Origin of the sequence: Rhizobium giardinii bv. giardinii H152 (genome assembly GCF_000379605.1) — a bacterium.
Lineage (GTDB): Bacteria > Pseudomonadota > Alphaproteobacteria > Rhizobiales > Rhizobiaceae > Pararhizobium > Pararhizobium giardinii.
Genome location: NZ_KB902735.1, coordinates 257439 through 311841 on the forward strand (window position 1 = coordinate 257439; position 54403 = coordinate 311841).

A 54403-nucleotide genomic window follows, 5' to 3' on the forward strand; every position below is an offset into this window, starting at 1 on the left:
CTCTACCGTCAGGGTCAGTCCGCGGGCCTCGACCCTTCCAAGGCGCTTGGCTATTACGAGCAGGGCGTTCAGGGTGGTGACATCGGGGCCAAGGCNGGCATGGCCGCTCTCTATGCCGAAGGCGTCCTGATCGATCGCGATATTCCGAAGGCGGCTGCGCTCTATGAGGAGGTCATTGCCGCCGGCGGCACTTGGGCGGTGTCGTCGTTGGCAGCGCTGTATCTCAAGGGAGACGCGGTGGGCCTCGATCCCGCCAAGGCCGTCGGCTATTACCAGCAGGGCGTCCAGGCTGGCGATGCTGGCGCAATGGCTGGTCTTGCCGGCCTTTATCGTGATGGTCTCGTGCTCCCCCGAGACGTTTCCAAAGCGGCTGGTCTGTATCAGGACGCCTATCGCGCGGGCAGAAAGTCCGGTTTGGCAAGCGCTGCTAGCGCTCTTCTTGGCGGTACCCAATCCCAGCAAAGACAAGCGCACGATCTCATTCTGAAGGGACAGGCGGAAGGTGCTCCGGGTATTTCTTCCGTTCTCGCCAATGCGGTGCTGGGCGGGGTGGGCGTTCCGAAGAACCCCGAGCGGGCCATTGAGATCCTCAGGAAGGCGAGCGTTGCGGGAGACGCCAATGCGGCGTCAACGCTTGTTCAGCTTTATGCCCAGGGGCGAGGCAAGGACGTTGCGAAGAATATTTCTCTGGCGAGGACGACGCTTGCAAGCTTCGCAAGCCTGATGCCGCAGGACCAACGCCAAAGCGAAGAACTGTTCGTCGAGGGCGCTGCCGCGCGTTCCGCTGGTCAATATGCAGCCTTCGCGGAGAAGATTGAAGGTATGGCGCCAGTAGCACGGGTGAATCTGGTCGCGCGTCTTGTGAGCGCCAACAGCAACGCCTACGTCTACGTTCTTCAAAACGAACTCAGGCGGACCGGCGACTACAAGGATAAGCTGAACGGCGTGTTGACCGCGACCACCATCCGCGCTTTCAACGAATTGTGCAGCAGGCGCGACAAGGCGGCACTTTGCCGGCTTGGTCCTCTCAGCAAGCCGGCGCGCGACGTGTTCCTCGATTTCCTGCGCGAAGCGAACTCTTGAGATGCGCCGGGCGCACCTGGCGGTCGAGATCGACGCCAGATGCTCAGTTGGTCGCCATTGCGCGCTCTGAGAGGTTCTCCGTCGTGGTGACGACGTCACGATACTCGACCACGGCATCCGTGTCGCCGCGGCTGCGGTAGATGCCGAATTTCCAGTAACCGGCCTCGTCATGGTCCCAATAACCCACTGGGCCCTTGAAATTCACCACCTGCCGGCCGTTTAGCCAGATGTTGAGAAGTCCATCGGTCGAGGATACCTTGTGTTCGATAGCGATGTTCAGCCATTCGCCGCGCGGCACGCCCTTCATCCGGTACATTTCGCTGCTGGCCGGTTTACCGTCAGAAAGATAGCGCCGCAGGAAGACCAGATCCTTGCCTTGCACTTCGGCCGCGATATAGGGCGAGCGCTTGTCGTCCTTGCTGCCGTGCCACTGGCCGACGATGAACCATGAGCGTTCGTCACTGGGAATGGAGAAACCATCGGCGATCTTGACGCGGTAGGCGTTCCATATGACCTCGCTTTTCGGAAAGGTCACGAGATCTGTCGCTTCCGAGCGGTCCTTGGTTTCAGGGTCGAAACTGGCGCGGTCGCCGGGGCGGACTACGAAGCGAAGAACGAGATTGTTGTTGGCACTGAGCCGCGCGCCGATCGAATAAGCCTTCCGGGCTGAATGGTTGGTGTAATCGTCCCTGTTGTAGGAGAAGTTTGCCGGCAGAGGCGTGACGTCCGATGGCGAAGCCAATGTATCCGCATCCAAGACCGGTTGCGCGCCGACCGGTTGCGGAAAACTGACCGTGGAAGCGATCAGGAGTGCGGTGCAGGCGACGTAGGCTGTCCGGCGAATGAGAATCCGCTTCATTTTTGACGCTCCTTTCAAATTGTTGCATCTGAAATTCTTTTGCATTTTCAATGAAATTATCGGTCGCGAGGGGATTCGGCTTCCCCGGTGGCATGGGTTCGGTCCCCCTGCGACGTGACAAATATTTAGCCCGCTGACGAATCGTTAGTGCCGGATTGAGTGCACAACGTGGCAAGTTCGTGCCTTAGCCGCGATTGTCTTCACGCGCATCCAAAGATAAAACTGAGCTATGCAATGGAGCGACCAGGCGATCATCATCGGCGTCAAGCGGCATGGCGAGGCTTCCGTCATTGCCGAGGTGATGACGCGCGCGCATGGGCGTCATCTCGGGCTTGTGCGAGGTGGCCGCTCGCGGACGATGCAGCCGGTGATGCAGCCTGGAAACGAGGTCGAGGTCACCTGGCGGGCGCGGCTGGACGAGCATCTCGGCGAATTCCGCATCGAGCCGGTGCGACTGCGTGCGGCGCGGCTGATGGAAGCGGCGACGTCTGTCTACGGCGTGCAGGCGATGGGCGCGTTGCTGCGGTTGCTGCCCGAACGTGATCCGCATCCGCATCTTTATGAGGCGCTCGACGTCATTCTGGAGAACCTGCACGATCCGCGCGACGCCGGCGAACTGTTCGTCCGCTTCGAGATCGCCGTGCTCAACGATCTCGGCTTCGGCCTTGATCTGGCGGAATGTGTTGCGACCGGCGCGCGCGCCGATCTTGCTTACGTCTCGCCGAAATCCGGCCGCGCTGTGAGCCGCGCGGCGGGTGCGCCCTATGCCGACAAGATGCTGGCGCTGCCCGCCTTTCTTGTCGAAGGTGGCGCCGCCGACTATGACAGCCTGCTCTCGGCCTTCCGGATGACGGCATTCTTTCTGCATCGCCACGTCTATGAACCGCGTGGCATTGTCCTTTCGGCGGCGCGGGACGGTTTCGTTCAGGCCGCCCTGAAGGCGCTGATGAAGCAGGATCCCGTCGCACACACATAGGGAAATTTGGGAAAAGTCTTCCCGATCGAGAAGCACGATGCGGTGACCGTGCGCCGCCGCCGCTCCCTTGTCTCGTCACGCCTGGTCGAACCGCGTGAAGGCGAAGCGCTCGAGATGGGTCGGGCCGGCGATCGTCTGCACCAGCGCTGACAGAGGCACCGACGCGCATCAGCGACCGCGCCGATCCGGTGCGGCAGTCCGCGACCATGAGGAACGGCGATCCCTTGTACTCACCATCGCCAACATCAATGTCTGGAGGCTGAACGTTGCCCCAAGGCAGGTCGCCGCGTCAGGAAGCCCTGAGAGCGGGACGAAATAGAAATGGCGCCGCGTCCGCGGCGCCATTTCTCGATCGAGCGGAAAGGTGTCAGCCGATCTTGCCGCCACCCTGTTTGGTGATCGTGAGGACGGCGGGGCGCACCGGCATGTCGTCCTTGAAGTCCGGCCAGCGCGTTGCCGGAGCCTCGAACGTCGCAAGGCCGGCATCGCCAGGATGCTGGACGGCGACGAAGAACGTGTCGGATGTCGGGTTGAAGCTCGGTCCACACATTTCGGCGCCGACCGGTACGCGGAAGAACAGCTTCGACGTGCCGCGGGCATCACCCTCGGTATCGACGGCCCAGATGCCATCGGTGCGGCCGGTATCCTTCTCGTTGTTGCCGTCGGTCGCGACCCAGAGGCGGCCGTCCGCATCGATGGCGCAGTTGTCCGGCATGCCGAACCAGCCATTCTTCGTGGTTGCCGTCGAGAAGGATGCGCCGACTTCAGCCACGGACGGATCGCCGCACTTCAGAAGAACATCCCACGTCGACTTGGTCGAGGCATAGTCGCCGTCGGTCTCGGTGATCTCGACGATGTGGCCGAAGGCGTTTTCGGCGCGCGGATTGGCAGCATCGACCTGGTCGGCCTTGCGCTTGGTATTGTTGGTCAGCATCACATAGACCTTGCCGGTCTTCGGGTTCGGCTGGATGTCTTCCGGCCGGTCCATCTTGGTAGCGCCGAGCGCGTCGGAGGCAAGACGCGTGTTGATCAGAATCTCGGCCTGCGAGGCAAAGCCGTTCGCTTCCGTCAGCGGACCTTCGCCATGGATGAGCGGCATCCACTCGACGGTGCCGTCGGCCTCGAACTTCGCGACATAGAGCGTGCCCTCGTCGAGAATGTCCATGTTGGCGGCGCGGTCGTTCGGGTTGAAGGCCGCCTTGGTCACGAACTTGTAGACATAGTCGAACCGCTCGTCGTCGCCGGAATAGAGCACGACGCGGCCGTCCTTGTTGACGATCGATTCGCAGCCCTCGTGCTTGAAGCGGCCGATCGCGGTGCGCTTCTTCGGCACCGAGTTCGGGTCCATCACGTCTACTTCGACGATCCAGCCGAAGCGGTTGGCTTCGGTCGGCTCCTTGGAGACATCGAAGCGGTCGTAGAATTTAGACCATTCATAACTGCCGCCCGGCGCGCCGAGCCGCTTCAATTGCTTGAACTCCGGATGGTCCTCGGCGATCTCGCCGCCGAAATAGCCGTTGAAGTTCTCTTCCGCCATCAGATACGTGCCCCAGGCGGTGACGCCGCCAGCACAGTTGTTGATGGTGCCGAAGACCTGCTTGCCGGTCGGGTCGGATGGCGTCTTTACCCGCTCATGGCCGGCGACGGGACCGGAAAGCTGCATCTCGGTCTTGGCCGTGATGCGGCGATTGTACTTGCCGTCGAGCACCGGCTGCCACTTGCCGTCGACCTTGCGAATTTCGACGATCGTGCCGCCATGGGCTGCCATTTCGATATCAACGAGCTCCTTGCTATATTCGCCGAGCTTGACCTTTTCTTCCTCCTTGCCGTCCTTGGTTTCCTTCACGACGGAGGCGAACTTCGGAAACATGATTTCCGCATTGGTATATTCGTGGTTGACGACCAGCAGGCCGTGATCCGGATTGCCGTCGAGCGGAATGAAGCCGATATAGTCGTTGTTGTAGCCGAACAGCTTTTCCTGCGCTGCGGCCGTCTGGTTCAGGGGATCGAAATCCGGGCTGTCGGCAAACAGTTTGTCGCCCCAGCGCAGAAGAATATCCGCATCATAACCTTCGGCAACGTGATGGGTCTCATCGACGCCGGCCTCGATCTCGGTGAAGTCGAAACTGGACAGGCCGCCGTTGGCGCGCGCGTCCGTTGCCGAAAGGATCGCGAGCGGGCTGACGGTGGTGCTGATGGCAGCCACGGCGAGCGAACCGGCCATGAACGACCGGCGCGAAAAGCGACGGTTGATGATGTCGCCCATAGTCGGGTTGGTGGAACAGTTCTGGCCGATGTCTTCGAGTGCTTCCCGCCGGTCGGTCAGCGTCTCGATTTCTGGCGTGGTTGTCGGGGCAGCAATGTGATCCATGACTCAATCTCCTTCGTCCGGAAACTGCGCAGAGGCGCATCGAAACATGCATAGCCGCCGCATAATGACAGGTTTGCGACAATCCGGTGAAGAGTTCGCTTTCCTCACCCGTCTTCGATTTGGACTGCGCGCGAAAAGCTGTATGGTCGTGCCGTTGCGCCGCCACCGGCCACTGAGGAGAAAACATGATCGAAGTCATTGCTTTCGTTGCCTTTGGCATCGCACTGGCGGCGCTTCTCAACGGACGCAAGACAACCGAGCGGCTGGAGAGCGAGATCGCGGCGCTCAAGGAAGAGTTGAAGCGGATCGAGGAACTGCGGCCTGCTGTTTCCGCCGCTGCGGTGGTGGAAGTCGCGGCGCAAACCGAGACGGCGCAAGGCACCCTGCAACCGGCCGAGCCTGCAGCCGTGGAGCGGCAGCGCCTCGCCGAGATCAGCAAGGGTAACGCGATCTTCGGCGGCCCGCCGCCCAGCCAGGATGCGGTCGAAAAGGCGTCGCGCGGCGAGCCGGTCGTGGCGGCAGCCCCGCAAGCATCCGCAATCGACTCAGTCGCGCCAGCACCGAAGGAAAGTCTCGAAAGCCGCCTTGGCGCACGCTGGGCCGTCTGGGTCGGCGGCATCGCGCTGGCGCTTGGCGGCATCTTCATGGTCAAATATTCGATCGACGCGGGCCTGCTCAGCCCGGCGGTGCGGCTGTTCATGGCGGCCGTCTTCGGTCTCGTGCTGATGGCCATCGGCGAGTTCGTCCGCCGCCGCGCCGTGCCGCTGGTCGCCGACACGTTCCAGAACGCGATGATCCCCGGCATCCTGACGGCGGCAGGGGCGGTGACACTCTTCGGTGTCTGCTATGCCGCCCACGGCGTCTACGGCTTCATCGGCCCGGCCACCGCCTTCGGGCTGCTGGCGCTGGTGTCGCTCGCAACAGTCGGCCTTTCCTTGCTGCACGGACAGGCGCTGGCGGGGCTTGGATTGTTCGCTTCGCTGGCTGCCACCCCCGCACTGGTGTCGACCGAAAGCCCCAGCCCCTGGAGCCTGTTCGGCTTCCTGGCGATTGCCTGGGGCGCAACGCTGCTGGCCGCGCGCGTCCGGCGCTGGACCGTCGTACCCGCGTTAGCCAATATCGGCCTTTGCCTCTGGGCGCTCGCCTATATCGCTTCGGCCACGCCGTTCGAGACGCTGCCGGTAACACTGGTCATGCTGGTGATGATAGCCGGTGTCGGATTTGTCTGGCCGGGCGCGACCGGTGATGAAGCTCAAGCCGATCTGCCGGAGGCGGTGGATGGCGAGCCGGCGGCCCCGTCACGCGCGTGGGACCGTGTGATAGCGCCACACCTTGGCGCTATCACGGTGACGGCGGGCATCGCCGCTCTGCTGACGATGCTCGCCATGATCAGCCCGCTCGCCACCGCGTCCGGTTATCCGGTCGCCGAGTTCTGCGTCGTCGTTGCTGCGCTTGCGGGGCTGGGTGCCTGGCGCAGCTATGCGCTCTATCCTGCCATGCTTGCCGCCTTCACGGCAATCGTCGGCTTGTGGAGTATGACGGCGTCGAGCGGCCTCCTGACGTTTATCGATCCTGCCTTCCCAGCCACCCTCGCCACACCCGCCGTATCCGGAAGAACCGCGATGCTTGCCGGCACGGTGCTGTCGGCTGTCTTCATCGCGCTTGGCGCCCTGGCAAGCCATCTGCATCTGAAGGATCGTCCGCCTCTGGCGACCATATGGGCGGCGATCGCGGCGATCGTGCCCTTCGCGCTCATCGGCATGTCGCTGCTGATGACCGGTAACCTGACCTTCGACCTGCCGCACGGATTGTTTGCACTGGCCGCGGGCCTTGTCCTGCTCGGTCTTGCCGAATGGCTTCCGCGCCGGGATGGACAAAGCGAAGCGATCGCTCTGCCTCAGTTGTTTCTGGTCGCCGGCTCGCTCGGCCTGTTCGTTATCGCGCTGCATGCGCTGACGGATGGTCTTGCAACCACGATCCTGATTGCCTTGCTGGGCGCGGCCTATGTCGCGGCAACACGGCTGCGCGCTTGGCCGGCGCTGCCGTGGATGATGGTGGGCGCCGTAATCGTGGTGCTCGCCCGCATCGTCTGGGAGCCGACCATCGTCGGGGCGCAAGATCTTGGCACGACGCCGGTCTTCAACGCGCTGCTTGCCGGCTACGGCATTCCGGCGCTGCTTCTCGCTTTGTCCGCTTTCGAGCTCAGGACTTGGCCTGACCTGCGCGCCCGAAACCTCCTGCAGGCGCTGGCGAGCCTGTTTGCCCTGCTGACCGTCGCGATCCTCGTGCGCCACGCCATGAACGGCGGCGTCCTCGACAGTTCGGTGCCGACGCTCGGCGAACAGTCGATCTACACGCTGCTTGCGATCGGCGCCTCCGGCATTCTGATGACGCTCGATGTGAAATCGCCGAGCCCTGTGTTCCGCTACGGCAGCATGGCGGTCGGCGTCCTGTCGATGCTGTCGATCCTCGGTGCGCATCTGCTTGGCCTCAATCCCTATTTCAGCGGCGAGTTGCTCGGCTCCGTGCCGTTCTTCGACCTGCTCTTGATCGGTTATCTGTTGCCGGGGCTCGGCTATGCGGGCCTTGCCTGGTATGCCCGCGGCAAGCGGCCGGTTCCTTACGTCGCCGCTGTTGCCGTCACCGGCGCGATCCTCGCCTTCGCCTGGGCAACGCTGTCCGTGCGCCGCTTCTGGCAGGGTGAAAGCATCGCCGACTGGAAAGGATTCCAGCAGGGCGAGACCTATACCTATTCCGTCGTCTGGCTCGTGCTCGGCGTGCTGCTGCTGGTGCTTGGGTCGCGGTTCAATGCCAAGAGCATCCGCATCGCCTCGGCCGTGCTGGTCTTTGTCGCCGTGCTCAAGGTCTTCCTGATCGACATGGCCAATCTTGAAGGCTTCCTGCGGGCTTTGTCCTTCATCGGTCTCGGTGGCGTGCTGATCGGCATCGGCCTGTTCTACCAGAAGATCCTGTCCGGCCGGGCGCCCCTTCCGGCGCAGCCGCAAACGCCGGTGGACATCGAAGCGGAACCGGGCCAAACAGCCTGACTGCTTCGATTCTCGCCGTTCTGTCATGGAGCTTGCATGAGCCACCTGCCTTCGCTTGCCGCTGCATTCGCGCCCCACGAGGCTCTCGCTGAAAGGCTGCTGCCGCATGCCGTTTCCGGCAATGACGGCTCGCATGATGCCGCGCATCTGATCCGCGTTTGGAAGAACGCGCGGCGCATCCATGGGGCCGAGGGTGGCGACCTTCGCATCCTCGCCGCTGCCGTGCTTTTGCATGATTGCGTCTCGGTCGAGAAGAATTCGCCATTGCGCGCCCAGGCGTCGCGTCTGGCCGCCGAACGGGCGTTCGAACTGCTCGATGAGCTCGGTTGGCGCACGGGGGAGATCACCGCCGTCGCCCATGCCATCCTCACGCACAGTTTCTCCGCCAATATCCCGCCGGAAAGTCTGGAAGCGAAAATCCTGCAGGATGCGGACCGGCTCGATGCGATCGGCATGATCGGCGCGGCCCGCTGCTTCTACATTGCCGGACGCATGGGCAGCGGGCTCTATGACCCGCTGGATCCTTTGGCCGAGGATCGTCCACTCGACGACAAGGCTTATGCCATTGACCATTTCGAGACGAAGCTGTTCAAGCTGACGGACGGTTTCCAGACCGCCGCGGGCAGGGCGCTTGCCCGGCAACGGCAGGAAAGGCTGCGCGCGGTGCTTGGCATGGTGATCGAGGAAATCTAGTGAAGACAATGACTTGCTGCCATCGGCGGAATCAGTCTGCGATGGACTTGAATCACACTCTGAACGGCAGGGGATAACGACATGAACGTGGCCGGGCTCAACATTCATCCGCTGAAAAGCGGCCGCGCCATTGCGCAGACCTCCGTCTCCGTCCATCTGGACGGGTTTGCCGGCGATCGTCGCTTCATGCTCGTCGATGCTGCCGATGGCAGGTTCATCACCCAGCGCGAGCTCCAAGCGCTGGCCCAGGTCGAGGCGATGCATGTCAGCGACGGCATTCATCTGCGCATGAACGGACAGACGCTGACGGCCTCCTTCGATCCCGCCAACCGCATGGAGGTTCGTGTCTGGTCAAGCGACGTCGATGCGGCCGTCGCCGCCGATCACGCCAATGCGACGCTGTCCGGCTGGTTCGGCCGCCCGGTCAAGCTCGTCCATATCGATAGAGCCGCCAGCCGCTTTGCCAGTCCGGAATGGGCAGGCCCCGCAAGCCCGATGACCTTTGCCGACGGCTATCAGGTGCTGATCACCACCTCCGCGTCGCTTGCCGATCTCAACGTCTCGCTGATCGCCAAGGGGCAGGAGCCGGTCGGCATGGATCGCTTCCGGACCAATATCCTCATCGACAATGACGAGCCCTGGGAAGAAGACCTGTGGGAAAGCGTCGAGATCGGCGGCATTATCTTCGATCTCGTCAAGCCTTGCGCCCGTTGCATCATGACGACGCAGGATCAGGTGACCGGCGAGCGCATCGGCGGCAACCCGATCCAGGGCCTCGCCGAAAAGCGCATGTCGGCCGACCGCCGCGTCCCGGGCGTCCTGTTCGGCTGGAACGCGGTGCCGCGCGGCGAGGGGACGATCAATCTCGGCGACGAGATGCGGGTCGTGAAGATGCGGGAAGGGCGCTGGCCGATGAAGGTCAGGGTGTGATCCGCGAGCCTTCGGGCATCACCGTCGTTCCAGGGCCTGGTCGATCTCTTCCATCACCGATGCTGACAGCGGCCCTTTCTCGAGCGCCCCGGCATTTTCCTCCACCTGTGCCACGGTGCGAAAACCCGGAATTGGCAGGGTGTTGGGCGACCGTGCCCATAACCAGGCAAGCGCCCCTTGCGTCAGCGTCCGGCCATCCGAGCGCAGCAGTTCGCGGATCGAATCGAGCCGTAGGGAAAACGCCGGATCGACGGCGCCATCGCGAAAATATTTCAGCCAGTCGAAATCGGCGCTGCGCACGTCGTTTGCTGCCAGCCGGTCGCCCGGTTTGAATTTGCCGGATAGGAAGCCCATCGCCAGTGGACCGCGGTTGATGGAGATGAGGTTCTCCCTTTCGATGAGCGCGATCATCTCGGGAACCGGTTCGAGCACATTCATCGTGTGCTGGACGGAAACGAAGCCTTCGCGATTGGCGAAGCGGGCGGCGCGTTGCGGCCAATCCGTGCTCCAGCCATAGGCCGCGATCTTGCCTTCAGCGCGCAGGGCGTCGAGCGTGTCGAAGACTTCATCGGCTTCGATGGGGTCGAATTGTTGAGATGGAATTGCAGGAGGTCGATCCGCTCGCGTCCCAGCCGCTTCAGCGACGTTTCCAGCGACGCACGGATGAAGTCCGGCGAGGCGAAGGCGCCGGTGGCCTGTTTCGTTGCATAGTCCGTCGCAAAGCCGAATTTCGTCGCGACGACGATGTCGGGATGTTCTTCCAGCGCCGTTCCCAGCACTTCCTCCGAGTGGCCGGCACCGTAGTTCGACGCCGTATCGAAGAAGCGGATACCGAGATCGATCGCCCGATGGATGGCCCGGATCGATTCCGCATCGTCCACATCGCCCCAGCCGAGCGGCACGTCGCCGGCATAAAACGGTCCGCCGATCGCCCAGCAGCCCATGCCGAGCCGCGGGATCGCCCGTCCGTCCCACAGGGTGATGTCCGTTGGTTTGATTTTTGTCAGCATGGTGACCTCCGCGTATTTTCGGCGAAGCTATCAGCAGTCCTCCGGTCGAGAAACGCAAAGGACCGGAGGATGTTTTTCAGAAACGAAAAACGGCTGCTGTGCCGGGACCCGTCCGGCCATCCATCAATTTGGTTGATCGCAAGGTGATTTTATTTCGCTTTTTTGGGATCGGCATGAAGGGTAGCTTGGCGGCTCAATAACCCGGAGCCCCTCATGTCCGTTGTTTCGCAATCCGCCACAGGCGTACACGCCGCCCGCCCGGGTCTTCCCTGGCTGATTATCGTCGCCGGATCGCTTGTCGCCTTGCTCACCTTCGGGCCGCGCTCGGCCATGGGCTTTTTCCAGTTGCCGTTGCTCGCCGATACCGGCTGGGACCGCACCACCTTCGGTCTTGCCATGGCGCTGCAGAACCTCTGCTGGGGCTTCAGCCAGCCGTTCTTCGGTGCCGTCGCCGACAAGTTCGGCACCTGGCGGGTGCTGGCCATCTCCGGGCTTCTCTATGCCGCCGGACTGTTCCTGATGTCGTTCGGCGGTTCGCCCGCCACCTTGCACATCGGCGGCGGCGTGCTGGTCGGCCTGGCGGTCGGTGCCGGTTCTTTCGGCACGGTGCTGTCCGCCTTCGCCCGCAATGTCACGCCGCACCAGCGCTCCATGGCTTTCGGCATCGGTACGGCAGCGGGCTCGGCCGGCATGTTCCTGTTCGCGCCCTTGAGCCAGGGGCTGATCTCCGCCTATGGCTGGTCTGACAGTCTCGTTTATCTCGGCGTCATAATGCTGCTCGTGCCGCTGTTCGCCATTCCCTTGCGCGGCAATTCCTCGTCCGGAACGCAGAAGGAGGCGCTCTACAAGCAGTCGATCGGCGAGGCGCTGAAGGAGGCGCTCGGCCACAAGAGCTATCTTCTGCTCGTTTCAGGCTTCTTTGTCTGCGGCTATCAGGTGGCCTTCATCACCGCGCATTTCCCCGCCTATATCGGTGATATCGGCATCGATGCGCGCTATGCGGTGATCGCGCTGGCGCTGATCGGCTTCTTCAACATCATCGGTTCGCTGTCGGCCGGCATCATTGGCCAGCACTATTCGAAACCCTATTTCCTGGCCCTGATCTATCTCGGCCGGTCGATCGCCGTCGCTCTCTTCCTGCTCCTGCCGCAGTCGCCGGTGTCGGTCATCATCTTCGCTGTCGTCATGGGCCTCCTGTGGCTGTCGACCGTGCCGCCGACCAATGGTCTCGTCGCCATCATGTTCGGCACGCGGCATCTCGGTCTGCTCGGCGGTATCGTCTTCCTGTCGCACCAGGTGGGCTCGTTCCTCGGCGTGTGGATGGGCGGTTATCTCTATGACCATTTCGGCTCCTACGATCCCGTCTGGTGGCTCGGCGTGGCGCTCGGCATCTTTGCGGCGATCGTCCATTGGCCGATCGAGGAGAAGCCGGTTGCCCGCCCGGCGATCGCCTGACGACCCGCAAATTCGTTGCCCTCCCGCAAAATAGCGGGAGGGCATTCTTGAAAACGGTCACAAAACTTTCTAAGTCTCGTCCACCGGCACTGCCGGTTTTGTTTTGATCCTGTTATGCTCAATTTGAGCAAAACAGGTATTGCCGCCGGAGGGGCGGCGAGAGGAGCATCCCGATGACGATCGCGCAAACCCAGGCGTCCTTGCAGAATTCCGGCGCATTCCAGACCGCCGCCGAGCGCTTCGGCATCATCGAAAAGCCGGACCTGACCTTTACGCCGCAGATCGCCCGCGAAACGGCCCATCTTTACGAGCGCGTGAAGCAGTTCATTCCCGCCTTCGAGTGGCCGGTCTATGCACCCTATGTGCACGCCATCAACCAGCTGAAGAAGGAGCGCGGTGCCGTCATCCTCGCCCATAATTACCAGACGCCGGACATTTTCCACTGCGTCGCCGATATCGTCGGCGACTCGTTGCAGCTCGCGCGCGACGCCACCAAGGTCGATGCCGAGATCATCATCCAGTGCGGCGTGCACTTCATGGCCGAGACCTCCAAGCTTCTCAATCCGGAAAAGACCGTGCTGATCCCGGACGCCAGGGCCGGTTGCTCGCTGTCGGAATCGATCACCGGCGCCGATGTCAGGCTCTTGAAGGAGCGCTATCCCGGCGTGCCGGTCGTCACCTACGTCAACACCTCGGCAGACGTGAAGGCGGAGACCGATATCTGCTGCACATCGTCCAACGTGCTGGCGGTCGTCGAAAGCCTCGAGAGCGACACGGTGCTCTGCATCCCCGATGAATATCTGGCGATGAACGTCGCCAAACAGACGAAGAAGAAGATCCTCACCTGGAAGGGGCACTGCGAGGTGCACGAGCGCTTCACGGCGGCCGAACTGCTGGCCTACAAGGAGGCCGATCCGTCGATCGAGATCATCGGCCATCCCGAATGCCACCCGGACGTCATCGCCGTCTGCGATTTCGCCGGGTCCACCTCGGGCATGATCAACTACGTCAAGGACAAGCGTCCGGCCCGGGTGCTGCTCGTCACCGAATGCTCGATGGCGTCGAACATCCAGGCCGAGGTCAAGGGCGTCGATTTCATCAAGCCGTGCAATCTCTGTCCGCACATGAAGCGCATCACGCTGCCGAAGATCCTCGACAGCCTGCTCTTCATGAGGGAGGAAGTGCTTGTCGATCCGGCGATCGCCGACCGCGCCCGCCTTGCCGTCGAGCGGATGGTGAATTTGAAGCAGTAGGGGGCTTAGCCCCTCCCCCTTGTGGGGAGGGGTTGGGGAGGGGTTCTTATCTTTGAAAGAAACCCCTCCCGGCCCTGCGGGCCACCCTCCCCACAAGGGGGAGGGAAAGCCATGGCCGGAGGAGAGAGCATGCTGACTGACCATTTCCGCCCACAGTCCTTCAACGGCATCGACGATATCGTCATTGTCGGCGGTGGCCTTGCCGGCCTCTTCTGCGCGCTGAAGCTGAGCCCGCGTCCCGTCACCGTGCTCGCCGCCGCGCCGATCGGCCACGGCGCCTCCTCCGCCTGGGCGCAAGGGGGCATTGCCGCGGCCATGGGGCTCGGCGACACCATCGACAAGCATGTCGCCGATACGCTCATTGCCGGTGCCGGCATCGTCGACGAGAAGATGACGCGGCTGATGGTCGCCGAAGGCCCGGCCCGCATCCACGATCTGCTCGGCTACGGGGTACCGTTCGACCGCGATCTGGAAGGCAAGCTGCTTCTGTCGCGCGAGGCCGCCCACTCCGAGCGCCGCATCGTCCGCGTCAAGGGCGACATGGCCGGCAAGGCGATCATGGAGGCGTTGATCGCGGCGGTGCGCAACACGCCGTCGATCCGCGTGCTGGAGGGCTATGTCGTCGAGGAACTGGTGCGCCAGGGCCGCTTCATCTCCGGCGTCGTCGCCCGCCCGGATGCCGGCCAGTCGAAGAGGCGCGTGTCGTTTCCGGCTCGCGCGGTCGTATTGTGCTCGGGCGGCGTAGGCCATCTTTTTTCCGTCACCACCAACCCGACCGAGGCGTGCGGGCAGGGCGTCGGCATGGCCGCACGCGCCGGCGCCATCATCGCCGATCCGGAATTCGTCCAGTTCCATCCGACGGCGATCAATATCGGCCGCGACCCGGCACCGCTCGCCACCGAAGCCCTGCGCGGCGACGGCGCGCATCTCATCAACTCCGCCGGCCGCCGCTTCATGCTCGATATCCATCCGGACGGCGAGCTTGCGCCGCGCGATATCGTTTCGCGCGGGGTGTTCGCCGAGGTGCAGGCCAGGCGCGGCGCCTTCCTCGATTGCACCAAGGCTGTCGGCGCGCATTTCCCCGAGGCCTTCCCGACGGTCTATGCCTCCTGCATGTCGGCCGGTATCGACCCGGTCACCCAGCCGATCCCGGTCGTGCCGGCGGTCCATTATCATATGGGCGGCGTGCTGACCGACGCCGAGGGCCGCACCTCGATCGATGGCCTCTGGGCCGCTGGCGAGGTGACGTCGACCGGCGTCCACGGTGCCAACCGGCTGGCCTCCAACTCGCTGCTGGAAGCCGTTGTCTTCGCTGCCCGCATTGCCGAAAACATCAAGGGCATGCTGCCGGAGCCGAAGATCACCGACTGGGGCAACAATGCCGGCGAAAACGACGATCCGGTGACGCTGGAAGACAGCCCGCCACTGACGGCGCTGCGACACGTCATGAGCGATCATGTCGGTGTCATCCGCGACCAGGAGGGCCTGACCCGCGCCATCCGCGCCATCGCTAATCTCGAACGCCAGAATACCCGTCTGCGCTTCAGCAACATCCTCACCACGGCCAAGCTGATGGCGGTCGCCGCCCTCCAGCGCAGCGAAAGCCGTGGCGGCCACTATCGCTCCGACCACCCGGAGCCGCGCGCCGAATGGAAACGCCGCACGTACCTGACGCTCGCGGAGGCCGACCGCATCGTCGCGGACGTGGCGGAGACGGAAAGTGCCTAGGATGCGGACAAGCTGTTTTTTGATTGCAAAAGGCGTCCCCAATCTGCGTCATGCTCGGGCTTGACCCGAGCATACATGGCCAAGAAGCATGGATCCTCGGCTCAAGGCCGAGGATGACGGGGCGTAGCTGGGCAAAAAGCACGCCATTGAACAACTGTGATTTCGAAAGAAGCTTGCCATGTCCCTGACCGCCCTTCGTCCCGAACTGCCCGCCCTGATGGCCGAGGAGCATGTTCGCGCCGCCCTCCTGGAAGATCTCGGCCGCGCCGGCGATATCACCACCTATGCGACGATCGCGCCTGACAGGACCGCCACCGCGGAAATGAACGCCCGCGAAAATGGCGTCGTCGCCGGCATGGAACTCGCCCGCACGGCCTTCCGGCTGATCGATCCGGCAATCCGCTTCGATGCACTGGTGGCAGATGGCGACCGGGTTCATCCCGGTGCCGTGCTTGCCCGCATCTCCGGACCCGCGCGCGGGCTTTTGTCGGCCGAGCGCGTCGCCTTGAATTTCCTCATGCACCTCTGCGGTATCGCCACCTATACCTCGAAATTTGCTTCCGAGATCGCTCATACGCGTGCCAAGGTCTGCTGTACGCGCAAGACCATTCCCGGCCTGCGGGCGCTCGAGAAATATGCCGTCCGTCTCGGCGGCGGTTCCAACCATCGCTACGGTCTCGACGATGCAATCCTGATCAAGGACAATCACATCGCCGTTTCCGGCGGGGTCGCCAGCGCCGTCAACGCGGCCCGCGCCTATTGCGGCCATCTCGTCAAGATCGAGGTTGAAGTCGATGGCCTGGGGCAGATGCGCGAGGCCCTGACCGCCAGTCCGGATGTCATCCTGCTCGACAATATGGCGCCGGACCTGCTCGGCCAAGCCGTTGCCGTCAACGCCGCCCATTGGCACCTGTCGGGGGATGCCTATGCCGGTGATCCGCGCCGCACGAAGCTGGAGGCGTCTGGCAACGTCAATTTCCAGACCATCCGCGCCATTGCCGAAACCGGCGTCGATTACATCTCGACGTCGAAGATCACCATGGCCGCGCCGACGCTGGACATCGGGCTGGATGTGGTGATCGGCTGAGCGTGGCGGGCGGGCAGTTTCAGCAGCTATTTCTCTTTTTGCCGCCGCCGCATCCATTCATCCGCGATATCGCCCATTGTCTTTGCTCTGCCGTCCTTGATCCAGGCCATGAAGGGCCGATCAAAGGCGAAGTCCTCGCCGCACTGTGCCGTCAGGAACCGCCGAACATTCTGGGTGTTGCGGTAGGTTGCCGTGACCGCGGTGTTGCGGTCGATTGCGTCGGCATGCCAGTCGAAACCCTTCATCTCCGTCTCCTATCGCGCAGTACGAAAGGGCAGACGAGGCGCACACCGATCGTCAGCGACTCGCCGCAGTCGTAGCGGCAGGTCTTGAACGGTCCATTCACATCCTCGCCATTCAGATTGCATAGGGCGATCTTCGGCTGGTGCGATTTGCCGTTGCCGTCGAAATAGTCAGGGATGTTCGGCTTGTCTTCGGGTGCAGTCAGAAGCGAGCCGGCGAGAAGGAGAGCAATGGTCTGCATCGGTCGCGCCTCTCTGTTCGGCAGCTACTGCAATATCCCGATGTGGAACCTTTACCAGCACCAGACCGTTGGCGCAAACGGGCCGAGGTTCGAGAGGCGAGGTTTGAAAAGGACTGTTCGTGTCGGCAGATTTCTGGGTCTTCGTTCTCATCGGTTTTCTTGCGCAGCTGGTCGATGGTGCGCTGGGTATGGCCTTTGGCCTTCTTTCAACGACAAGCCTGCTTGCCTTCGGCGTTTTGCCGGCAACGGCAAGCGCGATGACCCATATTGCGGAAATCGTTACCACCGCGGCCTCCGGAACTTCGCACATCTATCATCGCAACATCAATTGGCGGCTTGTCCTTCGCCTGGCACCGACAGGCATGATCGGCGGAGCGTTGGGCGCCTATGGCGCCTCCAGGATCGAAGGCAAGATGCTCGAACCCTATGTCTCGGCCTATCTGGCGCTGGTCGGCTTCTACATCCTGTTCAAGGCGTTTCGGCCACTCTGGCTGCGTGAGGTCAAGGATTGGGTCGTGCCTTTCGTCGGCTTCGGCGGCGGTGCCCTGGACGCGGCCGGCGGCGGGGGCGGGGGCCGATCGTCACGACCTCGCTGTTCGGCCGCGGCCATGAGCCGAAGAGGGGCATAGGCTCCACCTGCCTCACGGAATTCGTCGTGACCCTGACGATCTCGGTGACGTTCATTCTGACGCTGGGCTGGTCGGAGCTCGGCTCTGCGATCGGCCTCATCCTCGGCGGCATTCTTGCGGCGCCAGCCGGCGCTCTCGTTGTCAAGCACCTGCCGGTGCGGCCGTTGATGATCGCCGTTGCCCTCGTCATCATCGTCACGTCGGCCATCAGGTTTTTCTGAGCGGCATCATCGCGCCTGGCTTGCGTTTATCAGTGGCGGGCAAGCTCACGAAAAGCCCATGCGGCATTCCATCGCGTGATCCGGCGGGAACCCCCAACGACATCCATGCGTTGGAGTTGATCGCACGCGCTCGATCAACCGGAAGGATATCCAGATGAAGAACCTCGTCTTGACGGTGGCGCTTGCCGCCTGTGTCGCGACACCCATCTTTGCACAGCCTTCGTCGCAGACGGCCCTCGCCAATTTCATCGGCAAGGACGGCAAGGAGACGGGCAGGGCGGCCCTGACCGCGGCCAAGAACGGCGTGTTCATCGAAGTCGAGGTGACCGACCTGCCGCCGGGAAAATGGGTGGGGTTCCATATCCATGAAACCGGCAAATGCGATGCCGCGCACGGCCACGGCACGGCCGGCAACCATTTCAATCCCGGCAAGACCGAACACGGGTTCCTCGCTGCCAACGGCCCGCATGCCGGCGACATGCCGAACCAGTATGTCGGCAGCGACGGCGTCCTGCGTGCTCAGGTGTTCAACAGCATGGTCGTGCTCGACAATGCCGAAAACGGCATTCGCGGCCGGGCGTTGATGATCCACGCCAAATCCGACGATAACCGTAGCCAACCCTCCGGCGATGCCGGCGAACGGCTGGCCTGCGCCGTGGTCGAATAGCGTCTTTTCGGTGCCTCTTTCCGCGACGGGCGAGGGAGGTCGATGAACTATCGGCCGCCGACTTTCAATCCCGGGGCGGGGCGTTCGTCGAGAATCTGGCGGCGGAAGCGGAAGAGGGCCGCCGGCCGCCCGCCGGTGGCCGCCGTCAGCATGCCGGTCGGCTCCACCAGCTCGGCCCCTTCGACCAGGCGGCGGAAGTTCTGCTTGTGCAGATGGCGACCGGAAATGGCCTCGACCGTCGCCTGCAGGTCCGTCAGTGTGAATTCCGGCGGCATCAGCTCGAAGATCACCGGCCGGTATTTGATCTTGCCGCGCAGCCGCGCAACGGCGGTGGCGACGATGCGGCGGTGGTCGTGGCGCATGGTGAGCCCGATCGGCGGTGTCGCGGTGGCGCTCGTCCGCCCGTCGATGACGGCCTCGCCGACGAGCCCGGCCTCGTAGAGCAGCTCGTAGCGCTCCAGTACACGCTCCTCGTCCCAGGGAAAATCATCGAGCCCGAAGGCCAGCCGTACGCGCGTGCGCCGCTGCGGCAGGCCCATGCGCTCATCCTGATGCCCCGTTTTTTCCCAGAGCCGCAAGGCGGGAAGAATGACCTGGTCGATGATCGCGGGCCGGCCCTGTCGCCAGTCCTCCCAGGGCAGGTAGCTGTACCAGTCGCGCCAATGGGCGCCGGCATCCGCCAGACGCGCATTGTTTTCGGCATCGGTGCGTGTCAGCGCCAGATAGCCGACCGACACCATATGCTTGCCGGCTTCCCCGGGCGAGCGATGCCGGCCGCGGTCGCCGAAGGTGTAGAGCTGTTCGATGTAGCCGAGATCAAGCGCCGTCTGCTGCTCGACGCTGGCGCGCAGGCTGGTCTCGAAGGTCCGGTGCCGCGCGGGATCGAACGGGCCGAAGGGCAGGCCGTCGCGGCTGTCCTCCTGTCCTTCGCTGACGGCGAGGATCCGCGGCGAGCGGCTGGTTACAGCGACGATCGCAGCGTTGAGGCCGATCTCGACGGTGATCGCCCCGTCGTCAACCGGCATGGGAGACGGGCTCCGGCAGGGGCGAAAAGACAAAGGGCGCGTTGCCGTTCGCATCGGCGCCCCGGCCGATCGCCTTGATCGCTGCCACCAGCCGCCCGTTGCGCGACAAAAGATGGTCGCCGATCTCGATCAGGCGCGTGTTCGGCGTGACATAGGCGGAGGCGGCGCGCAGGCGCCGTGTCAGTTCGATGTCGTCCTGATCGGGTTCCACCGCCAGGGCTGCGATGACGGCTGCTGCCGGCGAACGGGAGACCCCCATCCAGCAATGGACAAGCAGCGGCGCCGCCCGATCCCATTGCCGCGCAAAACCGATGATCTGCCTGACATGGTCTTCCTGCGGCGCGACCAGCCCGTCATTGCCACCGAAACTGATGTCGTTCATGCCGAGCAGAAGATGTCGGTCCGCGTCGATCACCGCCGGGCGATGAAAGCTCTGGTCCTTGGCGAGCAGGCTGATCATTTCGCGGCAGCCGTGGCGAACGGCCATTTCGGCGATGCGCGACAGGGGGGAGACGATGATCCGCGGCATTAGGAGGCCACCCGCGCGTTGGTACGCAGCACCTCGATGGCTTCGAACCGCTCGGCAAAGAGCTTCTGCGCCTCGATGGCCGGGAGCGGATCAATCAGGATCATGTCGCGGGTGATGCCGCGTGGCTGGCCGAAGAATTTGCGTGCTTCCACGAGCGAAAACCCGGCAAGCACGGTCGCCTCGAAATAGGCGGCGATCTGGTCGGCCTTCTTTATCTTCGCCTTGAGCTCTGCAGGCGTTGCCGCGGGAAGCCCGAAGCGGATGTGAATGGCGCCCTCCAAGCGCTTCTCCACGACCTTGTAGCCGCCGCCCACCACCGCCTTGAAGGGCGAGATCATGTCGCCGATCACATATTCCGGCGCATCGTGCAGAAGCGCCATCTGGCATTCGTCCGGCGTGCCATTGTACTGCCGGCGAAAGATCTCCTCGACGACGAGGCTGTGCTGGGCGACGGAAAAGGCATGGTCGCCTTCCGTCTGGCCGTTCCAGCGGGCAACGCGGGCGAGCCCGTGGGCGATATCGCAGAGCTCGACATCGAGCGGTGACGGATCGAGCAGGTCAAGCCGCCGTCCGGATAGCATGCGCTGCCAGGCGCGGGCAGACATCAGGCGCTCGCCTCGTCGGCTTCGGCCGGAAATTCAAGCCCCGTCCAGGCGGGTAGCGCAAGTGTCACCGACACATCGCCCGCCAGGATCGCTTCGCCCGAAGCCATGGCTTGCCCGGCCTTGTCGATACGCACGATCGCCAGAGCGGATCGCCCGATCACCGTGCCGAGCGTGCCGATGGGCCGGTCCTTCACCGTCAAAGGCGTGCCGGTTGGAGGCAGGGCGGCATCAGCCGTGACAATGACGACGCGCTTGCGCGCCGTGCCGCGATGCTGCATGCGCGATACGACCTCCTGGCCGACATAACAGCCCTTCTTGAACGACAGCGCACCGCTCTTGTCCATCAGCACATCATGCGGAAACGCGTCCTGCAGCGCGTAATCGCTACCGGCGACCGCAATGCCGCTTGCAACCCGCAGGCGCTCGTATTCATCGGTTGCGGTTGTTCCCGTGTCTTCGCCATAGACGCGATAAACCGCGTGGCCCGCCCCGGCGAAACGGGTGTCGCGATAACCGCCCGGTGTCTCCTCGAACCGGATGCTCACAGCTGCCGGCGAAGTGACCGTAAGCGTAATCGGAAGACGCAGCTTGTACATCGTCAGCCGCTTCAGCAGGCCATCGGCCTGGTCTGCGCCGGCTTCAAGCCGGATTGCTTCGCCGTCGCGTGTCACCAGAAAATCGAAGAGGATCTTGCCCTGGGGGGTCAGCAGCGCGCCCGGCTTGGCTTCGCCTTCTTCCAGCTGCCCGAGATCGGTGGTGATCAGGGCCTGCAGGAAATCCTGCGCATCCTGTCCGGACACGGTGACGATGGCGCGATCGGGAAGAGCTGTCGATTGCATGATATCTGTCCTATTCATCACATGAACAGGTAGGATTTCATGCGAGCCCGAGCAAGCGCTTTGCGTCGCCGGTCAGTCTCCGGCGATGAAAAATTTCCACTGGCCGTCGGGCGTGATGCCGACTCGATAGAAGTTGTAGTTGCCGCCCTCTTCCATCCCGATAAAATCGCCGGCAGTCACCAGCCGGAGGAGATCGACCTTTTCCGGCGCAGTGAGCGAGGAAAGAGATTTTTCGGTGAAGTAGGGCCAGACATACATTTCCTCTGGCGTTCCCTTGTCGACCAGCACGAAGCCCGTCGACAGAACGTCGAGCAGGATCGCCAGAATTTCGATTCCGTCCGGATCACCGGACAGTCCCTTGAGGACCTCGACGGGATCGGTGCCGTTCTCGCCCACCTGTGTCTGCGTCGGCCCCTTGCCGAGCAGCGGCCGCAGTCGTTCAATATCGCCGGAAGCGGCGGCCTCGACGATCAGTTCGCGCATGCGGGCGACGGCTTGCGGAATTTTCGACACATCCGACAGCACTTCGACGGGAGTTGCCGGTACGGGATCCTCTGCCGAATCGTCCTTCACGTCACCAGCCGGCTTGTTCACGAGCGGATCGGGCATCGGGATCTGCATCGGTCCCACATCGTCCGGCTCCTCCACTTCGGGAGCGTCCTTGTCTTCCTCTTTTGCCTGGCCCGGAATCTGTTTGAGCTCGCTGAGCGCGAATGCGGTGTGGTGAGGGAGGAAAGAGGAAACGACGAGGCCGGCGAACAATAACGCAGAAAAACGAACCGCACCTGGTCGGTTTGCTAACATCTGGCGTTTCATCATTGCCTCGAAACTACTGCAGGATGCGTTCCGGTGAGAATTCTCCGGCAAGCATGCGCTCGCGCAGCGAGTTCAACATGGCTTCGGCCCCGTCTTCGCCGTGCAGGCGGATGGTCTCTCGCATGGCCAGGGCAATGGCAGCATCGGCGATGATCTCCGGCTCGATGCCGTCGGCCATACCATCTGCCCAGGCTTCATTCTGGTGTTCCAAGGCTGCCTGCATCTTCTCATGAACGATCATGTCGTCGATGTCATTCAGACTGGGTTCCATCATTCGTTCCATGCCGTTCCACGCTTTTTACTTGGCACCTGACTTGAGGTGGCGTCACTTCTTACCACTCTCTTAACAACCTTAGCAGCCTTTTCCCAAAACGACACGGGCTCCTGAAAAAAGAGGTTAATAACCCGTTAATTTCCAAAGCGGGCGGTTATTTCTGAAGCAAGTGTTGCTCCTTCGGCACGGTATCGCTCGTCCGCGACCACCGCGGCGGCCGTGCAGGCCGTGTAAACGGAGGCAAAAGTCCGGTAGCCACGGTTGAACGCGGCCGTCATGCGAGCCCGCCGCTGCGCCTCGTTTCCTGCCTCCTTGTCGAGCAGATCCTGCATCGATTGCCGCCAGCTGTCTGCCGTCTTATCCTTGCAGAGTGTCCGCAAATAGTGAACGGAACCAAGGATTTCCGAAAGCCGCAACAGCCGCGCGTCATAGGGGGCGGGCTTTTCAGCGGTCACCGCCGGGGTGCCGACGGCGGGCGCTTCCTGCGCCTGGGCGCCGAACGGCGCAGCAACAAGCGCCAGCAAAAGAGACAATCGAATGGCCAGAAAGCGGATCATATCGTTTTGAAGCCCCGAATCACGCCGGCAGGCAAGTCAAATCTCCATCGGACGATCACGGCTGCCGGCACGCCTCAAGTTTTTCCACGCATTCGCGAACGCTGTCCGGGATCGGCAAAGCGAAAATTTCGGTCGCCGTATACCAGCCGATGCCGGCCGCATCGTCGCCCGCGACGGCATCAAGGTCCGGATCGGCGTCCACGGTGAAGACCGACAGGAAAAAATGTCGCGCTCCCGCCCCATCTGATTCGCGCGGCGGCAGGTCATAGGTTTCAAAGAGGTGTGGATTGCGCGGAAGAATACCGGTTTCCTCGTAAAACTCGCGCACTGCCGTCTCCGCCGGCGTCTCGCCGATCTCGGCCCGCCCGCCCGGAAAGGCATACATGTCCGCAGACGGCGGATTGGCGCGCCGCACGAGCAGGTAGCGTCCGTCGCGCTCGAGAATGGCGGAGGAGGCGAGCTGGGGAGAGGAAGGGGGCATTTGGTCTTTCATCGCATTCTCCCTATATTCCCTTGCGTTAGCGAAATACAATGCTTGCAGCGATGTGAGAAACCCAGACGCGGCGGTGTGGAAATTGGACCGGGATACCTTATCCTTCTTTGCCCAAAAATATGTCTGGTGGAAGTCCGTGGAGGAGGCCATCGAGCAGCCCGGGCGCGTCATCGCGCAAGTGATGAACATCGGTGACTTTGACGATATCCAGGCCGTGGAAATGCTGGCCGGCACGCAATGGCTGACAAATATCCTCAACGAAGCCGAAATCGGGCAATTCTCGCCACGCTCCTGGTCCTACTGGCATTATCGACTCGGTCTGGCTGATGTCGACAAAGTCCCCACGATTCCTGGTGTCGGTATCCTTGATCCTTGCCTTTCCATCGGGAGGCTGGACTAATCCATGTGCGGACGATTTGCGCTAACGGCGACACCCGAAGATGTGGCGGAATCTCTCGGTCTCCTGGAAACGGAGGGCTTTCCCCCACGGTTCAACATCGCGCCGACCCAACCCATTCTCGTCGTCATTGCCGGCGATCGCCAGCAGCCGGGCAGCAACCTGCCGGAGCGCAGGGCGCTGCTCGTGCGCTGGGGCTTTACCCCCTCCTGGGTGAAGGATCCGCGCGATTTTCCGCTACTGATCAATGCACGTGCCGAAACCGCGATAGGCAAGGCCTCGTTCAAGGCGGCGATGCGCCATCGGCGCATTCTCATTCCTGCTTCCGGTTTCTACGAATGGCATCGCCCGCCTAAGGAGAGCGGCGAGCCCTCGCAGGCCTACTGGATACGTCCTAAAAATGGCGGCATCGTCGCTTTCGCCGGTCTAATGGAGACCTGGTCCTCGGCGGATGGCTCGGAGGTCGATACCGGCGCCATCCTCACCACGCGCGCCAACACCCGGATTGCCGATATCCACGAGCGCATGCCCGTCGTCATCAAACCCGAGGATTTTGCCCGCTGGCTCGACTGCAAGTCGCAGGAACCGCGCGATGTCGCCGACCTCATGGCGCCGGCCAGCGATGACTACTTCGAAGCCATCGCCGTATCCGACAAAGTGAACAAGGTGGCAAACACCGGCGCCGATCTCCAGATCCCGGTGAGCGTTGCGACAAGGCCTGCCTCCAAGCTGAAGGAGCCTCCGGCAGACCGTCAGTTGTCGCTTTTTTGAGGGATCAGGCGAATTGCTTCGGCAGAGCAGGCTTCTTGACCGGCTTTGGCTTGACTTGCAAAGCGGCGGCAAGGACGGCCTTCAGGCCGAGCGGACGGTATTGGGCGACAAGATTGGCCGCCTCTCGCGGACTGTGCTTGTCGGTCTTTTTACCAGGCATTTCAAACTCTCCTTTGGTGCTTTCCCTAGCTGGAAACGCTTCGTTCCGGTGTGTTGTCCTCCAAAACGGCGTTCCTTATTGTGCCCCAGGAAACAGGCAGCAATGTGCAAGTGCCTGAAAGCCTTGATTCCCCGGGTGTGCGGCGTCTCCAGATAAGCCCAAACATGACAAAACAATGGCGAGTTCTTCGACATCCCGAGATATGACGATTGGGCACCGCGTGACCTCTTGACCGGGCGCACGCGAAGCGCGATAACGCTGCCCATGAAAACGGTTATCTGCATCATCTGCCGGATTATTATTCGCTAGCCTCGACGCTGGCCTGGCCGTTTTCGTCTCCCAAACATCAAGATGACAACGCGAAGGTCCAGCCGGGCGATTGCGTGTATTTGAAGTGATGCGGAAGGGGAGAATGGAATGGCCGGACAGCCGATACTGAAACTGTACAACACGCTGACACGGGAGAAGGCGGCTTTCACGCCGATCGACCCGACGAATGTCCGCATGTATGTCTGCGGCCCGACCGTTTACGACTACGCCCATATCGGCAACGCGCGGCCTGCCATCGTCTTCGACGTGCTGTTCCGGCTGCTGCGCCACGTCTATGGCGAAAACCACGTCACCTATGCCCGCAACATCACCGACGTCGATGACAAGATCAACGCGCGGGCGCTGCGCGACCATCCCGGCCTGCCGCTGAACGAAGCCATCCGCCTCGTCACCGAGAAGACCGAGACGCAGTATCTGCAGGACGCCAAGGCGCTCGGCTGCCTGGACCCGACCGTGCAGCCGCGGGCGACCGAAAACATCGCCGGCATGATCGAGATCATCGAAAGGCTGATCGCCAAAGGCCATGCCTATCAGGCAGAAGGCGAGGTGCTGTTCGATACGCGCTCGATGGCCGATTACGGACGGCTCTCCAACCGCAACCTCGAGGACCAGCAGGCGGGTGCCCGCGTGGCCGTCGATGCGCACAAGAAGAACCCCGGCGATTTCGTGCTCTGGAAGCTGTCGTCCGACAGTGAGCCCGGCTGGGAAAGCCCCTGGGGCCGTGGCCGTCCGGGCTGGCATATCGAATGCTCGGCCATGAGTGAGCGTTATCTCGGTGAGGTCTTCGACATTCACGGCGGCGGGCTGGACCTGATCTTCCCGCACCATGAAAACGAGATCGCCCAGTCGCGCTGCGCCCACGGCACCGACGTCATGGCCAATGTCTGGATGCACAACGGCTTCCTGCAGGTCGAAGGCCGCAAGATGTCGAAGTCCGAAGGCAATTTCGTCACCATCTACGAATTGCTGCACACGGAAAAGTTCGGCGGCCGCAAGTGGCCGGGCGAGGTCCTGCGTCTGGCAATGCTGATGACCCATTACCGCGAGCCGATCGATTTTTCGATCAAGCGGCTGGAGGAGGCGGAGCGGCTTCTCGCCAAATGGCCGGTGGTCAAGGAAAGCGGCGCGGCACCCGACGCGACGGTGGTCAATGCGCTCGCCGACGATCTCAATACGGTCGCAGCGGTGCAGGCGCTGCACGCTCTCGCCCAGGCTGCCAATGCCGAGCCGGCTCTGCTTGCAACTTATGCCGCGAGCGCGGCTCTGCTCGGCGTTCGGCCGAAGGAAACAGAGGTCGACGAAGCCCTGGCCTCCGCTGTTGACGCCCTGGTGGCGATGCGGCTGGAAATGCTCAAGGCCAAGAACTTCGCCGAAGCCGACAAGATCCGCGAGGAACTCGCCGCCAAGGGCATCCAGCTGAAGGACGGCAAGGATGCGGCGACCGGCGAGCGGGTGACGACGTGGGAGGTCAAGCGGTGACGATCGCCACCCCCCTCTGTCACTTCGTGACATCTCCCCCACAAGGGGGGAGATCGGGGACTCGCGGCAACCGTCAATTTTCCTCGCGGGTGACGGCAGCAAACTGGATTGATTTGCCCGGTCGGTGTGCCCAGAGTGTTGGTGTGTCTGTTGAGCAGGGCGCTCGCCACGGGAAGGATCACCATGACTGACCTCGTCCACACCGGCGGCTGCCAATGCGGCGCCGTCCGTTTCCGCGTCGAAGGTGTCCTCGGCGACGCCTCCGTCTGCCATTGCCGCATGTGCCAGAAGGCGGCCGGCAATTTCTATCTGCCGCTGGTTTCCGTGCGCGGGGCCAGGCTCACCTGGGCGCGCGGCGAGCCGAAGCGGTTTCAGTCGTCGAATGCAGTGTTCCGGGGTTTCTGCGGCGATTGCGGCACGCCGCTGACCTATGAGGCACCGGATGGCGTGGCGCTGGCGATCGCGGCCTTCGACAAGCCGCAGGGCATCGTTCCGCAGATCCAGTGGGGCACCGAGGCAAAGCTGCCCTATGTCGATCACATCCCGGACCTGCCGGGCGAGGACACGATGGCGGATCAGGATGCGGCGTCCTTTCTTGCAACGCTCGTGTCTTACCAGCATCCGGACCACGATACGGCCGAGTGGCCACCGAAGGGGCGCGAATGAGCATTTCCCGCATCTATACCGGCGGCTGCCAGTGCGGCGCGGTGCGCTATCGGGCGGAAGGCACACTCGGTGATCCGCATCTGTGCCATTGCCGCATGTGCCAGAAGGCGGCCGGCAATTATTTCATGCCGCTTGCCAATGCGCCGCTCGCGTCGTTCCGCATCACGCGGGGGGAACCGAGCTGGTTTCACTCCTCGCAATTTGCCCGGCGCGGTTTTTGCGCCGCCTGCGGCACGCCGCTGTTCTACGACATGCCGGGGGCGGATTTCATCAATATCGTGCTCGGTTCGCTCGACGATCCCTATGATGTGCGGCCCCTGACGCAGTCCGGCATGGAATCGTGCGTCCCGTGGTTTTCACATCTGCCGGGGCTGCCGGGCAAGGAGACCGATGCCGCTAGCGATGCAGGCGCGGAACGGCATCTGGCGATCCTTGAAACGAACCGCCAGCATCCCGATTACGACACTGAACATTGGCCACCGGAGGAATAGACATGAGCGAGACCATTCGAACCGGAGGCTGCCAGTGCGGCGCCGTGCGTTTCAGGATTCACGGAGCGCTCGGCCGTCCGTCGATCTGCCATTGCCGCATGTGCCAGAAGGCCTTTGGCGGCTTTTTCGGGCCGCTTGTCACCGCGCCGGACGGCGGCGTCGAGTGGACGCGTAACGAGCCGAACTATTTCCAGTCGTCGGTGAACATCAGCCGCGGTTTTTGCGCATCCTGCGGCACGCCGCTGACCTATCGTCATCCCGGTGGTCTCGAAATCGCCATCGGGGCCTTCGACGACCGAAGCGACCTCGCGCCGCAGATCCAGGTCAACTACGCCTCCCGGCTGCCCTGGGTGACGACGATCTTCGACCAGCCGGTCCATGAGGATCCGGACTACTATTCAAAGCAGGAACAGATCATCTCCTTCCAGCATCCCGATCACGATACGGCCGAATGGCCTACCCATGGTTTGAATCTATGACAGCAGAACTGCGCACGCTCTATCCGGAAATCGAACCTTATGCGTCCGGCCATCTCGATGTCGGCGATGGCCACGTGATCTATTGGGAGAAGGCCGGGACGCCCGGCGCCAAGCCCGCCGTCTTCCTGCATGGCGGCCCCGGCGGCACCATCTCGCCGAACCATCGGCGCCTGTTCGACCCTGCGCGTTACGACGTCACCCTGTTCGACCAGCGCGGCTGCGGCAAGTCGACCCCGCATGCCGAGCTTGGCGCCAACACGACCTGGCATCTCGTCGCCGATATCGAGCGGCTGCGCGAATTGGCCGGCGTCGACAAATGGCTGGTCTTCGGCGGTTCCTGGGGCTCGACGCTGGCGCTCGCCTATGCGCAAAAGCATCCTGAGCGCGTTTCGGAACTCGTCGTGCGCGGCATCTATACGCTGACGAGGGCCGAACTCGACTGGTACTATCAGTTCGGCGTCTCGGAAATGTTCCCGGACAAGTGGGAGCGCTTCATCGCGCCGATCCCGCCGGAAGAGCGTCACGAGATGATGCTTGCCTATCACCGGCGCCTGACCAGCGACGACCGGGCGATCCGTCTTGCCGCTGCCAAGATCTGGAGCATCTGGGAGGGCGAGACGATCACGCTCTTGCCGGAACCCGCGACCAGTGACAAGTTCGAGGAAGACGAATTCGCCTACGCATTCGCCCGCATCGAAAACCATTTCTTCGTCAACGCCGGCTGGCTGGAGGAGGGGCAGCTGCTGCGTGATGCGCACAGGCTGCATGGCATTCCCGGCGTCATCGTCCACGGCCGCTACGACATGCCGTGCCCGGCGAAATATGCCTGGGCGCTGCACAAGGCTTGGGGTCAGGCCGAGTTCCATCTGGTCGAAGGCGCAGGTCATGCCTATTCCGAGCCCGGCATTCTCGACAGGCTCATCCGGGCAACCGACCGGTTTGCGGGGAAGATGTGATGATTGTGTCTGCGGCTCGTACCCCCCTCTGTCACTCCGTGACATCTCCCCCACAAGGGGGGAGATTGTTCATTTCCCTTACCGGCCTCCTGGTAAGGCGAGCACAAAATATGCGTTTGATCTCCCCCCTTGCGGGGGAGATGTCGGCGTCGCCGACAGAGGGGGGTAGGCCGCCGCGAACTCAGAGCGCCCCATCATCGGAGGCATTGCAGTGAAAGAACGCATCTATCTCTTCGACACCACGCTTCGCGACGGGCAGCAGACGCCGGGGATCGATTTTTCCGTCGAGGACAAGATCGCCATCGCCAAGATGCTGGACGAATTCGGCATCGACTATGTCGAGGGCGGCTATCCGGGTGCCAACCCGACCGATACGGAGTTTTTTGGGAAGAAGCGCACCGAGAAGGCACGCTTCGTCGCCTTCGGCATGACCAAGCGCGCCGGCGTGTCGGCGTCCAACGATCCGGGGCTGACGGCGCTCCTGCAGGCGCAAAGCGACGCGATCTGTCTTGTCGCCAAGAGCTGGGATTATCATGTCCGCGTGGCGCTCGGCTGTTCCAACGAGGAAAATCTCGAGGCGATCCGCACCTCCGTCGAAGCCGTCGTGCAAAGCGGCCGCGAGGCGATGATCGACTGCGAGCATTTCTTCGATGGCTACAAGGCCAATCCCGGCTACGCACTGGCTTGCGCCAAGACGGCCTATGACGCCGGCGCGCGCTGGGTGGTGCTCTGCGACACCAATGGCGGCACCCAGCCACCGGAGATCCGCGACATCGTCGCCGCGGTGATCGCCCATGGGGTGCCCGGTGCCAATCTCGGCATCCACGCCCATAACGATACCGGTCAGGCGGTCGCCAATTCGCTGGCAGCGGTCGAGGCCGGCGTGCGCCAGGTTCAGGGCACGCTGAACGGCATCGGCGAGCGCTGCGGCAACGCCAATCTCGTCACGCTGATCCCGACGCTGGCGCTCAAGGAAGCCTATAACCGCCGTTTCGAGACAGCGATCGATGCCGATCGGCTGCAGGAGCTGACCCAGCTTTCCCATTCCTTCGACGAGCTTCTGAACCGCTCGCCGGATCATCAGATGCCCTATGTCGGCGCCTCCGCCTTCGCCACCAAGGCCGGCATTCATGCGTCCGCGTTGCTGAAGGACCCGCGCACCTACGAGCATGTGACGCCGGAAAGCGTCGGCAACCTGCGCAAGGTCATGGTGTCGGACCAGGGCGGCAAGGCCAATTTCATCAATGCCCTGAAACGGCGCGGCATCGTCGTCTCCAAGGATGATCCGAAGCTCGACAGGCTGATTTCCATCGTCAAGGAACGCGAGGCGACCGGCTATGCCTATGAAGGCGCCGATGCGAGCTTCGCCATCCTCGCCCAGCGCATCCTCGGCTCGGTGCCGGATTTCTTCCTGGTCGACAGTTTCCGCGTCATGGTCGAGCGCCGCTTCGATGCCAACGGCAAGCTGAAGACCGTCTCCGAAGCCGTGGTGAAGGTCTCGGTCGACGGCGAGACGATGATGTCGGTCGCCGAAGGCCACGGCCCCGTCAATGCGCTCGATCTGGCGCTGCGCAAGGATCTCGGCAAATACCAGTCGGAGATCGAGGATCTGGAACTGGTTGACTACAAGGTGCGCATCCTCAACGGCGGCACCGGAGCCGTTACCCGCGTCCTGATCGAATCCGTCGACGCCACCGGCGCCCGCTGGTGGACGGTCGGCGTGTCCGACAACATCATCGACGCCTCCTTCCAGGCACTGATGGATTCGATCGTGTTCAAGCTGTTGAAGAACCGCGATCAGGCGGGTCTGGCGGCGGCGGAGTAGGGGGAGGCGACGGCCGGTGCGCCCTGTGCTATGACTATTTGGGCGTGCAGCGTGGCAATGTCGAGGAGACTTCAATGAGCGAAATCCATCGGATCACCGTCGATCCAGAGCAGTGCGGCGGCCGCCCGACGCTTCGCAACCTTCGCATCCGCGTCAAGGACGTGCTGGACCTGCTGGCGGCAGGGGCCAGTCATGCTGAGATTCTCCAGGATTACCCCGCGCTCGAAGAGGGCGACATTTTGGCCGCGCTCGAATATGCCGCGCGCCAAAGCGACCATCCTGTCCTTCACGTCGCCTAATGCGGTTCCTGGTCGACGCGCAATTGCCGCCGGCGCTTGCGCGTTGGCTGACTATACGCGGCTACGAAGCGGTGCATGTTTCTGAAAAGGGAATGCAAGCCGCGACCGATCGGCTGATCTGGGACTGCGCTTTGATCGAGGGCTGGGTCATCGTCACGAAGGACGAGGACTTTGCCCAGCACAAGGTGTTCACGCAAGCTGGCCCGGCTGTGGTCTGGATTAGGTGGCCTAATACGCGACGCCACCAACTCCTCGTCCGGTTCGAAGCGGTTCTACCCACGATCGTCGCCGCGCTTGTGCGCGGCGAAACATTGATAGAAGTCGTTTGACGACGCTCACAACACCAGCCGGAACTTCGCAAACCCATCCGCACCGTCGCCGGCATCCTCGATCTTCACGCCCTTGACGTCGGCGATCAGCCCGCGTGCCTTCGGGCCGCTCTCGAAAACCGCGGTCGCACCTTCCACCGGCTTGAAGCTCCAGTTGCCGTCGGCGGACGGGTTGATCGTGCCTTCGGCGATGATGTAGCGGACGATGACGTCGCGGTTGGTGTCGGGGGCTGCGAACACCACCTTGTCGGCGGCGATCTCGGGGAACTTGCCGCCGCCGCCGGCGCGATAGTTGTTGGAGGCGACGACGAATTTCTGCGCAGGGTCGATCGGCTTGCCCTCGAAGGACAGGTGCTGGATGCGGTTCGAGTTGGGATTCACCGCGTTGCCGTCCTTGTCGTATTTGGCCGGCTGCGAGAGGTCGATCTCATAGGTCACGCCGTCGATGACGTCGAAATTGTAGGAGGGAAAGTCGGGGTTCAGCAGCGGCGCATCCTTTGCGCCCGGTTCGACGGTGTTGAACATGCCGGCTGACATTTCCAGCCAGTTCATCACCTGCGCGCCGGTGATGACGACCGCTTGCACGGTGTTCGGATAGAGATAGAGATCGGCAACGTTCTTGATGGCGATGTCGCCGGCTGGGACGTCGGTGTAGTAGTCAGCGCCGCCGCGGCCGCCGGACTTGAACGGGGCGGCTGCCGAAAGCACGGGCAGGTCCTTGTATTCCGTGTCCTTCAGCATCTCCTTGATGTACCAGGTCTGCGCATTGGAGACGATCTGCACGGACGGGTCGTCCGCCACCAGCGCGAAATAGGAATAGAGCGGTGCCGATGTCTTGCCGACCGGGGTGCGGACATAGGCGAGCGTCGCCTCATGCTCGGCATTGGCGGCATTCAGCACATCCGCCCTGTCCGCCACGTCGGCGACGACCTTCTTGTCCTGACGGTGGTAGATCGGTCGCGCCTCGGTGGTGAAGTCGACGATCCGCCAGCTCTTGCCGTCCTTTTCGATGAGCAGGTCGATCAGGCCGAGATGCGATCCCCAGAAGCCGCCCATCACCGCCGGTTTGCCGAGCAGCGTGCCCTTGGCGGGATCGACGCCCTCGATGCCGTCGAAGCTCTTGGTGCCGGGGAAGACGAGGTGCTGGTGGCCGGTGAAAACCGCATCGATGCCCTCGACGCCGGCGAGATAGAGCGAGGCATTTTCCATCCGCTCGCTCTGCCCGCTGCCATCGATGCCGGAGTGGGAAAGCGCGATGATGATGTCGGCGCCGTCTTCCTTCATGGCCGGCACCCAGGCCTTGGCCGCCTCGACGATGTCGCGGGTCTCAGCCTTGCCCTCCAGGTTCTTGATATCCCAGAGCATGATCTGCGGCGGCACGAAGCCGATGATGCCGATCTTCACCGGACTGGTGGCGCCCGAGCCGTCGGTGACGATCTTCTCGACCACCGTATAGGGCTTGAAGAACAGTTCGTCCTTCTTCGGGTCGGAGGCGAGCTGCCCCTTGGTCAGGTTGGCGCAGACGTAAGGGAAATTGGCTCCGGCGAGCACCTTGAACATGTAATCCAGGCCATAGTTGAACTCATGGTTCCCCAGCGTGCCGGCCTCGTAACCGAGCACGTTCATCGCCTTGATGACCGGGTGGACATCTCCGTCCTTCATGCCGCGCTGATAGGCCATGTAGTCGCCCATCGGGTTGCCCTGCAGGAAATCGCCATTGTCGATGAGGAAGGAATTGCCGGCCTCGGCGCGGATGGCGTCGATGATCGAGGCGGTGCGGGCAAGCCCCATCGTGTCGTTCGGCTTGTCGCCGTAGTAGTCGTAAGGGAAGACGTGGACGTGGATGTCGGTCGTTTCCATGATGCGCAGATGCGCCTGGTTGCCGGCCGCGCGGGCAGCAAAGGGATGCAGCAGGATGAGGGCGGACGTGGCGGCGGCACCGCTCAAGAGCGAGCGGCGGGTTATCGGGTGGAGCGCGAGGTTGGAAGACATCATGAAGTCCCTTCGTCTGACCGGTCGTTGCCTGGCTGAAACCTAGGGTGGGAAGCTGCGGAATGCACCCCGCAAAATATCACCTATTTTCCGCGGGTCTCGATCAGCCCTGCTGTACGCAAGTTCACGGAAATGAATTGGTTGATCAACGGTCTTTGGAGTAGGACGAGCCAACGATAAAATTCTCGACGGGATGGAACGCCATGGCTGATGCGGAAAAAACACCGGTGGTGCAGAACGGCGATTCGCCGCGCGGCTTCGCCTTCGCGCTGACGGCCTACCTGCTGTGGGGTTTCCTGCCTTTCTTCATGAAAGCCGTTGCCCATATCCCGGCCTTTGAGGTTGTCGCCCACCGGATCGTCTGGTCACTGCCGCTCGCGGGAGCCGTGCTCGTCCTGCTTGGCCGCACCGATGACATAAGGATGGCGCTGCGCTCCCCGCGCATGCTGAAGATGGCGATGGTCACTGCCGTCCTCATCACCATCAACTGGGGCATCTATGTCTGGGCGATCGGGGCAGGGCGGGCGCTCGAGACCGCGCTCGGCTATTACATCAACCCGCTGTTCTCTATCTTCCTCGGCGCCGTGCTCCTCAAGGAAAAGCTCAATCCGGCGCAGATCGTCGCCATCGTTCTCGCCGCAATCGCCGTCGTCGTTCTCGCCTTCGACGCGGGTGGCCTGCCCTGGGTCTCGATCGGCCTCGCGCTCTCCTGGGGCCTCTATGCCTTTTTCCGCAAGACCCTGCCGGTCGGGCCCAATCAGGGGTTCTTCCTGGAAGTGCTGCTGCTCAGCGTGCCGGCGCTCGGCTACATCGCCTATCTGGAAGCCTCGGGGCAGGGCCACTTCTTCGATACAGGCCTTGTCGATGTCGCCTTGCTCATGGCCTGCGGCGTCGTCACCGCCGTACCGCTGATGATCTACGCCAACGGCGCCAAGCTGCTGCGGCTCTCGACCATCGGCATCATGCAGTACATCGCCCCGACGATGATCTTCCTCATCGCCGTGTTCGTTTTCCACGAACCCTTCGGCACGCCGAAGCTCATCGCCTTCATTTTGATCTGGGCGGCGCTGGCGGTCTACTCGACGTCGATGCTCATGGAAAGCCGAGCGCGGCGCGCTGTGGTGGCAAGCCCGGCGGAATAATACGGGCTGGCCAGGCAATATCTCAAAGCTTGGAGATGATCCCGGCCTCGCCGTCGCGATCGACTTCGCTTGCCCAATGGGCCAGCAATGTGGGAACGACCTCCTCCGCCGCGTCGATGACGAGCGGCTGGACGAGATGGGCGGTGTGGATGAAGCCGGCTTCCGCCATGTGCTGGACCAGCGTCATCAGCGGATCCCAGAAGCCGTTGACATTGACGAGCACGATCGGCTTGCGGTGACGGCCGAGCTGCGCCCAGGTCATGATCTCGACGATCTCCTCGAGCGTGCCGATGCCGCCCGGCAGGGTGACGAAGGCGTCGGAGCGCTCGAACATCTTGTGCTTGCGGTCATGCATGTCGGGCGTCACGATGAGTTCGCTGAGCTGCCCGAGCGAATGGCGCGTCGCCTCCATATCCATCAGAAATTCTGGTATAATGCCGGTAACGCGGCCACCGTGCGAAAGAACGCCGCTTGCGACCGCGCCCATGATGCCCTTCGTGCCGCCGCCATAGACGAGCCGAAGATGGTTTTCGGCGATGGATTTGCCGAGAATACGGCCGGCATTGATAAAGGATTGGTCGCGACCCGGCTGCGAGCCGCAATAGACGCAAATGGATCGAATCGGGATATTTTTCTCGTTCATGGCCCAAAGAGACAATGCGCCGCAGCACGCGTCAAGAAAAATGACGGAAAACAGGGCCGCGGCTCCGTCCGAATATGCGGTGGTGCTTGTGGAAAGCAGCGGAAATCGTTAGCAATTTTTAAGAATGAGCAGACGATATGTACGGGGGCTGATTCCGCAAGATTAGGCAAACGGAAAGCGGCAGGCATGTAGGCTTGGGGAGAGCCATCCTTTCGCGCCCATGTCGGGCACAGGCGGCTCGGGCCATTTGGAGAAATGCATGATGAAGAACAAGGCCGGCTGGGTGGCCCTTATCGTCCTGGCAATTGCATCCCTGCTGATGGTTTTCTTTGTGCTGCCGAATATCAACAAGGGCAAGGACACGCTCACGGCCGATGCCCCGGCGGACAAGTCGGCGACCTTGGCCGAACCGAAGAGCGCAAAGTCCACTGCCGGAGGCGAGGCGGCGACCGACACCGCCAATTCCACCGATCCGGTTGCTGCGTGGACAGTGCCGGGTTTCGATGTCCTGCGCGTCGAACCGGACGGGTCGACGGTCATTGCGGGGCGGGCTCAGCCCAATACCAAGCTTGAAATCATGAGCGGCGATACTGTCATCGGCACGGCGGATGTCGGGGCGGCAGGCGATTTTGCCGCGGTCTTCGAGAAGCCGCTTGCAGCCGGTGACTATCAACTGACGCTGCGCAGCGTCGGTGAAAACGGCGCGACCAAGTCCTCGGAGGAAGTCGCCACCGTTTCGATCCCCAAGGACAAGGCCGGCGAACTGCTCGCCATGGTGTCGAAGCCGGGCGAGGCGAGCCGCATCATCACCAAACCGGTGACCGAGGCAAAGCCTGCCGATGCGGCTGCCCAGCCAGCGACGGCGACGGGCGAAGTTGCAAAGGCAGAGCCTGTTCCCGGTGCATCGACGACAGCGACGCCGACCGATACCGCCGTTCCGTCCCAGATCCCAGGAACCGGCGAGAACCCGGCCGTCGCTGTCTCCGCGGTCGAGATCGAAGGCAGGAAGATTTTCGTCGCCGGCAACGCCAAGGCTGGAGCGCTGGTGCGCGTCTATGCCGATGACAAGCCTGTCGGCGAAATCAAGGCCGACGAGCAGGGGCGTTTCGTCGTTGAAGGCGCGATCGACCTGCCGGTCGGCGGCCACACGATCCGCGCCGACGTGATGGGCGCTGACGGCAGCACCGTTGAAACGCGTGCGTCCGTTCCCTTCGATCGCCCGGCCGGCGATCAGGTGGCAGCGGTCGCTCAACCCGGTGTGCAAGGCACCGTGGCGCCCCTCGAGGGCGGCAGTTTCGATGGCCTGCGGATGGAGGCGACGAAGGCGCTTGGCCTGCTCAAGGGGCTGTTTGCGGATGGCAAGGTGCCGACCGCGGAAGAACTGGCGGCGGCGCGCTCGGCAACGGAAATCGCCCTGAAGTCGCTCGCCGATTTCAAGGTCGCCGACAATCTCGATGCCGGCGTCAAGGAAATGGCGGCCAAGACGGCCAAGTCCGCGGCCGATGCGCTTGCCGTGCTGAAGGCGCTGCCGGCGGATGCCGCCAGCGTTTCCGCATCGCTCGGCAAGATCGAGGCGGCGGTCGGCTCGGCGCTGATGCCGCGTACCGACGGCACCGGCGGCAATGCGGTCGCAACGGATACAACGACCCAGCCGGTACAGAACGAGGTCGGAAAGCCGGCGGCGGAAACGGCCGAGAAGCCTTCCGCAGGGTTAGCCACGCCTTCCGCAGAGTCAGGCGTTGCCGCTGCGACAGGCACCGACAGTGCCGCACCGGCCGAGAAACCGGCAACCGGGCAGGCAGCTGCCGAGCCGGAAACGGTGCAGCAGGCGCCGCTGCAGCAGAGCAAGACGTCGGTGATCATCCGCCGTGGCGATACGCTCTGGCAGATTTCGCGCCGCGTCTATGGTGCGGGGGTTCGCTACACGACGATCTATCTCGCCAACGAGGACCAGATCGCCAATCCGGACCGTATCTTGCCGGGCCAGATCTTCGGCGTGCCGGACGAGGCCATGTCTGAGACTGAAGCGCGGGAGATGCACCGCAAGCACGTGAAGCATCTGCCGTGATCGGTTTTCGCCGGCGCTCCATTGCGGCCGGTCTTTATGAAGCCTATCTGAAACGAAAAGCGGCGCCTTGAAAAAGGCGCCGCTTTTGATTGGAGATTGCGGGCGCGCTTTCCATCGATGGTCATCGTGGTGACATCCAAAGCGCGCAGAGGCTGTCGAGAAACAACAGTCGAAGAACGAAGGCGGACACGCACGTGGCAGCGCAGAAGAAGACGGTATCGGCGGACGCAGGCAATCCGCTGCAGACGATCATCAATCTCTGGCCCTATATGTGGCCGACCGACCGTACCGACCTCAAGATGCGCGTCGTCTGGGCGACCCTCATCCTGCTGGTCGCCAAGATCGTGCTGCTGCTCGTCCCCTATTTCTTCAAATGGGCGACCGATGCCTTGAACGGCAGGACCGACATTGTCGGCGTTCTCCCCGCCGTCTTCACCGGCGCCGTGATGCTCGTGCTTGCCTATAACCTGGCGCGCTTGCTGCAGGCGGGACTGAACCAGCTGCGCGACGCACTCTTTGCCAGTGTCGGCCAGCATGCGGTGCGCCAGCTTGCCTATCGCACCTTCGTTCACATGCACCAGCTGTCGCTGCGCTTCCACCTGGAACGCCGCACCGGCGGACTGTCGCGCATCATCGAGCGCGGCACCAAGGGCATCGAAACCATCGTCCGGTTCACCATCCTGAATACGGTGCCGACCCTGATCGAGTTCCTTATGACGGCGGTGGTCTTCTGGTGGGGGTATGGCTTCGGCTACCTGGCTGTGACCGCCATCACTGTCTGGCTCTATATCTGGTTCACGATCAAGGCGAGCGACTGGCGCATCTCGATCCGCCGCTCGATGAACGACAGCGATACAGACGCCAATACCAAGGCGATCGATTCCCTTCTCAACTTCGAGACGGTCAAGTATTTCGGCAACGAGGAGATGGAGGCCAAGCGTTTCGACCAGTCCATGGCGCGCTACGAGCGGTCCGCCACGCAGGTCTGGACCTCGCTCGGCTGGCTCAACTTCGGCCAGGCGCTGATCTTCGGCGCGGGCACCGCGGTCATGATGGTCATGTCGGCCTTGGCCGTGCAGCGCGGCGAGCAGACGCTCGGCGATTTCGTCTTCATCAATGCGATGCTGATACAGCTTGCCATTCCGCTCAACTTCATCGGCTTCGTCTATCGCGAAATCCGCCAGGGCCTGACGGATATCGAGAAGATGTTCGACCTGCTCGACGTTCAGGCCGAGGTCGTCGACAGTCCGGACGCGAAGGAACTGGTGATCGATCGCGGCGCGATCGCCTTCAAGGACGTGCATTTCGCCTATGATCCCGCCCGCCCGATCCTCAAGGGCATCAGTTTCGAGGTGCCGGCCGGCAAGACCGTCGCCGTCGTCGGTCCCTCGGGCGCCGGCAAATCGACGCTGTCGCGGCTTCTCTACCGTTTCTACGATGTCCAGCAGGGCGCCATCACCATCGACGGCCAGGACGTGCGCGACGTGAAGCAGAAGAGCCTGCGCGCCGTGATCGGCATGGTGCCGCAAGATACGGTGCTGTTCAACGACACGATCGCCTACAACATCCGCTACGGCCGCACCTCGGCGACGCAGGCGGAAATCGAGGCGGCGGCGGATATCGCCCAGATCGGCGAATTCATCGAGAGCCTGCCGGAAGGCTACGGCGCCATGGTCGGCGAGCGCGGCCTGAAGCTGTCGGGCGGCGAGAAGCAGCGCGTCGCCATCGCCCGCACGGTGCTGAAAAGCCCGCCGATCCTGATCCTCGACGAGGCGACCTCGGCGCTCGACACCCGCACCGAGCAGGAGATCCAGGCAGCACTCGATATCGTCTCGCAGAACCGCACGACGCTGGTCATCGCCCACCGCCTGTCGACGGTCATCCACGCCGACGAGATCATCGTGCTCAAGGATGGCGGCATCGCCGAGCGGGGCACGCACGGGGAACTTATCGACCGCGACGGCCTTTATGCCTCCATGTGGAACCGCCAGCGTGAAGCAACGCAGGCCGAGGAAATGCTGAAGAAGGTCCGCGAAAGCGATGACCTGGGAGTTGTCGTGCGCGGTGCAGCGGCAGTGTGAGGGGAGCGCAGGATTTAGGCAGTGGGTAATAGCCAATAGGCAATAGGCAATAGGCAATAGGCAAGGAGGTCCAAGCCGCTCTACTGCCTACTGCCCACTGCCTATCGCTTTGCCGCATTGCCCGGCCCGCCATTTCCCTGTACGTCCTAGCCGAACGAAAATCTGGAGATCCCTTTTCATGAGCTTGATCAATACGGTGCGCAACACGCTGGTTCCGGTGCACAAGGAAGGTTATCGCTTCATTGCCGGTTTCTTCGTCGTCTCGCTGATCCTCGGATTTCTCTGGGAGCCGCTGATGTGGATCGGCTTCGTCCTGACGGCATGGTGCGCCTATTTCTACCGCGACCCCGAACGCATGACTCCGCTCGATGACGATCTCGTCATCAGCCCCGCCGACGGCCGCGTCTCCTCGATCGCGCTCGTCACGCCGCCGGACGAACTTGGCCTTGGCACCGACCCGATGCTGCGCATCTCGGTGTTCATGAATGTCTTCAATGGCCACGTGAACCGCGCGCCGATGCGTGGCACGATCCGCCGCATCGCCTATCGCGCCGGCAAGTTCGTCAATGCCGAGCTTGACAAGGCGAGCCACGAAAACGAGCGCAACGGCCTCGTCATCGAAACCGCCCACGGCGAAATCGGCGTTGTCCAGATCGCCGGCCTCGTCGCCCGCCGCATCGTCTGCTGGTCGGCGGAAGGCGATACGCTGCAGCCGGGCGAGCGCTTCGGCCTCATTCGTTTCGGCTCCCGGCTCGACGTCTTCCTTCCAGAGGGGGCGCAGCCGCGCGTCAGCCTCGGCCAGACCGCGATTGCCGGCGAAACCGTGCTTGCGGAATTCGGCTCCGCCAAGGGTCCGGTCATCAGCCGCCGCGGTTGATCGGCGGCGTCATCGAAACTGGAACAGGAGCACGTCATGGAAACGCCCTTTCCGTCCTTTGAACCGAACGGCCCGAACGACGAGGCGCGGGGCCCGCGCCTTCGGGAAATTCCGCTCAGGCTGATCGTGCCCAACATGATCACCGTGCTTGCCATTTGCGCCGGCCTCTCGGGCGTCCGGCTGGCGTTCGAAAACCGCTTCGAGCTCGCCGTCGCCATGGTTCTGGTCGCGGCCTTCCTCGACGGCATCGACGGCCGGGTGGCACGGCTGATGAAGGCGACCTCGAAGTTCGGTGCGCAGATGGATTCGCTCGCCGATATCGTCAATTTCGGCGTCGCGCCGGCGCTGGTTCTTTACGCCTTCGTTCTCGACCAGGCCCGTTCGCTCGGCTGGATCGCAGCGCTGATCTATGTCATCGCCGCCGGCCTGCGGCTTGCCCGTTTCAACGTCATGGCCGAGCGCGAAGTGAAGGCCTCCTGGCAGTCGGAATATTTCGTCGGCGTGCCGGCGCCGGCCGGCGCCATGCTGGTCCTCCTGCCGATGTATCTCGGTCTTCTCGGCCTTGCCCCGGACCGCCTCGTCGCCGTGGTGTCATCCGCCTATACCGTGCTGATCGCCTTCCTGCTGGTCAGCCGCCTGCCGGTCTGGTCCGGCAAGTCGGAAAACCGCGTCCGCCGCGATCTCGTCCTGCCCGTCATCCTCTTCGTCGTGCTCTACGTCGCGACGCTGATGAGCTTCACCTGGGAGACGATGGTGATCACCGCCGTCGGATATCTCCTCAGCCTGCCGTTCGGGGCGCGCAAATGGCAGAAGAAATACGGCGACTGGCCGCTCCATCCGGATCACCCGGTGCCGGTCGAGGACGGGCTGCCGGAAGACAAGAAGTAGGGCTTTGGCTACTCATAAAGAAAGCCGCCGCGAGAAACCCGCGGCGGCTTTTTCAGTTTCCGTATTCGAAGATCAAGCCGGCAGCCGATAGTCGACGATCCGGTTCTCTCGCAGGATGAAGAGCTTGCCGGTCTGCGTCTGGTCCGGCCCGACCAGCGGCAGCAGCTTGGCGGCGACTTCCGAGGGATGCGGCACGGTCGACGGATCCTCGCCGGGAATTGCCTGCGCGCGCATGGCGGTTCTGGTGGCACCCGGATCGACGCTGAGGATGCGCAGCGGCAGGCGTTGCGTCTCGCCGGCCCAGGTGCGCGCCAAGGCCTCGACCGCAGCCTTGGAGGCGGAGTAGGGGCCCCAGAACGGCTTGCACTTGTGGGCGGCGCTGGAGGACAGGATCAGCGCGCGGCCGGCGTCCGACTGCTGCAAGAGCGGATCGACCGAGCGGATCAGCCGCCACGTCGCGGTGACGTTGATGGTCATCACCTTCTCGAACACCTTGGCCTCGACATGGCCGATCGGCGAGATGACGCCGAGCACGCCGGCATTGGCAACGAGGATGTCGAGTTTGCCCCAGCGTTCATGGATGGCGCCGCCGAGCTTGTCGATTGCCGCCATGTCGGCAAGGTCGAAGGGAACCAGGGTTGCCGGCAGCCTGCCCGCAGCCTTGATCGCATCGTCCAGTTCTTCCAGCCCGCCGATGGTGCGGGCGCAGGCGATCACCTGGGCGCCGGCCTTGGCCAGCTCAAGTGCGGTGAAATAGCCGATGCCGCGCGATGCGCCGGTGACCAGTGCTATGCGGCCCTTGAGATCGATCATGTCTGAGTGGCTCCGAATTCATTGATGCGGGCTTGCTGTGCCACACGTCCGGTGCCGGGCGCAAGTCAGCCTGTGGCATGTTCAAGAGAGGAAGGGAGGTTTCCTCGAATCCCTGCCGATCCGAGGAGCCCTGTCAGCCGTTGCTGGCAAGCACCGACAGCTTGAGCCCGGCGGTTTCGCCGTTCTTGTCGAGAAGCCGGGTCGGATAGTCGCCGGTGAAATAATGATCGGTGAACTGCGGACGGGCCGGATTGCGGTCCTCGCCGCCGACGGCGCGGTAGAGCCCGTCGATCGTCAGGAACTCCAGCGAGTCGGCGCCGATATATTTCGCCATCGCCTTGACGTCGGCATACTGGTTGGCGAGCAGCTTGTCGGCGTTCGGTGTGTCGATGCCGTAGAAGTCGGGATAGAAGATCATTGGGCTGGCAACGCGGACATGGACTTCGGTCGCGCCTGCATCGCGGATCATCTGCACGATCTTCAGCGAGGTGGTGCCGCGCACGATCGAATCGTCGACCAGCACGACGCGCTTGCCCTCGATCATGGCGCGGTTGGCCGAATGCTTCAGCTTGACGCCGAAGGCGCGGATCTGCTGCGTCGGCTCGATGAAGGTGCGCCCGACATAGTGGTTGCGGATGATGCCGTATTCGAAGGGAATGCCGCTCGCCTGGGCATAGCCAAGCGCCGCCGGCGTGCCGCCGTCCGGAACCGGCACGACCACGTCGCCTTCGACCGGCGATTCCTTGGCGAGATTGATGCCCATGTTCTTGCGCGCCACATAGACGCTGCGGCCGCCGACGACCGAATCGGGGCGGGCGAAATAGACATATTCGAACAGGCAGAGGCGTTCCGGCTGCGCGTTCGCCGGCTTGCGGGCGTCGATGTCGATCGAGCCGTCCGGCTGGATTTCGCAGATGATGACTTCGCCGTTTTCGACGTCGCGAATATATTTCGCGCCGATGATGTCGAGCGCGCAGGTTTCCGAGCAGAAGATCGGCTTGCCGTCGAGCTCGCCCATGACCAGCGGCCGGATGCCGGTCGGGTCGCGCGCCGCAATCAGCTTGGTGCGCGTCATGGCGAGCATCGAATAGCCGCCCTCCATCTGCCGGATCGCGTCGATGAAGCGGTCAGCCGTGGAGCTGTGGCGCGAGCGGGCAATCAGGTGAAGCACGACCTCGGTGTCCGAGGTCGACTGACAGATGGCGCCGGTGGCAATGATCTGGCGGCGCAGCGTCAGGCCGTTGGTGAAGTTGCCGTTGTGGGCAATGGCGATGCCGCCGACTTCGAGTTCCGCAAACAGCGGCTGTACGTTGCGCAGCGCCACTTCGCCGGTGGTGGAGTAGCGGGTATGGCCGATGGCGATCGAACCGGGCAATTTGGCGAGGATCGCCGGATCGGTATAGTGGTCGCCGACCAGGCCCATGCGCTTTTCGGTGCGGAACTGCCTGCCGTCGAAGGTGACGATGCCGGCCGCTTCCTGCCCGCGATGCTGGAGCGCATGCAGGCCGAGCGCCGTCAAGGTCGCGGCGTCCTGATGCCCGAGGATACCGAAGACGCCGCATTCCTCGTGCAGCGTATCGCCATCGAATTCGTCGTTGATCTCTTCGGATCGCAAATGGGTCATCGCTGTTGGCCTTTATCCTAAGGGCAGGAACGCGTTGCGCATATTGTATCGGGTCATCGGCCCTTCAAGCCACAGGGACTTGAGGGAATTGCATGCCATCATTGCTAAATGGACAGAGCCCGCCGGAGCGGGCCCATATTTTTCCATCACTCGGCCTTAGCCGTTGGTCGCCGCGCCATTGGTCGCGGGCGTTTCCTCGGCCGGCGGCTGAGTGGTCGCGCCGCCAGTGCCTTCGTTCTCGCCTTCGCCGGTCGTATCCTTGCCGCGCAGGCGGTCGAGGATCGTCGCGTCGGCGTTTTCCGGCAGGAGCGCGATCAGCTTGCCGCCGAGATTGTCGAGCAGGGGCTTTGACTTGGCAGTCGTCACCCAACCCGGCTGCTGCTGCGGCGCGACCAGCCAGTTGAAGAACAGCATGGCGACGACGACCAAAAGAATACCGCGGGCAGCGCCAAAGAGGAAGCCGAGCGTCCGGTCAAGCGCACCGATACGGCTGTCGATGATGAAATCGGCGATCCGCATGGTGATGAACGAGATGACGATCAGGGCGATGAGGAAGACCACGCCGGCCGAGCCGATCATCGCGACGGTGTCGCTGCTGGTGTAGTTCTTCGCGTAAGGCAGGAGAAAGGGGTAGAGGAAATAGGCGGCAGCGGCGGCGCCGATCCAGCTTGCGACCGACAGCACTTCCCGGGAAAAGCCGCGCACCATTGCCAGGATGGCCGAGAAAAGCGCGACGCCGAGAACGATACCGTCGAGAATTGTAATGGGCATATTGTGCTACTCCGAAACCGCCTGCTGCGCCGCGCGTCACATCGGACGCGCAAGGACGCAACAACCCCTTTGTATCCGCTGCATAATTTTTAAATCGAGCGCGATTTAAAAACTATGCAGCGCGACCCCGCGCTGATTTTCCGCGAACCATATATCATCACGCCGGAAGCGTCTTTCGATGGTTCATCGTTGAACACTGTTTTCACCGGAATTCGCCGATTTTACGCGGCGTTTTCCTCAATCATCGTTGTCTGCCTGCTTCAAGGCTCCCTTCGAGCCGGCGATGCGTGCCACCAGATCCGGCAGGCTTTCCATCTCGCTCCAGCTCATGCCGTTACCCTTGGGCAGGTCGGCGGAGGCGGAGGGCAGGACAGCCTGTGAAAAGCCGAGCTTTTCGGCTTCTTTAAGGCGCTGCGCTGTATGGGCAACCGGCCGGATGGCGCCGGACAGACTGACTTCGCCGAAATAGACGCAATCGGAGGGAAGGGCAAGACCGGCAAGCGACGAAACCAGTGCGGAAGCGACAGCCAGATCGGCTGCGGGCTCGGAAATCCGGTATCCACCGGCGACATTGAGATAGACATCGTGCTGGCCGAGCCGCACGCCGCAATGCGCTTCCAGGACTGCAAGGATCATCGACAGCCGGGCTCCGTCCCAGCCGACGACGGCCCGACGCGGCGTACCGAGCGACGTTGCCGCGACCAGCGCCTGAACCTCGACCAGGACGGGCCGCGTTCCCTCCATGCCGGCAAAGACGGCCGCGCCCGGAGATTTCGCATTGCGCTCGCCGAGGAAAAGCTCCGATGGGTTGCTGACCTCGCGCAGCCCCTTGTCCGACATCTCGAACACGCCGATCTCGTCGGTCGGGCCGAAGCGGTTCTTGACGGTGCGGAGAATCCGGTAGTGATGGCCGCGATCCCCTTCGAAATAGAGAACGGCATCGACCATATGCTCGACGACGCGCGGCCCTGCGATCTGGCCCTCCTTGGTGACGTGGCCGACGAGCACGACCGTTGCGCCGGTCTGCTTGGCAAACCGGATCATCGCCTGCACGCCGGTGCGCACCTGCGTCACCGTGCCGGGGGCCGAATCGACGATATCGCTCCACAGGGTCTGGATGGAATCGATGATGACGAGGTCGGGCCGCTTGCCTTCACCCAGCGTCGCCAGAATGTCCTCGACATTGGTTTCGGCCGCCAGCAGCACGTCGGTATCGGCCGCCCCCAGTCTTTGCGCCCGCAGGCGAACCTGCGCCACCGCTTCCTCGCCGGAGACGTAGATGACCCGATGCTTGCGCCGCGACAGTGCCGCCGCCGCCTGCATCAGCACCGTCGATTTGCCGATGCCGGGGTCGCCGCCGATAAGAACGGCCGAGCCGCGCACGAAACCGCCGCCGGTCGCCCGGTCAAGTTCGGAAATGCCGCTTTGAATGCGCGGCGCGTCCTCGATTTCGCCGGACAAGGTCGTCAGCGCCACCGGCCGGCCCTTCTTCGGTGTCTTGCCGGGGCCGCCGCCGATGCCACCCATCGGGTCTTCCTCGACGATGGTGTTCCACTGGCCGCAGGCTTCGCATTTTCCGACCCAGCGGGCATGAACGGTGCCGCAGTTCTGGCAGATGAATTGTGTCCGGGCTTTCGCCATCAAATTTCGCTTTCGGGGAAGTCTTCTAAGGAGATGTCCTGGCGACCGTGCAGGATGCGGACGATGTAGATACGGGTATCCTCGATACGGAAATAAATGCAACGGTCGCGATAAGGCAAACCGCGGAGGCTCTGACCGATTTCATCGCGCGCGACGCCTGTAAAGCCGCTGCGTGCGATTGAGTGAATTTTCAGGTGAATGTCGAGAACGAAGTTGGCGGCCGCTTCAGGATTTCTCGTCGCAATGTACTTGAAGATTGACCGAAGGTCCGCGCGAGCCGCCCGCGAAAAAATTGGTTTGCGGCTCTTAATCGTCATGCTGTCCGTGCATTATATCGTTCAGCAGCGCCTCGCCGTCTTCATACTCATAGACACGCCCCGCCGCGATATCGTCTTCACCTTCCTTGATCAGCCGCTTCAATTCCGCAAGTTTTGTCTCATCCCGCTCCAGCAGCCGCAACCCTGCGCGCACGACTTCGCTCGCGTTGTTGAAACGGCCCGAATTGACCTGCTCGTTGATGAAGGCATCGAAATGATCGCCGATGACGAAGGATTTTTTCGCGTTGGACATGGGGAAAACTCCTTTGCCGTTAATCTAACACGAGGTCGGAACAGTTCCTACCTGCCTGCTTCGATATAGGCTCGTTCGTAGCGGTGTCCAAGGCTCGTCAGCATCTCGTAGCCGATTGTACCGCCCGCCCGGGCCACGTCGTCGACCGCGACGTTGTTGCCAAAGAGCTCTACGTAGTCGCCCGGCCGGACCGCATTTTCCGGCAGGTCGGTGACGTCGAACAGGCTCAAATCCATGGTGACACGGCCGAGGTGCGGAACTCTGTGGCCGTTGAGGAAACCGAACGCGCCCGACGGCCTCGCCTGACGCAAGGTGACGCCGGCGCCCGACACCGAGCGATGGTACCCGTCGGCATAGCCGATGGCGACGATTGCCACGCGGCTGTCGCGGGAAAATTGCGCCGAGGCGCCGTAGCTTGCGGTTTCGCCGGACCGGACGCTGCGAATCTGGATGATACGGGCCTGCGCCGTCACGACGGGCTTCATGGGATTGGCGAGGCCGTTGACGGCCTCGCCGCCATAGACGGCAATGCCGGGACGGGTCAGGTCGAAATGGAAATCCGTTCCCAGGTGGACGCCGGCCGAGTTGGCCAGGCTTGATTCGATGCCTTCGAAAGCGGCGGTAACCGCCCGGAATGATTCAAGCTGACGACGGTTCAGCGGATGCTCCGGGTCGTCGGCGCAGGCGAGATGGCTCATCACCAGGATAGGCGAAAAGCTCGCGGGGCGGGCCGGGTCGTTTGCCAGCGCCAGAGCCTCGGACGCGGTCAGTCCGAGCCGGTTCATGCCGGTATCGACATGCAGCACGCAAGGATGATCGCCGCGTTCCGACAGAACCGACATGAAGAAGGCAAGCTGCTCTTGCGAGTTGACGATCGGCACGAGGCCGTTGTCGAAGAAAAGCTGTTCGTTGCCCGGCCACATGCCGGCGAGGATATAGATGCGCCCGTCCGGCACCAAGGGACGCAGCGCAACGCCCTCCTCGGCATTGGCAACGAAGAAGTCCCGGGCCCCGGCGGCATACAGTGTTTCGGCTGCGGGTTCGATGCCGATGCCATAGGCATTGGCCTTCAGCACCGCGGCCGCACGCGCCTTGCCGGACAGCCTGTCCATCTTGCGCCAATTGTCTGCAAGCGCACCGAGATCGATGATCAAACGGTTGGAGGCGGCATCGAATGCGGGAAGGGTGGAGGAGGGATCGTGGGATTGGGCCATGGCACAAGGGATACAGCCAAGCGGCCCCGACTGCAATCGCAGCGCTCGCGGAAGCGGCCGGTCTGTCGCCGCTTCCCGGCTATTCAGGCGGCAACCGGCAGCCGTGCCGCCGGCAGCCATTCGCCGATTACAGGAACGACGATGTCAGGACGGGTTCAACTTCCATGAAGCCTTCGTAGATCATCTTCAGCGCAACGAAGAGGATGATGGCGAGACCGACATAGGAAATCCAGTGGAAGCGGTGCAGCAGCTTGGCGATGAACGATGCGGCGACACCCATCAGCGCGACCGATACCGCAAGGCCAATGATGAGGATGTTGGGATGTTCGCGCGCCGCACCCGCAACGGCGAGCACGTTATCGAGCGACATCGAGACGTCGGCGACGACGATCTGAATGGCTGCCTGCTTCAGCGTCTTGCGGGGAGCGCCGCCGATCGTGCCGTTCTTGTCCATGTCCTCGCCGGTCAGCGATTCCAGGCCCTCGGCTTCTTCCTTCGCCGTGGTTCTGAGTTCGCGCCACATTTTCCAGCAGACCCACAGGAGCAAGATGCCGCCGACGAGCAGCAGGCCAAGGATTTGCAGCAATTGCGTGGTGAGAAGGGCAAAGACGATACGCAGCACGGTTGCTGCCGCGATCCCGATCAGGATCGCCTTGCCGCGCTGCTCCTTGGGAAGACCGGCTGCCGCAAGGCCGATGACGATGGCGTTGTCGCCTGCGAGCACAAGGTCGATCGCAAGCACCTGCAGCAGCGCGATTAAGGCGTCCATGAACAGATTCCCCACACTAGAGACGTTGGACCGCGACCGTTGCAGTCGCGGTTATTCAGCTGATTTTCTTTTCGCTTATCCGGAAGTCCGGCAATTTGCAACGTGCGGAGCGGCCATTGGCTCGCAGCAGGCGGCTTTTCCCGGTCAATGCTCGTATTGTGTGAAGGACGGATCGGCGAGATCCGTGAAGCGCGTGAACTCCGACTGGAAGGCGAGCTTGACGGTGCCGGTTGGCCCGTGGCGCTGCTTGGCGATGATCACGTCGGCGGTGCCCTTCACCTTTTCGAACTGCATCTTCCACTCTTCGTATTTCGGATCGAACTCGTCGCGCGGCTCCATGTTCTTGACGTAATATTCCTCACGGAAGACGAACAGCACGACGTCGGCGTCCTGCTCGATCGAGCCCGATTCACGAAGGTCGGAGAGCTGCGGCCGCTTGTCCTCGCGGCTTTCCACCTGGCGGGAAAGCTGGGAGAGTGCGATGATCGGCACGTTCAGCTCCTTGCCGAGCGCCTTCAGGCCGGTGGTGATCTGGGTGATTTCCTGGACGCGGTTGTCGCTGGATTTGCCCGACCCGGTCATGAGCTGGATATAGTCCACGACAAGGCAGTCGAGTCCGCGCTGGCGCTTGAGACGGCGCGCTCGGGCCGAAAGCTGGGCGATCGAGATGCCACCGGTCTGGTCGATATAAAGGGGCACCTTCTGCATGTGCTGCGAGCAGGCGACGAGTTTCTCGAAATCGTGCTCGGAAATATCGCCGCGCCGGATCTTCGAGGAGGAGACTTCCGTCTGTTCGGAAATGATACGGGTTGCCAGCTGCTCTGACGACATTTCGAGCGAATAGAAGCCGACGACGCCGCCGTTCTTGGCCTTCATCGACCCGTCTGCCTGAACTTCGCCTTCATAAGCCGCGGCAATGTTATAGGCGATGTTGGTGGCAAGCGAGGTCTTGCCCATGCCCGGACGTCCGGCAAGGACGATCAAGTCGGAACGCTGCAGACCGCCCATCCGGGCGTCGAGCGAGTGAATGCCGGTGGAGATGCCCGACAGCGAACCGTCGCGCTCGAAGGCCTGCCCCGCCATGTCGATTGCCAATGCCACCGCGTCGTTGAACGACTGGAAGCCGCCGTCGTAGCGGCCGGTTTCCGCGAGTTCGAACAGGCGGCGTTCGGCATCCTCGATCTGGCTCTGCGGCGGCATGTCGAGCGGCGCGTCATAGGCGATGTTGACCATGTCCTCGCCGATGGTGATCAGCGACCTGCGCAGTGCCAGATCGTAGATCGCCCGGCCGTAATCTTCCGCGTTGATGATCGAGACGGCTTCCGAGGCGAGACGGGCGAGATATTGCGCCACCGTCATGTCGCCGACCTTCTCGTCGGCCTTCAGGAAGGTCTTGATGGTGACCGGGTTGGCGGTCTTGCCCATGCGGATGATGTCGCCGGCGACCTCGAAGATCTTGCGGTGCAGCGGTTCATTGAGATGCACGGGCTTCAGGAAGTCCGAGACCCGGTAGAAGGCGTCGTTGTTGACGAGAATGGCGCCCAGCAGCGCCTGCTCGGCCTCGAGATTGTTCGGCGCCTCGCGATAGTGTGCTTCGGCCTGATCCTTGGCTAGGGGGACAAGTCTGCGCGCTGCTTCGTTCATGGCGTTCCGTCTCTGTGGTCTGATGATTACGGTACCGATTTGCGAACATTGCGGTCAGGGGTCTAGTGTATAGCTGCAACAGCCGTCGACGCATTTGATCCGACGGCAAGCCGTCACCGTTGTTCACAGGGTCGCGCTGCTCAGCAGGAAAAATCTGTCGATACGGGCATCGGCTATTGACTGGATTTCTGACGCGAATCGCTATCGTCCAAGGCTATTCTAACGTGGGTTCGAACCGGGTGCAGAATTTTTTGGCCGCAACTGTACGGCTGTCCACCGCTCAGGATGCAACGACGCTCCCATAGCCCCGGACGCAGAAAGGCCCGCGAGGTCAATCGCGGGCCTTTCAGTTTTGTTGAAGACGCGGGTCGGAACCGGCGCGGCCGTTCTTATTCTTCTTCGGCTTCGTATTCAGCTTCCGGGTTGAAGAAGTCTTCCGGCTTCAGGGCGTCCTCGTCAACGCCGTAGATGGCGTCGGCGGAGGTGAGGCTTTCGCCCTTGAGCTGGCGGTCTGCCTCTTCAGCCGAACGGGCAACGTTCATCTGAATCTTGATTTCGACTTCGGCATGCAGGTGCAAGACGACGTCGTGCAGGCCGATGGTCTTGATCGGGTTGTTGAGGTCGACCTGGTTGCGGCCGATGTTGAAGCCTTCGGCAGCGAGCGTTTCAACGATATCGCGGGCAGCGACCGAACCGTAGAGCTGACCGGTTTCGCCAGCCGAGCGAACGACGATGAAGGACTTGCCGTCCAGCTGTTCCGCAACGGTCTGGGCCTCGGACTTGCGCTCGAGGTTGCGGGCTTCGAGCGTTGCGCGCTCGGCCTCGAAACGCTTCTTGTTGGCTTCGTTGGCGCGCAGCGCCTTGCCGAGCGGCAAGAGGTAGTTACGGGCAAAGCCGTCGCGAACCTTGACGGTTTCGCCCATCTGGCCGAGCTTGGCGACGCGTTCGAGAAGAATGACTTGCATGGGATGTCCTTTCGTTTGTCTGTTCAGAGGTCTTTTGATTCAGTGTCAGTTGTTTTCCCTGCCGGCGACAGCGCGATGGCGCGCCGCGTGTCCATCAGGCCCGACAGGAGAAAGAAGAATGCCGGTACCTGAAAGATCAGCACCGACATGTAGCCGATCCACAGAACGGGCAGCCGCCAGGACTTGCCACGCGTGCGGAAATGGAAGACGGCGAACCCGGCAAGCAGGAAACCCGCGCCGAAGGTGCCGCAGATGACTGCGCCGATCGTGGCCAGACCTCCACCCATGAAGGCGAGAACCAGGCCGGCGAGGAAGGCGAAGATGGAATAGCGGTGCATGCGCAGCGTCGACGGCATGTCCTCGCGCGGGCGCAGGTTCTTGCCCGACATCTGGACGATGCGGCTGGCGACGTAATAGGCCGTAAACAGGATCATGACCCAGAGCATGCCAAACAGCAGCGGCCAGCCGATATTGAAGGCAGACTTGAGCTGCTCGATCACCTCAGGGCTCAGATTGTACTGCGGATCCTGTGCCTTCATCGCGATCACCACCTGATCGACCACAAGGCTGGCAAGGCGGTCATCATATCCGGTGATCGCGCCGATGATGATGGCGCCGACCGTTACCAGAAGGACGAGGTGACTGAGGATATCCGACAGCGGATACCAGGCAAGCGCGCCGTCCGGGCCGCCGAGTTCGGAAGCCGGCCGTGCCAGATTGGCGAGGTGGCTGAGCCAGGCGGCCGGTGCGAGCATGATGATCACGACGAACAGGGCAGACAAGGGCGAGGCAAACATCGCAAGGCCGAGGCCCGCGACGACAACCGCAACGGCGGCGGCGGCATTGCCCCAGCCGAGGCCGACGATGAGAACAGGCAGCGCTGCAGCAGCGACGAACAGAATGGCAAAATACGACTGCGTGTTCGCGCCGAGCAGGAGCAGGGCGGCGGTCACGCCGGCGAGGGCGCCGGTCAGCAGCGATGTTGCATTCGGTGTCTTCACGGTCGCTGTCCTGCTTATCAAGCAGTTAGAGGCGTTTCCTGATGAAGGAACAAAGCCCCAACATGGGTTTTAGCGCATATGCGCCGGTGTTTCCGATCCGCGCCCAACGCGAAAGGGAGAAGGTGAGGCGATGCCGGGTGGCGGTTCGCCTCACCTGAGTGAGCTTCCGTCGAGTCAATCTCTCAACGGAGAGTCAAGTCAATCCAGATGCGTATCCGTTTCCTTGGAGCAGGGCTCCAAGGGGATATGCATTAGGACATGACGTAGGGCAGGAGACCGAGGAAGCGGGCGCGCTTGATGGCCTGGGCCAGTTCGCGCTGCTTCTTCTGGGAAACTGCCGTGATGCGGGACGGAACGATCTTGCCGCGCTCGGAAATGTAGCGCTGCAGGAGACGGATGTCCTTGTAGTCGATCTTCGGAGCGTTGGCACCGGAGAAGGGGCAGGTCTTGCGGCGGCGATGGAAGGGGCGGCGGGCCGGAGCGGATGAAATGTCAGCCATTGTCTTTTCTCCTAAACCTTATGCACGGTCTTCGCGCGGACGGCGCGGACGGTCTTCACGATCACCACGGTCCGGACGCGGGCCGCGGTCGCCGAAGCCACGCTCCGGACGATCGCCATCGCGGCGCGGACGGTCGTCGCGGTCGCGCTTCTGCATCATGGCGGACGGGCCGTCTTCATGCTTTTCGACAGCGATGGTCATGTAACGAAGGATGTCTTCGTTGATGCGCATCTGGCGCTCGACTTCGTGAACGGCCGGTGCCGGAGCATCGATGTCCATCAGAACGTAGTGAGCCTTGCGGTTCTTGTTGATGCGGTACGTCAGGGACTTGAGGCCCCAGTTTTCGACGCGCCCGACTTTTCCGCCGTTAGCTTCCAGTACACCCTTGTACTGTTCGACGAGAGCGTCGACCTGCTGAGCGGAAATATCCTGCCGGGCAAGGAATACATGTTCATAAAGAGCCATGATGGCCAAGCCTTTCTTGCGTTAATCGTCACCCGGACCCCGGCGGCTAAGCCTCAACGACTGTTCTTTTGGCTCAAGCGAGCGGGCAAGAAAGTGTTGTTTCGAGACGGTCGAGAGCGGAGACACGGGAGGCTGGACCCCTTTAGGTCCTGACAGGTTTCTAAAAGCGGAAACCGGCCCTCCGTTCAGCCACCAGCCAGAAGACCGGATGTTGCGAACAGCGCGCTTATACGCATTTTTGCCCGAGAAGCAAGGGGCAGCGGGAAATTAGCGCGCCGCCGCGTGGCCTGCGGAAGTGCGCAACGCCTTCGTTCACGCGCGGGAAAACCGCCGTGGTTGTCAAAGGACAGTTCGGACGGGGCGCTGAAAGCTGCCTCGTGAAAATAGAATAGGTGACACCTCTCAGCGCCCGTTTGGCGGTTTTTGCCCGCAAACTCGTACCGCTACGGCCTTGTCGGCCCTCTGTGCGATTGCACGCCCGCAGCAGCAGCATCGGCCTGCGGAGGGGAACCTTCTCGCGAACCCCGATGCCAGGGACTTCCGTCCTTTCCTTGACACCGGCGCCGGCCCCGCCAGACTGCCACGGCTGGCAGCGTATCCGTGGGCGGGACGGGAAGATTATGGCAGAGGTTTTGATGGCGGGGATGGATGGGGATGTAGGGCTTGTCCCTCACCAACAAAATCTGACAGTTAGAAGTGTTGTCATCCTCGTCCCCGGGGTTAACCCGAGGATTGGCCCGAGGATCCAAGCACGCGCATCGCCCGAATGGTTGAGCGTTGGTGGGTTGAGGAATGGATCCTCGGGTCAGGCCCACTGCTGTCCGGTTTAAATTTCTAGACACGGTGCATGACATTGATTCTACTCGTTTTCAGACGTTTCGCGGCGTTCTGGACACGAATTGGAGATCAATGTCATGCCCCA

Annotated in this window: 54 protein-coding genes and 2 pseudogenes; 27 read left to right on the forward strand and 29 right to left on the reverse strand. The window is 62.6% G+C overall.

Annotation, left to right across the window (positions count from 1 at the left end; translation table 11 throughout):
- Nucleotides 1-306: 306 nt before the first annotated feature.
- Complete coding sequence (locus A3AY_RS41305; protein WP_478001498.1) at nucleotides 307-1083, forward strand: SEL1-like repeat protein; 777 nt, start codon at nucleotides 307-309, stop codon at nucleotides 1081-1083.
- Nucleotides 1084-1126: 43 nt separating this feature from the next.
- Here A3AY_RS41305 and A3AY_RS0131545 read toward each other — a convergent pair whose 3' ends face one another.
- Nucleotides 1127-1942, reverse strand: a complete 816-nt coding sequence (locus tag A3AY_RS0131545) for a heparin lyase I family protein (protein WP_018329662.1) — start codon at nucleotides 1940-1942, stop codon at nucleotides 1127-1129.
- Between the two features lie 229 nt (nucleotides 1943-2171).
- On the opposite strand from A3AY_RS0131545, the gene recO reads away from it, so the two are divergent.
- Nucleotides 2172-2918, forward strand: coding sequence for a DNA repair protein RecO (gene recO, locus A3AY_RS0131550; protein ID WP_018329663.1), 747 nt, complete (start codon nucleotides 2172-2174; stop codon nucleotides 2916-2918).
- A gap of 6 nt (nucleotides 2919-2924) precedes the next feature.
- Nucleotides 2925-3068 carry a hypothetical protein gene (locus tag A3AY_RS39955; RefSeq protein WP_018329664.1) on the forward strand — a complete coding sequence of 48 codons (144 nt, stop codon included), beginning with the start codon at nucleotides 2925-2927 and terminating at the stop codon, nucleotides 3066-3068.
- A gap of 217 nt (nucleotides 3069-3285) precedes the next feature.
- On the opposite strand, the gene A3AY_RS0131560 is transcribed toward A3AY_RS39955, so the two are convergent.
- Nucleotides 3286-5289 (reverse strand): PhoX family protein, encoded by a 2004-nt coding sequence (locus tag A3AY_RS0131560; RefSeq protein ID WP_018329665.1) that lies wholly within the window; start codon nucleotides 5287-5289, stop codon nucleotides 3286-3288.
- A 185-nt stretch (nucleotides 5290-5474) separates the two neighbouring features.
- On the opposite strand from A3AY_RS0131560, the gene A3AY_RS36665 reads away from it, so the two are divergent.
- The 3 genes from A3AY_RS36665 to A3AY_RS0131575 all read left to right on the forward strand — a co-directional run bounded on the left by A3AY_RS36665 (nucleotide 5475) and on the right by A3AY_RS0131575 (nucleotide 9959).
- Entirely contained in the window at nucleotides 5475-8336 is a 2862-nt protein-coding gene (locus A3AY_RS36665; protein ID WP_018329666.1) for a DUF2339 domain-containing protein, read from the forward strand.
- 36 nt (nucleotides 8337-8372) lie between these two features.
- Nucleotides 8373-9029: an HD domain-containing protein gene (locus tag A3AY_RS0131570; RefSeq protein ID WP_018329667.1), complete on the forward strand. Its 657-nt coding sequence runs from the start codon at nucleotides 8373-8375 to the stop codon at nucleotides 9027-9029.
- Between the two features lie 81 nt (nucleotides 9030-9110).
- On the forward strand, nucleotides 9111-9959 hold the full coding sequence (locus tag A3AY_RS0131575) for an MOSC domain-containing protein (protein WP_018329668.1): 849 nt from the start codon (nucleotides 9111-9113) through the stop codon (nucleotides 9957-9959).
- An 18-nt stretch (nucleotides 9960-9977) separates the two neighbouring features.
- Here A3AY_RS0131575 and A3AY_RS36670 read toward each other — a convergent pair.
- Nucleotides 9978-10969, reverse strand: a pseudogene (locus A3AY_RS36670) (aldo/keto reductase).
- A gap of 213 nt (nucleotides 10970-11182) precedes the next feature.
- Between A3AY_RS36670 and A3AY_RS0131585 the strand changes: the two are divergent.
- The 4 genes from A3AY_RS0131585 to nadC all read left to right on the forward strand — a co-directional run bounded on the left by A3AY_RS0131585 (nucleotide 11183) and on the right by nadC (nucleotide 16492).
- Complete coding sequence (locus tag A3AY_RS0131585; RefSeq protein ID WP_018329669.1) at nucleotides 11183-12424, forward strand: MFS transporter; 1242 nt, start codon at nucleotides 11183-11185, stop codon at nucleotides 12422-12424.
- Between the two features lie 173 nt (nucleotides 12425-12597).
- Nucleotides 12598-13677, forward strand: coding sequence for a quinolinate synthase NadA (nadA, locus tag A3AY_RS0131590; RefSeq protein WP_018329670.1), 1080 nt, complete (start codon nucleotides 12598-12600; stop codon nucleotides 13675-13677).
- 129 nt (nucleotides 13678-13806) lie between these two features.
- Entirely contained in the window at nucleotides 13807-15405 is a 1599-nt protein-coding gene (locus A3AY_RS0131595) for an L-aspartate oxidase (RefSeq protein ID WP_018329671.1), read from the forward strand.
- A 184-nt stretch (nucleotides 15406-15589) separates the two neighbouring features.
- Nucleotides 15590-16492 (forward strand): carboxylating nicotinate-nucleotide diphosphorylase, encoded by a 903-nt coding sequence (gene nadC / locus A3AY_RS0131600; RefSeq protein ID WP_026204029.1) that lies wholly within the window; start codon nucleotides 15590-15592, stop codon nucleotides 16490-16492.
- A gap of 26 nt (nucleotides 16493-16518) precedes the next feature.
- On the opposite strand, the gene A3AY_RS0131605 is transcribed toward nadC, so the two are convergent.
- Nucleotides 16519-16737, reverse strand: a complete 219-nt coding sequence (locus A3AY_RS0131605; RefSeq protein ID WP_018329673.1) for a DUF6434 domain-containing protein — start codon at nucleotides 16735-16737, stop codon at nucleotides 16519-16521.
- Complete coding sequence (locus A3AY_RS0131610) at nucleotides 16734-16976, reverse strand: hypothetical protein (protein ID WP_018329674.1); 243 nt, start codon at nucleotides 16974-16976, stop codon at nucleotides 16734-16736. Before A3AY_RS0131610 ends, A3AY_RS0131605 begins: the two co-directional genes overlap by 4 nt.
- Before the next feature lie 188 nt (nucleotides 16977-17164).
- On the opposite strand from A3AY_RS0131610, the pseudogene A3AY_RS36675 reads away from it, so the two are divergent.
- Both A3AY_RS36675 and A3AY_RS0131620 read left to right on the forward strand, forming a co-directional pair.
- Nucleotides 17165-17826, forward strand: a pseudogene (locus tag A3AY_RS36675) (sulfite exporter TauE/SafE family protein).
- Between the two features lie 154 nt (nucleotides 17827-17980).
- Nucleotides 17981-18493: a superoxide dismutase family protein gene (locus tag A3AY_RS0131620; protein ID WP_018329676.1), complete on the forward strand. Its 513-nt coding sequence runs from the start codon at nucleotides 17981-17983 to the stop codon at nucleotides 18491-18493.
- Nucleotides 18494-18540: 47 nt separating this feature from the next.
- On the opposite strand, the gene A3AY_RS0131625 is transcribed toward A3AY_RS0131620, so the two are convergent.
- The 8 genes from A3AY_RS0131625 to A3AY_RS36680 form a co-directional block, all read right to left on the reverse strand.
- Nucleotides 18541-19518: an NUDIX hydrolase gene (locus tag A3AY_RS0131625; protein ID WP_018329677.1), complete on the reverse strand. Its 978-nt coding sequence runs from the start codon at nucleotides 19516-19518 to the stop codon at nucleotides 18541-18543.
- Entirely contained in the window at nucleotides 19508-20047 is a 540-nt protein-coding gene (locus A3AY_RS0131630) for a tyrosine phosphatase family protein (RefSeq protein WP_018329678.1), read from the reverse strand. Before A3AY_RS0131630 ends, A3AY_RS0131625 begins: the two co-directional genes overlap by 11 nt.
- Nucleotides 20047-20655, reverse strand: coding sequence for a YfbR-like 5'-deoxynucleotidase (locus A3AY_RS0131635; protein WP_026204031.1), 609 nt, complete (start codon nucleotides 20653-20655; stop codon nucleotides 20047-20049). Before A3AY_RS0131635 ends, A3AY_RS0131630 begins: the two co-directional genes overlap by 1 nt.
- The gene (gene ygfZ / locus A3AY_RS0131640) at nucleotides 20652-21491 is read right to left on the reverse strand and encodes a CAF17-like 4Fe-4S cluster assembly/insertion protein YgfZ (RefSeq protein WP_018329680.1); all 840 of its coding nucleotides are present in this window, start codon (nucleotides 21489-21491) and stop codon (nucleotides 20652-20654) included. The genes A3AY_RS0131635 and ygfZ overlap by 4 nt, the downstream gene beginning before the upstream one ends.
- Before the next feature lie 72 nt (nucleotides 21492-21563).
- Nucleotides 21564-22295 carry a hypothetical protein gene (locus tag A3AY_RS0131645; RefSeq protein WP_420864899.1) on the reverse strand — a complete coding sequence of 244 codons (732 nt, stop codon included), beginning with the start codon at nucleotides 22293-22295 and terminating at the stop codon, nucleotides 21564-21566.
- A gap of 25 nt (nucleotides 22296-22320) precedes the next feature.
- Complete coding sequence (locus A3AY_RS0131650; protein WP_026204033.1) at nucleotides 22321-22590, reverse strand: hypothetical protein; 270 nt, start codon at nucleotides 22588-22590, stop codon at nucleotides 22321-22323.
- 125 nt (nucleotides 22591-22715) lie between these two features.
- Nucleotides 22716-23138, reverse strand: coding sequence for a TIGR02301 family protein (locus A3AY_RS0131655; protein WP_018329683.1), 423 nt, complete (start codon nucleotides 23136-23138; stop codon nucleotides 22716-22718).
- Between the two features lie 55 nt (nucleotides 23139-23193).
- Nucleotides 23194-23631, reverse strand: coding sequence for an NUDIX hydrolase (locus tag A3AY_RS36680; protein ID WP_018329684.1), 438 nt, complete (start codon nucleotides 23629-23631; stop codon nucleotides 23194-23196).
- 73 nt (nucleotides 23632-23704) lie between these two features.
- Between A3AY_RS36680 and A3AY_RS0131665 the strand changes: the two genes are divergently transcribed.
- A complete protein-coding gene (locus tag A3AY_RS0131665; RefSeq protein ID WP_112864720.1) occupies nucleotides 23705-24031 on the forward strand; it encodes a hypothetical protein in 327 nt (108 codons plus the stop codon).
- Between the two features lie 3 nt (nucleotides 24032-24034).
- Entirely contained in the window at nucleotides 24035-24799 is a 765-nt protein-coding gene (locus A3AY_RS0131670; protein ID WP_018329686.1) for an SOS response-associated peptidase, read from the forward strand.
- 4 nt (nucleotides 24800-24803) lie between these two features.
- Here the strand turns inward: A3AY_RS0131670 and A3AY_RS39960 are convergent, their stop codons facing one another.
- Nucleotides 24804-24959 carry a hypothetical protein gene (locus A3AY_RS39960; protein ID WP_018329687.1) on the reverse strand — a complete coding sequence of 52 codons (156 nt, stop codon included), beginning with the start codon at nucleotides 24957-24959 and terminating at the stop codon, nucleotides 24804-24806.
- Between the two features lie 417 nt (nucleotides 24960-25376).
- On the opposite strand from A3AY_RS39960, the gene cysS reads away from it, so the two are divergent.
- From cysS to A3AY_RS0131715, 8 genes are all read left to right on the forward strand, one after another.
- Entirely contained in the window at nucleotides 25377-26768 is a 1392-nt protein-coding gene (gene cysS, locus A3AY_RS0131680) for a cysteine--tRNA ligase (RefSeq protein WP_018329688.1), read from the forward strand.
- Nucleotides 26769-26951: 183 nt separating this feature from the next.
- Nucleotides 26952-27434: a GFA family protein gene (locus tag A3AY_RS0131685; protein ID WP_018329689.1), complete on the forward strand. Its 483-nt coding sequence runs from the start codon at nucleotides 26952-26954 to the stop codon at nucleotides 27432-27434.
- Complete coding sequence (locus tag A3AY_RS0131690; protein ID WP_018329690.1) at nucleotides 27431-27925, forward strand: GFA family protein; 495 nt, start codon at nucleotides 27431-27433, stop codon at nucleotides 27923-27925. Before A3AY_RS0131685 ends, A3AY_RS0131690 begins: the two co-directional genes overlap by 4 nt.
- A gap of 2 nt (nucleotides 27926-27927) precedes the next feature.
- Nucleotides 27928-28404, forward strand: a complete 477-nt coding sequence (locus A3AY_RS0131695) for a GFA family protein (protein ID WP_018329691.1) — start codon at nucleotides 27928-27930, stop codon at nucleotides 28402-28404.
- Nucleotides 28401-29360, forward strand: coding sequence for a prolyl aminopeptidase (gene pip, locus A3AY_RS0131700; RefSeq protein WP_018329692.1), 960 nt, complete (start codon nucleotides 28401-28403; stop codon nucleotides 29358-29360). The genes A3AY_RS0131695 and pip overlap by 4 nt, the downstream gene beginning before the upstream one ends.
- Before the next feature lie 211 nt (nucleotides 29361-29571).
- Nucleotides 29572-31185, forward strand: coding sequence for a citramalate synthase (gene cimA / locus A3AY_RS0131705; RefSeq protein ID WP_018329693.1), 1614 nt, complete (start codon nucleotides 29572-29574; stop codon nucleotides 31183-31185).
- Between the two features lie 74 nt (nucleotides 31186-31259).
- On the forward strand, nucleotides 31260-31484 hold the full coding sequence (locus A3AY_RS0131710) for a DUF433 domain-containing protein (RefSeq protein WP_018329694.1): 225 nt from the start codon (nucleotides 31260-31262) through the stop codon (nucleotides 31482-31484).
- Entirely contained in the window at nucleotides 31484-31813 is a 330-nt protein-coding gene (locus tag A3AY_RS0131715) for a DUF5615 family PIN-like protein (protein WP_018329695.1), read from the forward strand. The genes A3AY_RS0131710 and A3AY_RS0131715 overlap by 1 nt, the downstream gene beginning before the upstream one ends.
- A 6-nt stretch (nucleotides 31814-31819) precedes the next feature.
- On the opposite strand, the gene A3AY_RS0131720 is transcribed toward A3AY_RS0131715, so the two are convergent.
- Nucleotides 31820-33805, reverse strand: coding sequence for a bifunctional 2',3'-cyclic-nucleotide 2'-phosphodiesterase/3'-nucleotidase (locus A3AY_RS0131720; RefSeq protein WP_026204034.1), 1986 nt, complete (start codon nucleotides 33803-33805; stop codon nucleotides 31820-31822).
- 203 nt (nucleotides 33806-34008) lie between these two features.
- On the opposite strand from A3AY_RS0131720, the gene rarD reads away from it, so the two are divergent.
- A complete protein-coding gene (gene rarD / locus A3AY_RS0131725) occupies nucleotides 34009-34947 on the forward strand; it encodes an EamA family transporter RarD (protein WP_018329697.1) in 939 nt (312 codons plus the stop codon).
- Between the two features lie 22 nt (nucleotides 34948-34969).
- Here rarD and A3AY_RS0131730 read toward each other — a convergent pair whose 3' ends face one another.
- Complete coding sequence (locus A3AY_RS0131730) at nucleotides 34970-35590, reverse strand: LOG family protein (RefSeq protein ID WP_018329698.1); 621 nt, start codon at nucleotides 35588-35590, stop codon at nucleotides 34970-34972.
- A 259-nt stretch (nucleotides 35591-35849) separates the two neighbouring features.
- On the opposite strand from A3AY_RS0131730, the gene A3AY_RS0131735 reads away from it, so the two are divergent.
- The 4 genes from A3AY_RS0131735 to pssA all read left to right on the forward strand — a co-directional run bounded on the left by A3AY_RS0131735 (nucleotide 35850) and on the right by pssA (nucleotide 41504).
- Nucleotides 35850-37658, forward strand: coding sequence for a LysM peptidoglycan-binding domain-containing protein (locus A3AY_RS0131735; protein ID WP_018329699.1), 1809 nt, complete (start codon nucleotides 35850-35852; stop codon nucleotides 37656-37658).
- Nucleotides 37659-37852: 194 nt separating this feature from the next.
- Nucleotides 37853-39739, forward strand: a complete 1887-nt coding sequence (locus A3AY_RS0131740) for an ABCB family ABC transporter ATP-binding protein/permease (protein ID WP_026204035.1) — start codon at nucleotides 37853-37855, stop codon at nucleotides 39737-39739.
- A 178-nt stretch (nucleotides 39740-39917) separates the two neighbouring features.
- Nucleotides 39918-40616: a phosphatidylserine decarboxylase gene (locus tag A3AY_RS0131745; protein ID WP_018329701.1), complete on the forward strand. Its 699-nt coding sequence runs from the start codon at nucleotides 39918-39920 to the stop codon at nucleotides 40614-40616.
- A gap of 36 nt (nucleotides 40617-40652) precedes the next feature.
- The gene (pssA, locus tag A3AY_RS36685) at nucleotides 40653-41504 is read left to right on the forward strand and encodes a CDP-diacylglycerol--serine O-phosphatidyltransferase (protein WP_018329702.1); all 852 of its coding nucleotides are present in this window, start codon (nucleotides 40653-40655) and stop codon (nucleotides 41502-41504) included.
- A gap of 72 nt (nucleotides 41505-41576) precedes the next feature.
- Here the strand turns inward: pssA and A3AY_RS0131755 are convergent, their stop codons facing one another.
- From A3AY_RS0131755 to rpsF, 13 genes are all read right to left on the reverse strand, one after another.
- Nucleotides 41577-42317, reverse strand: coding sequence for an SDR family NAD(P)-dependent oxidoreductase (locus A3AY_RS0131755; protein ID WP_018329703.1), 741 nt, complete (start codon nucleotides 42315-42317; stop codon nucleotides 41577-41579).
- Between the two features lie 133 nt (nucleotides 42318-42450).
- Nucleotides 42451-43941: an amidophosphoribosyltransferase gene (gene purF, locus A3AY_RS0131760; protein ID WP_018329704.1), complete on the reverse strand. Its 1491-nt coding sequence runs from the start codon at nucleotides 43939-43941 to the stop codon at nucleotides 42451-42453.
- Between the two features lie 156 nt (nucleotides 43942-44097).
- On the reverse strand, nucleotides 44098-44712 hold the full coding sequence (locus tag A3AY_RS0131765) for a CvpA family protein (protein ID WP_018329705.1): 615 nt from the start codon (nucleotides 44710-44712) through the stop codon (nucleotides 44098-44100).
- A gap of 237 nt (nucleotides 44713-44949) precedes the next feature.
- A complete protein-coding gene (gene radA, locus A3AY_RS0131770; RefSeq protein WP_018329706.1) occupies nucleotides 44950-46353 on the reverse strand; it encodes a DNA repair protein RadA in 1404 nt (467 codons plus the stop codon).
- Nucleotides 46353-46670: a type II toxin-antitoxin system RelE/ParE family toxin gene (locus A3AY_RS0131775; protein WP_018329707.1), complete on the reverse strand. Its 318-nt coding sequence runs from the start codon at nucleotides 46668-46670 to the stop codon at nucleotides 46353-46355. The genes radA and A3AY_RS0131775 overlap by 1 nt, the downstream gene beginning before the upstream one ends.
- Nucleotides 46660-46923: a type II toxin-antitoxin system ParD family antitoxin gene (locus tag A3AY_RS0131780; protein ID WP_018329708.1), complete on the reverse strand. Its 264-nt coding sequence runs from the start codon at nucleotides 46921-46923 to the stop codon at nucleotides 46660-46662. Before A3AY_RS0131780 ends, A3AY_RS0131775 begins: the two co-directional genes overlap by 11 nt.
- Nucleotides 46924-46970: 47 nt before the next feature.
- Nucleotides 46971-48137 carry an alanine racemase gene (alr, locus tag A3AY_RS0131785; protein ID WP_018329709.1) on the reverse strand — a complete coding sequence of 389 codons (1167 nt, stop codon included), beginning with the start codon at nucleotides 48135-48137 and terminating at the stop codon, nucleotides 46971-46973.
- 127 nt (nucleotides 48138-48264) lie between these two features.
- A complete protein-coding gene (locus tag A3AY_RS0131790) occupies nucleotides 48265-48906 on the reverse strand; it encodes a TerC family protein (RefSeq protein ID WP_018329710.1) in 642 nt (213 codons plus the stop codon).
- 144 nt (nucleotides 48907-49050) lie between these two features.
- Entirely contained in the window at nucleotides 49051-50550 is a 1500-nt protein-coding gene (locus tag A3AY_RS0131795) for a replicative DNA helicase (protein ID WP_018329711.1), read from the reverse strand.
- A 389-nt stretch (nucleotides 50551-50939) separates the two neighbouring features.
- The gene (rplI, locus tag A3AY_RS0131800; protein ID WP_018329712.1) at nucleotides 50940-51515 is read right to left on the reverse strand and encodes a 50S ribosomal protein L9; all 576 of its coding nucleotides are present in this window, start codon (nucleotides 51513-51515) and stop codon (nucleotides 50940-50942) included.
- 23 nt (nucleotides 51516-51538) lie between these two features.
- Nucleotides 51539-52516 carry a DUF2232 domain-containing protein gene (locus A3AY_RS0131805; RefSeq protein WP_018329713.1) on the reverse strand — a complete coding sequence of 326 codons (978 nt, stop codon included), beginning with the start codon at nucleotides 52514-52516 and terminating at the stop codon, nucleotides 51539-51541.
- A 251-nt stretch (nucleotides 52517-52767) separates the two neighbouring features.
- Entirely contained in the window at nucleotides 52768-53016 is a 249-nt protein-coding gene (rpsR, locus tag A3AY_RS0131810; RefSeq protein WP_018329714.1) for a 30S ribosomal protein S18, read from the reverse strand.
- A gap of 18 nt (nucleotides 53017-53034) precedes the next feature.
- Entirely contained in the window at nucleotides 53035-53481 is a 447-nt protein-coding gene (gene rpsF, locus A3AY_RS0131815) for a 30S ribosomal protein S6 (RefSeq protein WP_026204037.1), read from the reverse strand.
- Nucleotides 53482-54403: the final 922 nt, after the last annotated feature.

Bases quoted from the DNA above. Each gene is read 5' to 3' on its own strand.
- A3AY_RS41305 (WP_478001498.1), top strand. From the start codon at position 307: ATGGCTGGTCTTGCCGGCCTTTATCGTGATGGTCTCGTGCTCCCCCGA.
- A3AY_RS0131545 (WP_018329662.1), bottom strand. From the start codon at position 1,942: ATGAAGCGGATTCTCATTCGCCGGACAGCCTACGTCGCCTGCACCGCA.
- recO (WP_018329663.1), top strand. From the start codon at position 2,172: ATGCAATGGAGCGACCAGGCGATCATCATCGGCGTCAAGCGGCATGGC.
- A3AY_RS0131560 (WP_018329665.1), bottom strand. From the start codon at position 5,289: ATGGATCACATTGCTGCCCCGACAACCACGCCAGAAATCGAGACGCTG.
- A3AY_RS36665 (WP_018329666.1), top strand. From the start codon at position 5,475: ATGATCGAAGTCATTGCTTTCGTTGCCTTTGGCATCGCACTGGCGGCG.
- A3AY_RS0131570 (WP_018329667.1), top strand. From the start codon at position 8,373: ATGAGCCACCTGCCTTCGCTTGCCGCTGCATTCGCGCCCCACGAGGCT.
- A3AY_RS0131575 (WP_018329668.1), top strand. From the start codon at position 9,111: ATGAACGTGGCCGGGCTCAACATTCATCCGCTGAAAAGCGGCCGCGCC.
- A3AY_RS0131585 (WP_018329669.1), top strand. From the start codon at position 11,183: ATGTCCGTTGTTTCGCAATCCGCCACAGGCGTACACGCCGCCCGCCCG.
- nadA (WP_018329670.1), top strand. From the start codon at position 12,598: ATGACGATCGCGCAAACCCAGGCGTCCTTGCAGAATTCCGGCGCATTC.
- A3AY_RS0131595 (WP_018329671.1), top strand. From the start codon at position 13,807: ATGCTGACTGACCATTTCCGCCCACAGTCCTTCAACGGCATCGACGAT.
- A3AY_RS0131605 (WP_018329673.1), bottom strand. From the start codon at position 16,737: ATGAAGGGTTTCGACTGGCATGCCGACGCAATCGACCGCAACACCGCG.
- A3AY_RS0131610 (WP_018329674.1), bottom strand. From the start codon at position 16,976: ATGCAGACCATTGCTCTCCTTCTCGCCGGCTCGCTTCTGACTGCACCC.
- A3AY_RS0131620 (WP_018329676.1), top strand. From the start codon at position 17,981: ATGAAGAACCTCGTCTTGACGGTGGCGCTTGCCGCCTGTGTCGCGACA.
- A3AY_RS0131625 (WP_018329677.1), bottom strand. From the start codon at position 19,518: ATGCCGGTTGACGACGGGGCGATCACCGTCGAGATCGGCCTCAACGCT.
- A3AY_RS0131630 (WP_018329678.1), bottom strand. From the start codon at position 20,047: ATGCCGCGGATCATCGTCTCCCCCCTGTCGCGCATCGCCGAAATGGCC.
- ygfZ (WP_018329680.1), bottom strand. From the start codon at position 21,491: ATGCAATCGACAGCTCTTCCCGATCGCGCCATCGTCACCGTGTCCGGA.
- A3AY_RS0131645 (WP_420864899.1), bottom strand. From the start codon at position 22,295: ATGTTAGCAAACCGACCAGGTGCGGTTCGTTTTTCTGCGTTATTGTTC.
- A3AY_RS0131650 (WP_026204033.1), bottom strand. From the start codon at position 22,590: ATGGAACGAATGATGGAACCCAGTCTGAATGACATCGACGACATGATC.
- A3AY_RS0131655 (WP_018329683.1), bottom strand. From the start codon at position 23,138: ATGATCCGCTTTCTGGCCATTCGATTGTCTCTTTTGCTGGCGCTTGTT.
- A3AY_RS36680 (WP_018329684.1), bottom strand. From the start codon at position 23,631: ATGAAAGACCAAATGCCCCCTTCCTCTCCCCAGCTCGCCTCCTCCGCC.
- A3AY_RS0131670 (WP_018329686.1), top strand. From the start codon at position 24,035: ATGTGCGGACGATTTGCGCTAACGGCGACACCCGAAGATGTGGCGGAA.
- A3AY_RS39960 (WP_018329687.1), bottom strand. From the start codon at position 24,959: ATGCCTGGTAAAAAGACCGACAAGCACAGTCCGCGAGAGGCGGCCAAT.
- cysS (WP_018329688.1), top strand. From the start codon at position 25,377: ATGGCCGGACAGCCGATACTGAAACTGTACAACACGCTGACACGGGAG.
- A3AY_RS0131685 (WP_018329689.1), top strand. From the start codon at position 26,952: ATGACTGACCTCGTCCACACCGGCGGCTGCCAATGCGGCGCCGTCCGT.
- A3AY_RS0131690 (WP_018329690.1), top strand. From the start codon at position 27,431: ATGAGCATTTCCCGCATCTATACCGGCGGCTGCCAGTGCGGCGCGGTG.
- A3AY_RS0131695 (WP_018329691.1), top strand. From the start codon at position 27,928: ATGAGCGAGACCATTCGAACCGGAGGCTGCCAGTGCGGCGCCGTGCGT.
- pip (WP_018329692.1), top strand. From the start codon at position 28,401: ATGACAGCAGAACTGCGCACGCTCTATCCGGAAATCGAACCTTATGCG.
- A3AY_RS0131710 (WP_018329694.1), top strand. From the start codon at position 31,260: ATGAGCGAAATCCATCGGATCACCGTCGATCCAGAGCAGTGCGGCGGC.
- A3AY_RS0131715 (WP_018329695.1), top strand. From the start codon at position 31,484: ATGCGGTTCCTGGTCGACGCGCAATTGCCGCCGGCGCTTGCGCGTTGG.
- A3AY_RS0131720 (WP_026204034.1), bottom strand. From the start codon at position 33,805: ATGTCTTCCAACCTCGCGCTCCACCCGATAACCCGCCGCTCGCTCTTG.
- rarD (WP_018329697.1), top strand. From the start codon at position 34,009: ATGGCTGATGCGGAAAAAACACCGGTGGTGCAGAACGGCGATTCGCCG.
- A3AY_RS0131730 (WP_018329698.1), bottom strand. From the start codon at position 35,590: ATGAACGAGAAAAATATCCCGATTCGATCCATTTGCGTCTATTGCGGC.
- A3AY_RS0131735 (WP_018329699.1), top strand. From the start codon at position 35,850: ATGATGAAGAACAAGGCCGGCTGGGTGGCCCTTATCGTCCTGGCAATT.
- A3AY_RS0131745 (WP_018329701.1), top strand. From the start codon at position 39,918: ATGAGCTTGATCAATACGGTGCGCAACACGCTGGTTCCGGTGCACAAG.
- pssA (WP_018329702.1), top strand. From the start codon at position 40,653: ATGGAAACGCCCTTTCCGTCCTTTGAACCGAACGGCCCGAACGACGAG.
- A3AY_RS0131755 (WP_018329703.1), bottom strand. From the start codon at position 42,317: ATGATCGATCTCAAGGGCCGCATAGCACTGGTCACCGGCGCATCGCGC.
- purF (WP_018329704.1), bottom strand. From the start codon at position 43,941: ATGACCCATTTGCGATCCGAAGAGATCAACGACGAATTCGATGGCGAT.
- A3AY_RS0131765 (WP_018329705.1), bottom strand. From the start codon at position 44,712: ATGCCCATTACAATTCTCGACGGTATCGTTCTCGGCGTCGCGCTTTTC.
- radA (WP_018329706.1), bottom strand. From the start codon at position 46,353: ATGGCGAAAGCCCGGACACAATTCATCTGCCAGAACTGCGGCACCGTT.
- A3AY_RS0131775 (WP_018329707.1), bottom strand. From the start codon at position 46,670: ATGACGATTAAGAGCCGCAAACCAATTTTTTCGCGGGCGGCTCGCGCG.
- A3AY_RS0131780 (WP_018329708.1), bottom strand. From the start codon at position 46,923: ATGTCCAACGCGAAAAAATCCTTCGTCATCGGCGATCATTTCGATGCC.
- alr (WP_018329709.1), bottom strand. From the start codon at position 48,137: ATGGCCCAATCCCACGATCCCTCCTCCACCCTTCCCGCATTCGATGCC.
- A3AY_RS0131790 (WP_018329710.1), bottom strand. From the start codon at position 48,906: ATGGACGCCTTAATCGCGCTGCTGCAGGTGCTTGCGATCGACCTTGTG.
- A3AY_RS0131795 (WP_018329711.1), bottom strand. From the start codon at position 50,550: ATGAACGAAGCAGCGCGCAGACTTGTCCCCCTAGCCAAGGATCAGGCC.
- rplI (WP_018329712.1), bottom strand. From the start codon at position 51,515: ATGCAAGTCATTCTTCTCGAACGCGTCGCCAAGCTCGGCCAGATGGGC.
- rpsR (WP_018329714.1), bottom strand. From the start codon at position 53,016: ATGGCTGACATTTCATCCGCTCCGGCCCGCCGCCCCTTCCATCGCCGC.
- rpsF (WP_026204037.1), bottom strand. From the start codon at position 53,481: ATGGCTCTTTATGAACATGTATTCCTTGCCCGGCAGGATATTTCCGCT.